This is a genomic window from Limosilactobacillus rudii (assembly GCF_014145455.1).
In the GTDB taxonomy this organism is placed as follows: Bacteria; Bacillota; Bacilli; order Lactobacillales; family Lactobacillaceae; genus Limosilactobacillus; species Limosilactobacillus rudii.
The window spans coordinates 1-55,921 of the sequence record NZ_JACIVB010000043.1 but is presented as its reverse complement, the minus strand read 5'-3'; the positions used below and the strand labels follow the sequence as shown (position 1 = coordinate 55,921).

The window sequence follows — 55,921 nt, the reverse complement described above, 5'->3', positions numbered from 1 at the left end:
GGCGAGCGAAAGGGGAAGAGCCCAAACCAGTAAGCTTGCTTACTGGGGTTGTAGGACTGAACAATAGAGTTACCAAAGTGCGACGTAGTCGCAACAGTTGGGAAGCTGTGCCAAAGAGGGTGAGAGCCCCGTAGACGAAACGTCACACTCTCTGTTCAGGATCCTGAGTACGGCGGGACACGTGAAACCCCGTCGGAACCCGCGAGGACCATCTCGTAAGGCTAAATACTCCCTAGTGACCGATAGTGAACCAGTACCGTGAGGGAAAGGTGAAAAGCACCCCGGAAGGGGAGTGAAATAGTTCCTGAAACCATGTGCCTACAAGCAGTCGGAGCCCGTTAAAGGGTGACGGCGTGCCTCTTGCAGAATGAACCGGCGAGTTACGATTGCATGCAAGGTTAAGGCGGAAAAGCCGGAGCCGTAGCGAAAGCGAGTCTTAAATGGGCGCAAGAAGTATGTAGTTGTAGACCCGAAACCAGGTGACCTACCCATGTCCAGGTTGAAGGTGCGGTAAAGCGCACTGGAGGACCGAACCCGTGTCAGTTGAAAATGGCTGGGATGAGGTGTGGGTAGCGGTGAAATTCCAAACGAACTTGGAGATAGCTGGTTCTCTCCGAAATCTCTTTAGGGGGAGCCTTGAGGTAAAGAATCGTGGAGGTAGAGCTACTGTTTGGACAAGGGGCCCGTCATGGGTTACCAACTTCAGATAAACTCCGAATGCCATTGATTTATACTCAGGAGTCAGACGATGAGTGATAAGATCCACCGTCGAAAGGGGAACAGCCCAGATCACCAGTTAAGGTCCCAAAATATATGCTAAGTGGAAAAGGATGTGGAGTTGCATAGACAACTAGGATGTTGGCTTAGAAGCAGCCACCATTTAAAGAGTGCGTAATAGCTCACTAGTCGAGTGATCCTGCGCCGAAAATGTACCGGGGCTAAGCATATTACCGAAACTGTGGATGTGCACTACGTGCACGTGATAGGAGAGCGTTCTAAGGGCGGCGAAGTCAGACCGTGAGGACTGGTGGAGCGCTTAGAAGTGAGAATGCCGGTATGAGTAGCGAAAGACAGGTGAGAATCCTGTCCACCGAATGACTAAGGTTTCCTGGGGAAGGCTCGTCCTCCCAGGGTAAGTCGGGACCTAAGCCGAGGCCGAGAGGCGTAGGCGATGGATAACAGGTTGAGATTCCTGTACCAGTTAACTGCGTTAACGATGGAGGGACGCAGGAGGCTAAGCAAACCGTACGAATGGAAGAGTACGGCCAAGCAGTAAGTCAGGATGCGAGTCAAATGTTTGCATCCGGGTTGACAAGCTGTGATGGGGAGCGAAATTAAAGTAGCGAAGTTGCCGATGTCACACTGCCGAGAAAAGCTTCTAAGGAGTAGTTAACTGCCCGTACCGCAAACCGACACAGGTAGTCGAGGAGAGAATCCTAAGGTGAGCGAGAGAACTCTCGTTAAGGAACTCGGCAAAATGACCCCGTAACTTCGGGAGAAGGGGTGCTGGCCGGAAGGTCAGCCGCAGTGAATAGGCCCAGGCGACTGTTTATCAAAAACACAGGTTTCTGCAAAATCGTAAGATGAAGTATAGGGGCTGACGCCTGCCCGGTGCTGGAAGGTTAAAAGGATGGGTTAGCGTAAGCGAAGCTCAGAATTGAAGCCCCAGTAAACGGCGGCCGTAACTATAACGGTCCTAAGGTAGCGAAATTCCTTGTCGGGTAAGTTCCGACCCGCACGAAAGGCGTAACGATCTGGGCGCTGTCTCAACGAGAGACTCGGTGAAATTGAAATCCCTGTGAAGATGCAGGGTACCCGCGACAGGACGGAAAGACCCCATGGAGCTTTACTGTAGCTTGATATTGAGTGTTTGTACTGCTTGTACAGGATAGGTAGGAGCCGTAGAAGTCGGGACGCTAGTTTCGACGGAGGCGCTGGTGGGATACTACCCTTGCAATATGACCACTCTAACCCGCAGCACTGAACGTGCTGGGAGACAGTGTCAGGTGGGCAGTTTGACTGGGGCGGTCGCCTCCCAAAAGGTAACGGAGGCGCCCAAAGGTTCGCTCAGTATGGTTGGAAATCATGCGCAGAGTGTAAAGGCACAAGCGAGCTTGACTGCGAGACAGACAGGTCGAGCAGGGACGAAAGTCGGGCTTAGTGATCCGGTGGTTCCGCATGGAAGGGCCATCGCTCAACGGATAAAAGCTACCCTGGGGATAACAGGCTTATCTCCCCCAAGAGTCCACATCGACGGGGAGGTTTGGCACCTCGATGTCGGCTCATCGCATCCTGGGGCTGTAGTCGGTCCCAAGGGTTGGGCTGTTCGCCCATTAAAGCGGTACGCGAGCTGGGTTCAGAACGTCGTGAGACAGTTCGGTCCCTATCCGTCGCGGGCGTAGGAAATTTGAGAGGACCTGTCCTTAGTACGAGAGGACCGGGATGGACATACCGCTGGTGTACCAGTTGTTCCGCCAGGAGCACCGCTGGGTAGCTAAGTATGGACGAGATAAACGCTGAAAGCATCTAAGTGTGAAACTCGCCTCGAGATGAGATTTCCCATTTCCTTCGGGAAAGTAAGACCCCTCAGAGATGATGAGGTAGATAGGATGGAAGTGGAAGCGCCGTGAGGCGTGGAGCGGACCATTACTAATCGGTCGAGGACTTAACCAAGGAGCGGTGGTTTATTGGAAAAGGGAATAGAGGAAGAGGATAATATTTAGTTTTGAGAGCATAAGCTCTCGTCCGGAAGGACAAAGAGTGTGGTGATGATGGCTTGAAGGATACACCTGTACCCATGCCGAACACAGAAGTTAAGCTTCAACACGCCGAAAGTAGTTGGGGGATCGCTCCCTGCGAGGATAGGACGTTGCCACGCAATTAGACCAACATGTGAAGTACATGTTGGTCTTTTTTTGATACCTGAGTAATTGGATTATTGAAAATTAAAGGGAAGTATGAACCTATTTATTACCTTTAGTTTCATACTTCCTTATTTTATTGATGACATTCACTCTGTACTTGCTCTGCCCATGGCAAATAAGCCTCAATGTCTTCACCATTGCGGTTTGGCAGCTTATCAAATAAATACTTAAAGTACTTGTAAATATTTAAATGGTTAAGCTTCGCAGTTTCAACTAGTGAATAATAGATTGCACTGGCTTGGGCCCCACGAATTGATTTCGCAAATAGGCTGTTTTTACGAATCAATGTTGAAGGTCGAATTGCTTGCTCAACCGGATTATTAGTCAATGGTACTTGACCGTTCTCAAAGATTCGGTAAACGCGCGCTTTTAAGTTTAACGCATTTTGTTTAATTGTAAGTAATCAATATCAATACGTTTGCCCTGGCTGCTCAAGATCTCCTATACTGAGACTATCATTAATTTAGTAAGGAGATTTTTATTTATGACAGAACAAAATAAAATTATCACCATAGTTTTAAAAATAATTTTGATCATTTAATTATATTATACTTATTGAAAAATTAGCGAGATGGTAATGCAGAAGATTAAGTATTTATACTAGACGGCTGGGTCTCCCTAAATAGTCATGGAAGTGTTAATAATTAGGCTTCGATGGGATGGCAGACAGAATGGGATGCTTTGGGGGATCCTGAAGCAGTTAAACGTGTATTTGCTTCAAAAATTGATATTCAAATGGTTGGCCTAGAGAGTACAGAAGAAATTCCTTTAACCCGGGAACACGATTACATTGGGCAAGTCTTCGCAAGTTTCCCGCAATTGATAGGTCAGGGATAGTCGTTGGTATTAGCAGATGAAGCAGATTCAACATATTACTTAAAGATGTGTTAAAGCCAGAATAAAGCAACTACTGGGCGTCCAATATCACTAGTAACTAAAGCTGATATTTTAAACTGATCAATCATTTAGATAAAACTACCTTGTTAAGGTAATAAAAAATAGGAACATGAGATAAAATTTATCATTTCATATTCCTATCTATTTACCGGCTTCGTTAGCCAGTCAAAGAAGCGATGACGCTGAGTATTTATTAATAACCACCAACCAGTAGCTAAAAGGAACCCGCCTATAACATCGGATGTAAAATGAGCTCGAAGATAAACTCTTGAATACATTATAAGTAAAATCCATAAAATGCTTACTATGATATATAGTGCCTTTACCCACTGCCTTTTTAAGTGTGGAATAATAATTGCTAGCAGGGTAAAAACAAGAATAGTTGTCGAAAATGTATGTCCACTGGGAAAACTATATCCACTAACCGTAATTAATCGGTGAACGGGGCGTAATCGAATAACACTGTATTTTACAAGGATAACTAAGCAGTATCCTAAGAATTGGAGCATTCCATACCATACACTGTCAGTAGCCTGTTTCCGTCGCCATAAAAACAACATAAGGCCAATTGTAATAATACCGACAGTTACAGGGTCCCCGAGAAATGTTAATTCAGTCAAGGCAAATGTTTTAAAAGAAGTAGTTGGTCGGGTAATATCCCACCCCCATCTGTCAATGAGCCGAATTAGTTGCACTTTTTCGACAATATTAACTAATACCAATCCAAATAAAAGCCAACAAAATAATCCAATAGTAACCTTTAGTTTATTATGCATTTTATATGCCTCGTTTGTTATTTATAATCATTACCTATTATAACATTTCTAATTTATTACCTTTACATGTAGGAAAACGTTTACATTTACAATAAACGCGCTACAATAAAAGTAAAACCAACTCAGGAAGGATGACTATTGTGAATAACCAGGTAAAGGGGTATGCTACGGCTGATCAAAAAATTACAATTAATTATCAACAAAGCTCCCTGACTTTATCAATTATTACGCCAGAAATTATTCGTGTGTTTCAAGATCATGGTGAAAAGGGCCAGTCTTATGCGATCGAGGGTAATAAGGTAATTAAGACTGATTTTGATCTATTTGATAAGGGTGACCATTTAGAACTCCTAACAGCAGCATTAATTGTCAAGATTTATGATGATGAAAAGATTGATGTGTACGATAGGCATGGACACCCACTTGTAATTGACTATCGTGGAAAACGTACGCCGATTGATCGAGGCTTAGACGAGGAACATGCAAAGTTAGTAGCTGCTGAAGGGCATGACGTTGCTGGTGGAAGCGATCAAGATGAAACATATTTCGAAGTAATTAAATCGTTGGCAACTGATGAGCAGATTTATGGATTAGGAGATAAAACTGGTTATCTAAACAAACGTGGATATGAATATGATAACTGGAATACCGATAATCCAGCTCCTCAAGTAGAAAGTTTTACCCGGCTTTATAAATCAATTCCGTTCATGTTGGGATTAAAAGAAGGTCATCCATACGGGCTATTCTTTGATGATCCATATCGGAGCCACTTTGACCTTGGTAAGGAAAATTCTAACTATTATTATTATTCCGCAGTTGCTGGAAACCTTGATTATTATATTATAGGTGGACAGCATTTACGGGACATTGTAACAAATTATACTTATTTAACTGGTCGTGTTCCATTGCCACAAAAATGGGTTCTCGGGTACCAGCAATCACGTTGGGGTTATAGTGCAAGCCCCGCTAAAGTAGAAGAAATTGCTAATAAGTTACGTGAAAATGACTTACCATGTGATGTAATCCACTTTGATATTGACTATATGGATGGCTACCGTGTATTTACCTGGAATAAGGATAAGTTCACTAATCCCCAAGAATTTATCCATAAGCTGAAAGACCAGGGCTTTCGTGTTATGCCAATTATCGATCCGGGAGTAAAGCAAGATAAAAAGTACCGAATATACAAGGAAGGCCTTAAAAGAGGATACTTTGTTAAAAATCCAGACGGAACGGTCTACGTTAATAAAGTTTGGCCTGGTGATGCCGTATTTCCAGACTTTGGTAAAAAAGAAGTGCAACAATGGTGGGCCGATAATTGTAAATTCTTAGTCGATAGTGGAACTTGCGGAGTTTGGAATGATATGAATGAGCCGGCAACTTTTGAAGGTAATATTCCTGACGATGTTATCTTTAGTGATGGTGAACATAAATCGACTCATAAAAAGATGCATAATGTATATGGACATAATATGGCTAAAGCAACTTATCAGGGCTTGAAAAAACATAGTCATAAACGGCCATATGTTATTACACGGGCAGCTTATGCGGGAACTCAGAAATATTCAACCATTTGGACCGGAGATAACCAAAGCTTATGGCCACACCTACAAATGATGATTCCACAATTATGTAATTTAAGTATGAGTGGCTTTGCATTTGCTGGTACTGATATTGGTGGCTTTGGGGCAGATGCAACCGCAGAACTGTTAACACGGTGGATTGAAGGGGCACTTTTCAGCCCACTCTACCGTAACCATGCATCGATGGGGACACGGTCGCAGGAGCCCTGGGTATTTGGGGAACCAACATTATCAATTTATCGTAAGTACCTTAAATTGCGCTATCATTTTATCCCATTTCTTTATGACTTAAGTTACCAAGAAACAAAAACTGGTTTAGGAATTATGCGTCCGCTTGTTCTTAATTACGATAATGATCCAGCTGTTCGAACAATTAATGATGAGTATATGGTTGGCAACCAGTTATTAGTTGCTCCGATTGTTCAAGAAGGGCAAGACGTCCGCGCGGTATACTTGCCAGAAGGTGAGTGGATTGACTTCTGGAATGGGATGGAATATGTTGGCAAACGTCATATCTTAGTAAAAGCGCCAATAGATAAGTTGCCATTGTTTGTCAAAAAAGATACTATTCTTCCGTGGGGACCTGAAATAAACCATGTGAGTGATGCGCCGGATAAGGCCATGAATTTCCGCATGTATGGGCAAAAAGGCGAATATCTTCATTATCAAGACAATGGACTTGATTTTGCATATCAGGAGGGTGAATATAACCTTTATCAGATTAAAGTAGATAATAACCAAGTTGATGTTACACTAATTAATGCGGGATATGATAAATTCTACAAAGAAATTACTGTAGAGACAGAAAATCAAAAGTATTCTTTTGTGTTTGACAAGCAGACCAAGAGATATATTCAACAATAAGACATTTGTAAAAACAAGAGATTGGTGAAGTACACTAGTCTCTTGTTTTTGTATACATTACTAATAGGGGCAAATTGATTGGTTTACATAATATTTTAAATTATATAAACTAATCAATTATCATTATTTCCATATTCATGATAAACTAGGAATGATTTACTTCTACGTAGGAGAGATAAAATGAAAGAGACAAAAAAGAATATTCCTTTAGCAGTTGCAACTGTTGCTCTCGGAATTATCGTTGGGTTTAGTTCGTTGATCCTAAGTGCGATTCTTGATATTACTGAGCACTATTTTTTGAACTTTAATGAAACTAATAGAATGCCGGTTAATATTAGTATATTTCCTATTCATCGATTCTTATCAGTATTTATTGGTGGAGCAATTGCGGCAATTGTGTGGTACTTACTCCAGTTACACTACCGTCCGGTTAGTATAAAAAATGCATTAAATGGTAAACGAATGCCCTTAAACAAAACAATGATTCATGTTGTAACACAGATTTTTTTCGTTGGAACTGGGAACTCGATTGGTCGTGAATTAGCGCCACGAGAGGCGGGGGCAGCAATTGCTCAAAAGTGGGGAAAGGCTCTTGATCGTTATCACTTGTTCCACCTTGATTCAGAAGATAAACGGTTGTTGGTTGCTGCAGCTGCGGGGGCAGGATTCGCCGGTGTCTATATCGCACCAATTACGGGAACTATTTTTTGCTTAGAAATACTATATCAGCGGATTAATGCACGGTCGGTCTCTGTTAGCCTTATCATGTCAGTGATTGCAACAATGATTGGTTCAATTTTAAAAGGGTTCGAGCCTTACTACATTGTTGGTAGTCGGAACTTTTCACTAATTTCGGTACCGTTTGCTGTTATCCTTGGCGTCTTATTAGGAGTTGCAGGAACATGGTTTAAACGGGGAGTAGCAATTGCATCTGCTCATCGTGTAACTAATAATCATTTATTTTGGCAATTACCATTACTTTCCTTATCGACTGGAATAATCGCTGCTTTTTACCCTCAGATTATGGGAAACGGACGCGGTTTAGCACAATTAGCAATGAATACAACGACAATTGATAAACAAATACTTTTAGCATTACTTTTTGGCCTATTTGCTAAGGTAATTATTACCTTATTTACAATTAAGTGTGGGGGCTACGGTGGGACACTGACACCATCAATTGCCGCCGGAGCTGTGATTGGTGTTCTTCTTGGAATTCCTTATATTCATCTATTTCCTTTAGTAACGTTAACGCAGTGTGCGGTAATTGGAGCAACTTTATTTCTAGCTGCATCCCAACAGGCACCATTAATGGCATTATTCATGCTGTTTGAAGTTTGCCACCTAAACTTTACGGCCTTTATTCCTTTAGGGATTGGAGTAGCAATTTCAATTGGTATTTCAAAGTGGCTACAGGGAGCAACAAAAGAATAATAGCGATTTAAAATGATGTAATTTCTAATCATTTTAAATCGCTATTTTCTTATTTATAAAGAGATTTCATTTGTTTGATGGTTGCCACTAAATCATCGCTATTAAATATTAACGAGATTACACCCAATCCTGCAACACCTGTTTTATGAACTGCTTGCATATTTTCCTCAGTAATACCGCCAATTGCAACGACCGGGTGAATACTTAATGTATTTAACCGGCTTAGTTCACTTAAGCCAATTGCAGGGTCAGCATCGGCTTTGGAAGTTGTAGGAAAGACAGGACCACAACCGATATAATCAACAAAGTCCATTAAATTAGCATGCTCAACTTGTGCCGGTGTATTGCAAGAATAACCAATAAACATTTGGTGACCAACGGCAACTGAAACTTGATCTACCTTTGTATCATTTTGACCGATGTGTACTCCATCAGCATTAATTTGTTGGGCTAATCGATAATCGTCATCGACAATTAATGGAATGGCATAGTGAGTACATAGGGTGCGTAATTGCAGGCCAAGATCAATTCGTTCATTTGGTCGGAGGGTGGAATTACCCTTTTCGCGATATTGAAAAGCTGTAATACCATTTTGCATCGCTAATTCTACTTTCTCAAGGAAAGCGTCAACATCATTATGAACATCTTGAGTACCACCAACTAAATATACTTGTAACGATTGTGAATCAAATACCATTTATATCGTCTCCTTCAACTTTAACCCAGTGATTCAATGGACCATGGCCATGACCAACATTGATACCCTTTTGAATCGTTTTTTCGACATATGTCTTACCAATCATAATCGCTTGTTCCATTGAATGGCCTTTAGCAATTTCAGCGGTAATACAAGCAGAAATTGTATCACCGGTTCCATGTGTATTTTTAGTATTGATTCGTGGTGCTGTTAACCACAAGTCGTTTCCGTCTTCGAAAAGGACATAATCATCAGCATGGTCCTTATTTTGTGCATGGCCACCTTTTAGTAGAACATTTTTTGCCCCTAGTTTTTGAAGCTCTTTCGCCACGCTTTTAATATCATTTTTATCCTTAATTGTCATTCCCGTCAACTCACATGCTTCAGGAATGTTAGGAGTAATAAGACTGGCGAGGGGTAGTAATTCATCTCGAACAATTGTAATTGCATCATCACTTAACAGTTTTGCGCCACCTTTTGCGACCATTACTGGATCTACAATAAGTGGACCAAAGTTATATTTTTTTAAGTTACGGACTACTGTTCTAACTCGTAAGGGATCAGCAAGCATTCCTGTTTTGCAAGCACGAATTTTTAAGTCATTTGCAATTGATGCAAATTGTTCATCAATTAATTTTTCCGGTACTGGCATGGCATCCTGGACACCAAGGGTATTTTGGGCAGTAACAGCAACTACCACCATAGCCGCATAAACGCCTCGCATTTGCATCGTTTTGACATCAGCTGGAATTCCGGCACCGCCTCCGCTATCAGTACCAGCAATTGTTAAAACTTGAGGGTAATCATTAATCAAGATAATCTTCCTCGCTTTCTTCTAAGAAATCTAATAAGGAGTTTGTATTCATAATCGAAAGTTGATCAAAAAACTGTACTTGCCATGATCCAAGACCTGCTGAATAGCGGTTGGCAAGAACACCAGCAGCTGAGATAAGAACAGTGGCAACAATACAAGCATCCCATATATCAGTAGTAATTCCAGCAAATGCTGCTACTATACTTGATAACATATCACCACTACCAACATTTGTTGTGAGCATTTCAACTGTAAAGGGATTCTGGTATAAAACTTGGCCATCAGTTATTAAGTCAGTTTCGCCAGTTAAGATAACAATTGTATGAAACTGCCGTGCGCATCGTTCAGCAATTTGGACCTGATTAGGAACAGTTCCTGCATCAATTCCATGACTCTTGCCGTTAATCCCGATGAGGGCAGCTATTTCGCTAGCGTTTCCTTTAATAACATCAAAATGAAATTCTGTTAATAGGCTTTGCGCTATTTTCATTCGTGAAGGGACTGCGCCAACCGCGACCGGATCAAGGATTAATGGCTTATGATGATTTGCTTCTTGCAGGGTTGCCTTTATTTGCATTAGTTGTTGCTGGCTAATGGTTCCAAGATTGATCGCAATCGCATCTGCTAATTCAACCATTTCAGCAGCCTCATTTACCTCGACAGACATGATTGGTGAAGCTCCAATAGCGCTTACCGCATCGGCAACTTTATCTATTGTTACTAAGTTCGCCAGTGTAAGGATAATTGGGTTTTTAGTCCGTAGTTGATCAACAAGGGACCAATTGATTTGATGTTTGACCATTAAATAACTCCTTAAAATAAAATGCCCAAGATAAGTGGGAAAAACTATCTTGAGCAATAAAACTTATGATACGCATTCCCTACGCAAGTATTAACTTACAGGTTCTAGGGTCCATACATCACTGTATATCTCAGCCCAGCAATATGGGCACCCCTATGCAAATAATTCTTTAATACTAGTATACCGCATCCATTGCCAAATTAATAATCAAAGATAATTGGCAAAATGATTGGATGATTGTAAAATGACACTAAAACATATAAAATTAGGAGAATATTAATGCAAGAAGAATTAAGACAAACAACTGACAATGCTGAAGTTATTATAGTAGATGACAAGACGGGTCGTAAATTAGCATTTAGCAATGGCGGTATCGATGGGGAATTTGAAATTATCGTAACCGATAAGAAGCCCGTTCCAGCATTATTTCAGCCAGTTGGAAAATTAGAACTAGGTAGCTATACAATTAAGGGAAATTATGCCGGAAAAGACTATCGTGAGATAAAGCTTGATGGAGCTTATACAGTGTATGGTAACCCGGAAGATGGTAATGTTATGATCGTTAAGAAAGATGGGGATAAATAGTGTATATTAACGTAGCAGGGAAGGCAAAGAATTTATTTAATAATTACCAGCAAGCTGAAAATGATACAACAACGGCGATTGCTCAAGCTAATCCTCTTTTTTCATGGCATGTGACGTACTTTACAGTTCAGCATAAGAAGTATCTTGTTTTTCTAAATGATGCAACAACAATGGCTGTTATTTTGTATGACGTCAATGCAAAAAATAAACAACATATCAAAGAACGGTTTGAAGCAACCTTAAAAGCTGTTTGGACAGGGCTTGGCCTTTCAATTGATGCATTTAATAAATACCTTGCGGCTAGTAATGAATGGCAAATTAATAAAACAATTGATCGCTCACAAATGGGCTCCTTAGTTTTACTATGTCGTGATTATGCGAAACCCTTAGCTGATACGATGGATGAAGTTGGCCTTTCTCAACGCTTAACGACGATAATGAAGCGTCATGGTAATGGTTATATTAATGAGAGCGACACACTAACGATAATAACTAATGCACAACCATTTAAGGTTCAATATGCAAAAACACCAATGCAGCCAGATAATCATGATGAGCTTGAACATATTATTGATCAGTTAGATAAGCTTAGTTCAACAAACTATGATTTTGCTTCCTCTAAGCAGATCGACCAAGCAACTAGCAAAATTCAAACATTAAATAATCAGCTCCTTGATATCTTTTTAAATGATATTCGTGGTGAATATAGTAGTAAAACAATTAAGAGCTATGAAGGCAACCTTAAATTCTATTTAAACGAATGGTTAGCTTATAATTTACAAGCTTTCTTTGACTTTAATAGTGCAGATGTTGAAGAACTGCTATATCATGGATCATCAAGAAATGAGATTAAAAATATTGAACGGGCATTGAAGCGCTTAATGCATTACTTACATGATAAAGGTGTCATTGACGATGATGATCATGATGAATACATAGCGCTTATAGATCAGGGTGATTCCATCAATAATTCCGACGATAGTTATTTTAGCGACGATTTTGTAGATGGCGATGATTTAACATTCAATACTATTAATACAGACTTGCCGACTATTTTTGACGGACGGACAGATCAATTAATTGATGATTATTTTGCTTCATTTGCGAGTATGTATGGGGTTATTTCGGTCCGTCATGCTTTTCAAATAATTAAAGCGCAGAATCCGCAGTTAAATTTAAGTGAGCAAAAATTTAAACAGTATGTTCAAGATCGAATTGGCGAGCAAGAATTACGTTACTATTTATTAGACCTTAATCAGATGGCTGATGATCTTAATCTTGATGAAACATTTGAAAAGGGAATTTTTATTGCCTATTCAGCATTGTTGACTGATTGTCGACGCTTGATAAAACTTTATAATCACCAGTTAGGATTGCAATATTATGTTCCGGAAAAAGCAGAAATTATGCGTTACAAATACGATGACTATTTTGACCTTTTTGATCTCCGAGAACAATTGGACAAATTATTTATGACACGATATCAATTAACAGGAAGCAATCTGCAAGGGGCCGTTTTTATTTGTATTTATGGGATGAAACTAGGTTTGTATCAAGATTTAGATTTAGTTTCAATGGCAGAAACAATTAACCGAATTATCAAAATGTTGAATGATACAATTAATCTTAATATTACTCCTGATAAGAGTAGTGATGAATTGATTAAACTATTATTATTAATAGCAGCTAATATTCGGCGCCCGTGGAATCGGGGATGGACCAGTGCTGAAATTAACAGTATTCCGGATGTTGCTGCGATGTTTAATGCTAATTATCCGGCCTTGTCAGCGGAGACAATTGAAGCAGTTAAACAGGGGCAAATTGATCGGCAAGAGTTAATTTACTACATTGAAGATAGTGATTTACCTATTGCCAAGATTAATAGTCTTCGCAAGCAAATCAAAGAAATATAAATGCAACGCAGTATAAGTCCTTTAAATTGATAAGGGGTTGTGACATAGGCCATTCATGGTTTGTGTCACAACCCCTTGTTCGTTATTAAAGAATAGTTTATGAAATTACTTTTGATTACGAATCATATCACCGATATGTTCATCGAAGTACCCAAGACGGTTAACTTCTAATGTTTTTAAATAAGCTATTAATTCAATTGCTGAACTGGGACTTAATTCATTAACGGCGTTTAATCCCATCCCCGTTGGCACTGTTTCACTCATTGCCGTAATTCGGTTGCCATCTTCAATTTGAACTTGGGAGCAACTAATAGCCCAGTGATTGTTTATATTAGGTGCAAAAATAAAGAAGAGGTTAAAGTCGGTTGAAAGATAGGCCGGCAATGCCCAGGCGATATCATCTAGTCTTTCGGGCAAAAGATCTCCTTGAAGGGCAAATTTATCAATATTTTTGGCAGTTGGCTGAACGTTTAACATAAACATTGTATTTTCGAATTCTTTCATTCCCAATTTCATTTCGGGAGTAATTTGTGGGTGCATTGTTAATCCCCTAACTAAAGTTTTGCCGGTAGTAATCATATTTATTTTTAATATCTTTAAGTGGCTCGTCCATTACGTGTTCTACACCGTGTACATCAACCTTAAAGTGGTCAGTGATAATCTGATTAAATTGTAACCGTAAGCGCGGATGTTTAGTGAAGATTGATTCGAGATTAGTTGACATAATATCAAGGCTATCAACATAATCAGGAACGAGCATTTTCTCTAGCTCCCCAAAGACGTCAGCTAAGACTTCCGCATAAGCGTGGTCGGCATATTTCAGTTCGTTCTGTTCTAGCTCATCATAATACTGCTTTGTTGAAAGGCCACGTTTATTTTTTATATTATATTGTTCATCGTATTGGTGTGTAAGGTAAGAATCCCAGTCGCGATAGCAATAGGTAATCATTTGTACCACAAGTTTACGTCCGTCATGAGTTACATTTTCTGGTATCATCTTGCCTGCTGGATCAATTAAATACGGGCGAATTAATTGTTGAGTGACAAGATAGTAGAAAGTATCAGGGATAAGGTCGCGGTCTTTTGTATTCTCATATAATGGGCCTTCACCATCTAATTTATTGAGCTTTCGTAAGCTTTTGCGTGTTTGATCGACGGCATAGATGATGTCTTCAATTTCTTGGTCGATTATTTGGTGTTTGCTAATTACTTGTAAAACGTTAGTATATAGCCGGATAAGGTTATGCAACTCAGATTGCTGATTGGGGAAAAAGCCATTCTGATGTTGGTATTTTCGGGTTTCTCTTTCAAGTTGTTCTTCGATTGCAACAGCCCGTCGTTCAACCTTTACCGACAGCGGTTGTTCGGCAAAGCTCTCTTTAGCAACTGTATGGACTGCGGACCTGATAATCGGCCGCATTTCTTTAAAATCGGGAAAATCAAAGAAGTTTTGAAAATTATTCTCAAAGTTGATGTGTTGGTAAACTGCTTTTTTTAGGTTCCGTTCCATGCTAAACCTCCTGAATCTTTATCCTTATTGTAGTAACTAACAATAAAAAAGAGTATTAGGGAAATAGATGAAATTACTGATTTAACTATTATATGAGATAGAATACAATTAATGATGGAGCAATAGTAAAGGAGATTGACATGAAGAAAAAAGTATTAAGCGGTTTATTGGTTCTTTTATTATTACTAGGAATTACCAGTCCAGCACTAGCCAGTTCGACGCGACAGGTTAAAGACATGGAAGGTAAAGAAGTAAAAATTCCTAAAAAAGTAAACCGGGTAGCTGACTTATGGCACGCTAATAATCAGGTTGTATTATTACTTGGCGGGCAAAAGAAGCTCGTAGCGACAACACCTCTAGTAAAGAGACAACATTGGTTTACAGTTGTCGATCCTGGGATAAAAAAAGTGGCAGCACCATTAGCCGGTAATCAGATTCAAATTGAAGAATTAATTAAGACCCGTCCCGATGTTGTGATTACGTCCGACCCAGCACAATTAAAGACTGCTCGTGATGCAAAATTACCAACAGTCAATGCAATGTATACTGACTTTGCAGGGTTAAAAAAATCGGTGACATTAACAGCAAACATTCTTGGTGGCGATGCTCCGAAAGTTGCTCGTGAATACAATCGTGAACTGTCAGCAAATATTACGAAAGTAAAAAGCAACCTAAAAGAGATTAAGCACCGACCAAAAGTGTTGCATATTGTTAATGCAGCTGATGTAACTAAGGTTGATGGTCAAAGAACAATCGTTAATGAATGGATCACGCTTGCGGGTGGTCAAAATGTTATTAAGAAAAAGGGAAACCAATTATCTATTACTGCAGAAGAAATTATAAAGGCAAATCCAGATATAATTATTGTGGGAAGTAGTACTGACAAGCAGGCACGACAAGCATTGAAACGAAATAAGCAATTGCAGCAATTAAAGACAGTTCGTGAAGATAAAGTTTATGGCAATCCGCAAGGGACTTTCCCGTGGGATCGATATAGTGCAGAAGAAGCACTACAGATCTTGTGGGCAGCTAAGAAAATACACCCAAATGAAATGAAAGATGTTAACATGGTTAAAGAAGTAAAGGACTTTTACCACAAATATTATCATTATAATTTAAGTACGCGCCAAGCTCAGCAAATTTTAGCAGGCGAAAATTAAAAAATCGGGGATGAGATCCGTAGTTAGGCTCATTCCCGATTTTTAAATTAAAATTTGACATGTATAGCGATGGAGTTCTGGTAAATAAGTGAGGTTTAACGGGATTTTATATAATTCTTCTAGCCTTTCTTTAGTAATTAAATCATCCGTGCTTCCGGTCGTTAATGTACCGCTAGTTGACAAAAGACCGATCTTAGTATTGAGCATTAGGGCGTGATCTGGCAGGTGGGTGGTGAGAAGGATGGCAATGTGTTTATTAGCAAGCCTTTTGATTAATTTAAGCAATTCATACTGCCGGCTAATATCAAGGGCAGCCATTGGTTCATCGAGAATTAGTAATTTAGGTTCTTGAAGAAGGGACTTAATAATGGCAATTAATTGTTGTTGACCACCACTAAGGGAGCTAAATGATCGATTCTTTAATGTATTCAAGTTAAATTCTGTCAAATACTGCTCAGCAATCTCGTGATCTTTTTTTGTTGGCATCTGCAGGAGTGATAGATAGGGGGTACGGCCAGTAAGAAGGTAGTCCATTACCGTTATTCCAGAATTAATGTGGTAGTTTTGGGGAACAATGGCCACCTGCCGGGCAAGTTGACGATGGGTAAAATCAGAGATGTTTTGGCCGTTAAGACTAATTTCTCCCTTCGTTGGTGTTAGTAATCCACAAAGACATTGTAGAAGGGTGGATTTACCGACGCCGTTTGGCCCTAAAATTGTAAAGACTTCACCTGCTTCAAGTGATAAGTTAACATCGTGAAAAACGGTTGATGATTTGTGGTAAGAGAAGCTCAGGTTAGTAACAGTTAGTAATGTCAATTTAAGCGGACCTTCTTTTTGATCAAAATGTAGATAAATAATGGAGCACCGATAAAGCCGGTGAGGATACTAAGTGGAATTTCACCAGCTGATAGTGACCGGGCAAGGGTATCAACAATCAACAAGAATAATGCCCCGACAAGACCAGCAATAGGAAGAGTCCGGCGAGTATTATCACCGACGAGTAAACGCGAAATATGGGGAATGACTAAACCAACCCACCCAATATTTCCACTTAGGCATACTGTTGCTGCTGTAAGGAGGGTACTTGCGCCGATAATCAGAAGCCGTTCGAATGCAACATTAATGCCAATGGTTTGGGCGTTTTGATCGCCAAGTGAGAGAATTGTTAAGTGCCAGCGGAAAAAGATTAGGATAACCGCACCAATGGCTAGCATTGGGAAGACGGCGATAATACTGGAAATATCCACCTTTGCTAAACTTCCCAGTTGCCAGTAAACGATGCTTTGCAATTGTGAATCAGGATCTGCAATATATTTTAGTAGTCCAATCAATGCCTGCATAAAACCAGAAACAACAATTCCCGCAAGGACTATGATGAGAGTTCCACGTTGGTGAATAATTCGCGCAATTAAGAGTGTTGCGCTAACCGCAATAATGCCACAGATAAAGGCGAATAACTGGGTAAACCAAATTCCTAGTCCTAAGAGGATTGCGCTGGCTGCTCCAACTGCAGCACCGTAAGAAACGCCAAGGATGTCTGGTGACACGAGCAGATTATGAAAGACACTTTGAAATGCACAACCTGACATGGCTAATCCTGCCCCAATTAATACCGCCGCAATAATTCGGGGGAGACGGATGTTATAGATAATGTTAGCCGTTGCTGGGTTACTATGGGGACTAAATAATGCATGAACGATTTCGGTAGGCGGTATATAGATCCGGCCACACGAAAGTGCAATAAAAAAGGCAACAATGATAAGAATAAGCGTGCTTATTAATGTTACATGGTAGTGTTGATTGGTAATGTTAATCCCTTCTTTTGGTAATAATTATTAATAATTTTATTAACGCGCTTTTGAACCAGTTTAGCTTCGTCATAGTCAACTTTTAACGGGTGCGTAATCGACGATGCTCCTGCTGCGGCAAGTTTTTCAGCAAATATAGAAACGGCATTGGCGAATTTGCGTGGTCCAAAGTGCTTATCACCAACTCCTACGATTAAATAATCGGATCCTGTTAAGCAACATTTGGTAAGGTAGTGATAAAAAGCTTCTTCGTTAGTTGTCAATTGCCCTTCACCGTATGTACAAGGACACATGATTATTAGGTCATAATTTGCTAAGTTAACGGGCGTAAAATTATCCATTGAAATAAGTGTACTATCAGGCAGAATTTTATCATGGATAAATTGACTCATTTCAAGGTTATGTCCATAAATTGTTGAATATATAATTATAACATTCATTTTGAAATTCCTTTCATCTAAAAATAGTATAGCAACCATCAATGAAAGCGATTATTAGGGATTTAACTAATTCTAAAAGAAGTTAATTTTTGTCATAATGATTAGTGTTAAAGGCGGGTGATTATTGTTGTATTATTTACGAATAAGCGATACCCCCATTGATGTTAATGAAATGTATCAAAAGCTTGTTGATCCGCAGTATGGTGGCATTGATATGTTTGTGGGAACAATTCGCCAATGGACAGGGAATGTTGAAACCACTAAGATTGAGTATTCTGCATACCAGCCAATGGCAGAAAAACAACTTGAAAAGATTGCTGCCCCGATTGAAGCGCAGGGTGGCCGTGTAGTTGTCGCTCATCGGACAGGTTCGCTAGCATTAACTGACATCGCAGTTTTTGTTGGTGTTGCTGCTCCTCACCGTGCTGAAGCATTTAAATGGTGTCGATTTGTTATTGATACATTAAAACATGAAGTACCGATTTGGAAGAAAGAATACGATACGGATAAGGTCAGGTGGGGAAATTGACAGAAGTTACAATTAAGCTTTTCGCATTTTTACAAGATCGGTTAGGACCGACTGTACAAATTGAAGTACCGACTCCAGTTAAAGTAGCGGTATTGTTCGATAAGGTAAGTCAGCTTGATCCGCAGCTTTCGGCAACGCTTGCAAATTCGCGGTTAGCAGTTAACCAAGAGTTTGTTGATAGCGATGAAGTTAGCTTAACAGCAAGTGACGAGATTGCGATTATTCCGCCGGTTAGTGGTGGTTAAGCTGTTTTAGGTTACAATTGAATATAAAAGGAGGAGGACTTGATTATGTCAAGTGTTAATGATGTTGCCCATGGTAGCAGGAAAAATGCTTATACGGCACTGACCCTTGCAACATTGGCAATGATTGTATGTTTTATGTCGTGGTCAAACTTCGCGCCTCTCGCATCACAGGTAGCGCAGATGTTTAATTTGAGTGTTTCCGAACGGACATTGCTATTAGCGACCCCTGTATTGCTTGGTTCGATTATGCGAATTCCGGTGGGGATTCTAAGTGACCGCTATGGTGGAAAGAAAGTTTACCTAATTTTAATGGTATTTATTCTTATCCCATTGATTATGATTCCACATGTTCATTCATTTGGAATGCTATTATTTGCAGCATTACTAGTCGGAATGTCAGGAACTTCTTTCGCCGTTGGTGTTTCCTATGCATCCGTATGGTTTCCGCCTGAACAACAGGGATTGGCACTAGGAATTGTTTCTATGGGTAACATGGGTAATGCCGTTGCTGCAATGACTCTGCCATATATTTCAAAGGCAGCTGGATTTGATAGCGTCTACTATTTCTTGATTATCTTAACAATTGTCGTCGGTATATTATTTGCTATTTTTTGTAAGGAAATGCCAGTAGATAAGAGTAAGACAATTAAGGGTGCCTTGTCCGTTGCAAAGGATAGTGGGACTTGGTACTTATCCTTATTCTACTTCCTGACATTCGGATTATTCGTTGCATTTACAAATCTAACGCCAACATTTCTAACTGGAATGTTCCATTACACCCCTGTAATAGCTGGGCTATATTCCGCTTTGTTTGCCTTTGTTTGTACACTGGTGCGGCCATTAGGTGGTTATATTGCTGACCGTAAGCGGCCAATGGCATTGTTACAATGGGTATTCATTGCTATTGTTATCTTCGCAATTTGGATCATGGCTAGTTTCCACAATGAGTATATGTTTATTGCTGGAATTGTATTGGTTGGTCTTTCTGCCGGTATTGGTAACGGGGTTGTCTTCAAGATGGTGCCGTACGTATCGAAAGGAAATACTGGAGCAGTTACCGGTTTTGTTGGTGCTGTCGGTGGTCTGGGTGGATTCTTCCCACCATTGATTATTGGATATATTTTCCAGTGGACTGGTAGTTACGAATTGGGAATCGCGCTTCTAGCATTGACCGGTGTTATTTGCTGGTTTGCTCTTTGGAAGCACTACATTCATGGTGATGTTCACATCGTTAAATAAAAAATAAATCTCCTAGGTTTTCAAAATGGGCACCTAGGAGATTTATTTTTATAGCCGTTTTTCACCAGTTAGGCTACGAATATGGGTAGCATCTTGACTGACTTCCAGGCAACCAAGATATTGTCCATCGGGATCATGAAGGGCAAAATATTCAATATGGATGAATCGTTCACCGTGAAGATCAATCCAAAATTCAGCATGATTACTTTTACCGGAATGGAAGTTGTGTAAAATTTGCTGTACCTTGTCAACACTCTTTGGTGGATGACAGTTGACAACAGCCCGACCAATTACAGACTTGGTACGAGGAAAGATGCGGTGTTGATTATCGGAAAACCACCGAACATGGTCAGTATGATCAACGAAGGTTAGGTCAACAGGCAAGGTCTGAAAGATTGCAATTAGTTGCTTTATTTCAAGGTTACCGGTACCGAGATCTAATAGTTTTTTAGGAAAAGTAGCCTCGTTAGTTGCTTGAAGGTCCTTTTGATGAGGAGTGGGAACTTGCTGCGGATTATCATTAACCTGTGCATCATCCTTTGCTAATTGTTGGGCAAATTGATTTAATTCACGAGCAATTTTAGAATTACGAGGTTTATCCTTTGCTTCTTCGATTTCCGCTTTAGTTGGCGACCAGGGAAGGGGAGTTGGAATTAAGGTATAACCGATTTCATCTTCATCGTCACGAACCGTTTTCCAGTCTTGTGGGGTTGCGACCTCATCAAGCATCGGTAGCATAATATCTTCTTCCTTAAAAATCATTTCAAGGACTTCCTTAGCTGCTTTTTCAATTGCAGCTTCAATCTGATACTTATCGGGAAGGGGCTCCTGATGAACTAATTGGTATGCCTGATCAATCCATTGGCGGATATTGTCATCAACACCCCACATTACCTTTGGCGGCGCAGTAATCCCATACTTATCCATTAAGGGGAAGATAGTATTTTCTTTGCGAGCATAATGCTTGTCGATAGTCTTAAGGTCACTAAGGGCTTGTTGCATTCGCTTGAGGTAGTTCGGATTAGTTCCATCCTGTTGCCACTTTTTTTCGACTGGAAGAAGTTCGTCATTAATTAATGATGAAATAATCTTATTTTCCAGTTTAAGTGTATTAACAGGGTGTCCTGGCTTTTCAAAGGCTGGTGTTTGCTGATTATTAGTAATTGCTCCTTTAAAGACAGCAGCATGAACGTTACATAAGTTTTGAATTTCTATTGGGTTGAGACCGTTAGCAATCAACTCACGTTCAGCGGCCGTTATTTCAGCAACATCAACATTACTAAATTGGTCATTAAACATCTTTTTTGCTTCTTCAAAGTCGCCACCTTGGTGAAGAAATGTTAGTATCTTGGTAATTGCACGTTGTCGCTGACGGGCATTAGTTGTCATCATTAATCACCTCAAAGCCATGCTGAATAAAAGTATTACGAACTCTTTGCTTATCAATTCCCATTGCCCGGCATCCCTTGTTGAGGTTAACAATCCGGCCGACGGATTCAAGCATTCCTGGAATCTTAATTTTGGTAAAACCTAGTTCTATCATCAACGGGACGAAATTGTCGTACTTATCTGCTAATTGTTTAATTGGTAAGTTAAAGTCAATTACCTTGCCCATATTAAACACCTCCAACGCCAAGAGCGATCTTTGCATATTGAGACATCTTGTTCATTGTCCAAACCGGGTACCAGACAAGTTTTATTTCAACATCGGTAATACCTTGGACAGCACTAACTTGTTTTTGAATATCCTGATTTAAAACATCAGAAAGCGGACAGCCGGGGGTAGTAAGGGTCATATTAATTTGGCAGTGACCGTTGTCATCAACTTCAACTCCATAGATAAGACCAAGGTTAACAATATCAATACCAAGCTCGGGGTCAATTACGTTTTCAAGGGCCGCAGTAACCTTGCTAACGATTTCGCTATTTTCCATTGCAAGTAACTCTCCTTACGCTTTTAATTATTTTAATTATATCATCAATATTCCAAAAATATATAAAAACAAGCAAGAAAAAAGGCCAAGTAATCGTAGGCCCTTTATTATTTATAATTTATCAATTAATTGCAGTAATTCATCCTGTGTTCGCCCAGTTGGTAACACCTTAATGTCTAATTTTAGTTGGGAGATAATGTCGGTGATCATCTCGTTAACATCTTCAATGTGTTCTAGTGATAAATGGTAAGCCTGTTTGAATTGATCAAGCGATGGACGGTGCTTTTGATTGAAAAAGTTAGTAAACCATTCACTATTTGATTGTTGAGCAAAAAGCAAGGCAAGAGGATAGTGACCGGCCGTGATTATTTTATTAAAATAGTCTTGACTTTTTTTGACAGCATTGCGTTCAGCAATAATGTAATGAACAGTGCCTAGTGCTTGGCCAATTTGTCCTGCTAAAGAAACGACTTCGCCACCAACGCCAGTTAGAGCAGAGCTTTGTTTAGCACTCATGGCTGCAAGTAGACCGTCACGTGCCTTAATATCGGCCAGGTAATTAGCAACCCGGAAACGTTGATTATAATTAAACTGGAGACGTTGGATCTGAGCCAGCATGATATCGCCAGCATCAACTGTAAGTTCTTCAATAACTTGTGGCGGATTGCCGATCGTGTTGAGCATTCGTGTGAATTGTCCCATCAAGTAGTTAGCCAGGTATGAATATGCCTTTTGCTTGGCTAATTCATTTGGCGATACGGCTGCCGGCTGAAAAAAAGGTGGATTTGATTGAACCGCGAGAGCAAGCAATTCTGGTAACTGTGCCGCCGTAATTTGGTCGATAATAAGGTCCCTTGAACTTAGGTGACTAAAAATATCAAAAATTGTAAGCCGCCATTGTCTATTGTCTTGATTAGTATTTAAATCGACCATTCCCTTAACCATCGGTGGGAACTGGTTAATAATTGTTCCAAGGGCGTCCGTTAAACGTTCATCAGGGGTTATTTCCACATTCATCAATCCTTAAACTTATTTATTTCGGCAACAATCTGCTCAGCAACGGGGATAAAAATATCGGAAAAGTATTCATTGAAATCAACTTTCTTTTGTTGCTTTTCCACTAATTCTTGCGCACGATGGAAAGCATCATTACGCATATTAACAATTAAGTTTTCTCGTTGGTGATTAAGTCGTTTTCTTAGCTTTGAATTCTCATTACTATTATAGAAGTAATAGTAGATTTCGTAGAATGTATTATCAAGTACCCAGAAAAGAGTACTACGACGGACATTATCACTAATCATTTCAGAAAAACTATTTTTACCAAGTAATTCGTGATTTGCAAACGATCCAGCAGAAAGGACGATTGCTTGAACTTCATGCATGTTTGCCATGTATTCACTAAATTGTTCAACTTCGGCAGTATCGACTGTAAATCCTAATTTTTCTTCTCGTTCAGCAGCGCTCATTTTTGAAAAGGTAGTATAGTACTCTTTTTGGACATCATTTTTATCAGCAATTAAGTCTTTCACAATTGCTGATAAAATAGCAAAATTATCATTTAAAAAGTCCTTTACTGTTTGCCAAATATTCTCAATTTGGGTATTGAAATCAGCAAAGAGCTTTTGGGTTGAGCAGACCGTTTTCTTAACCACTTTGCCATCTTCGGTATGTGGAGAATATTGAATAATCAACGGAATCTCGTCACTATGCCAGTCAAGGCCATGGATTTCTCGTTGCTTCTTTTCATACTCCTTTAATTCATTAAGGTCAAGAAGCCCAAGTGGCATAATGTTTATCTCGCTGTTTGTCATCATTATTTGCAGTGAAAAGGGGGTACTAGCATCTTGATTCATTACGAGTGATTTAAGAGTATCAAATAATTTTTTACGATTAGCAAGATTATTGTCAGGGTCGGCATAAAACCCAGCAGTATAAATTGACTTGTTTTCGTATTGACGGTTAAGTTTGTCTTGTGCGTCCATTAACTTATTCCTTTCCTTGGGTATTAATTAATTCGGTTAGTTTTTGTTGACCGCTTTCAGTTAACGTTGCGTTCTTTAGGTCCATTTCAGCTAATGAACTGCTAAAGGTTTCGTCCAGAATAGCACCATCGATATAATGCTGATTAACAGCGTGCTTAACGGTTATAAATAAGTTAGATGCTGGATTAATTTGGCGACTATTTACAAACCGCTTACGGGCAATATCACTGAGAATTTCACGAAGTTCATCATCGCGACTTAGGTTAGTAGCCATAATAAAATCTCCTTTAATAATAGCGTTTTCTTTATTTTAATTAATTTAAGTAATAAATAAAATCAGGAATTCCTCTTAAAACGAAATTCCTGACAATTTAAAAATCGATTAGGTGGTGGTGAATAGCATATTGAACTAATTCAACCCGTCCATGAAGGTGTAATTTCCGCGATATGTTTGCCTTATGTGCTTCAACCGTTTTAGTCGAAATAAACATCTTTTGTGAAATTTCCTTGTTTGAATAACCAAGAGCAATCAGAGGGAATACTTCCTTTTCACGCTTAGAAAGTGTACTGTAGCCTTCCAAATTTAAGCTGTTCCCGGATTCATTAATCTTTTTAATATCTGCCTTGCTAACAATAATATTTTTATCAAGATATTTTTCTTTATTTGCGACGTGCTGGAGAGCCGTAAGAATTTCAGAATCTGGTGAACTTTTTAAGATATACGACATTGCGCCGTTTGCCATTGCTTTATTGATATACTCTTGTTCCTCGTGCATTGAGAGAATTATGATACGGACATGAGGAAACTTGTCATGGATTCGTTTAGTAGTAATAAGACCGTTTTCGCCCGGCGGCATACTAAGGTCCATGATTAGGATATCAACACCACCTTGTTCGACCCGCATGTAGGTATCGGTTCCGCTAGCAGTCCCGCCGACGACCTTAAAATTAGGTTGGAGGTCAACAAGGTATGAAATTCCGGAGCGAACAATTGCGTGATCATCTGCCACTAAAACACTATACATATTAATTCACCATATCCTTATTTACATCATTATAGGGGAAACGGACTTGTACGGAGGTTCCAGCATTAATTTTAGACTTAATCGAAAAAGCACCGTTAAACCCCTTTACGCGCTCGTTCATATTCATTAGACCAAGTGAATGTCCGTTAAATTCTTTGTTTTTACTGGTATCAAAGCCTTTACCATTATCGAGTACTTCTAATTGAAAGTAATTATTATGCTTAGTGATAATGATATTGATTTCAGAGGGGGCGGCGTGCTTAATCGCATTATTAATTGATTCCTGACTAATTCGGTATAGGACATTCTGAATATTAGCTGGAAGTTTAACCTCTGAAACCGAGGAAATAACGTTAATCTTGATGCCAGTACTTGCTTGAGTTCGTTTAGCCAAAGCCTTAATTGCAGGAATAAGGCCAAAATTATCTAAAACAGATGGACGGATATCTAAAGCCATTCTTTTAATTTCACCAAGGGTAGCACGCAACTGGTCTTCTAGATTTTGTCCTAACTGTTGAACTTCCTGTTCAGTAAGATTACTTTGCTTGCTAAGACGATTGATTCCCATTATTGCGGAATAGATCCCCTGAGCGACACTATCATGAAGGTCTTGCGAGATTTTTTGTCGTTCCTTTTCGTGGGCCTCGTTGATATATTGGTTAAGCGTTCGCTGTTGTTCGACTTGTGAGATACGCCCTTGGTGTTCGCGGTTTTCAATCGTGATCGAAAATATATCTTGCTGCCGATTTAAAGGTTTGTAAATGAGTGAATAGTGGGCAGGGGTAGAATTAGCATGAAAGATAATTGGAACGGTTACGTCAGTCATTTTAGATTTAATTGCACAGTTGGCACAATCATCACCTTTTTGCTGTTCCCATGCATTTTTGCTAACTTGAAGAAGATAATCAGGGTTAACCCTGAATAAACTTATTAATCGTTGAGCTGGGCGGTTACTAATTAATAATTCATCATTTTTAAAAAGTAAAATAGCATTCGGTGCTTGATTAAAGTATTCCCGAATCCATTCCGCTGTCTCTAACAATTTAAATCCCTCCAAATAGCAATCAACTTTGATAAATAAAATTATACGATAATTATTCCTATTTTATATAATAAACCTATTTAAAGAATAGTGCAATGAAGGAACGGGACTAGTAAGCGTAATTGAGAACAAAACGGCTGGTGAGAAATTGTATTTTCTCCCAGCCGTTTTAGCGAATTAAGGATGCCGTGGTAAGCCCATTGATGGGCCCTGAAAGTACTCCTGAGCATTAAAGTCAAATTTAGGATCTTGAAATTCTTTATAGTGATTAAAGTCGTTTTTGATTTGTTGAATTTGATCATCAAGCTGTTCAAGCTCTGCGTCTCGTTCAAGTGAACTCATTTGTTGGCTAACATCCTGTTCACGATTTTCAAGCATTGTTCTACGAAGAGCAAGATCATTTAAAACTAGTGCAATCAATTTTTGGAAATCGGGGGCGGTCATTGAATCTTTATTTTTCATATTAATACCTCGTTGATAGTTTAGATTTTGAAGTTCAGGACTTTCTTCACAATAAATTGGCTGGCAGCGGCATCTTTTTAGTATAAAGTCACGTAAACGCCAGTTATCATTTTTTAGCCAATTGATAATGCTATGATAACTCGTCGAAAAATGAGCGAGTGAGTAATGATCATGATTCTCTGTTGCAAGAAATGAATTGGGAACCTGAACAAGTCTTTTAATAGTATTTGTTTTGATATAAGGATAATCTACAGCCAGCGTAATATACTCTTGTGTTGTTGAAGAATGTAGCTTTGTCCCAGCAACAATAGCGGATAAGGGACCGTGGTGATCAAAAAGAGCGATATCGGTGACAATATTCGTACGAGGATAATTAGTTATTAATCGTTTAATTGGTACTTTATTATCCTCATTAGCACAAATTATGATTTCGTCACAGAAAAGTAGCAGCTTTTTGGTTGCCAGTTGAATATTACTTAATGGAAGATTGGCACAACGAAATGTTGCCTTATCACAACCGAAACGGCTTGATTTTCCACCAGCAAAAATCAGGCCAATCATAATTGCTCCTCCAAATACTTTTGACACCACTCAACAATATCGGTGATCCCGTGTAGTTTTGCTAAGGGGTTATTAAAGATAGTGCCAATTTGGCAAATTAGTGGTGAGCAATTAAACTCAGCAGGTGTTTCACCAGGATTTAGTAATAGTAATTTGGGATAGTCTTGACATCCTTTATGTCCTTCAATCAAGACAAAGTCATTATCTATTGCTAAAAAATTCACGAATTTTGTAAGCGGCGGTAAATTTCCATGCTGGTGGAAGAAAAAATCATTGTTAGATTGAAGAATTACTTGCTGGGCTCCTGCATCTGACATTCGAGCACTATCTGTGTGGGAAATATCCATTGCAGCCTTGTGAGCATCATGTTTGATCGCAGCGACTCGGTAACCACGGGAGGTTAATTGCTGAATTAGTTTGGTAGTAACTAATGTTTTACCACTTTTTTTATGCCCAATTATTTGAAAGGTAATAGCCATGCGTCTGTCTCCGTTCCAACTGCCATTGGGGTTGTACTATGCGGGATAAGGGCAAGACAAGTTGTAGTTTGGAGGTTAGCTAATGAACCAGAGCGGTTAATGCCGTTTGGATAAACAGCGAATTTCCCATTACTAAACTTGTAAGTGCAACGAAGATATCGGTCAAAGCCATTTGTCTTATTATATGGCGCGGCAAGTGTTGCACGAACCTGCTTGATCCGGCTAGGCTGGTGCTGATAACGACGGATTAATGGTTCCATATAGAGATAGAAACCAGTGAAGCAGGCGCCAGGATTACCTGAGAGCGCCATTACAAAGGTATTATTTTGAATAAAGGCTGTTGTTACGCTTCCTGGTCGTTGCTTAATCTTGTTAAATAAGAGGGTATCAGCTTTTCTAGCTTCATCCCCGATGTAATCAAAATCACCAACGGATACACCACCGTCAGTAATAACAATATCATGAGTCGCCATTTGTTCTTCTAATGTCTGCTTAATAACTGCAGGTTCATCGGGAAGTTGGGTTTCGAAATCAACAATTCCACCAGCTTCTTCCACCAAGTTTTTAAGCATAATCCCGTTACTATTAAAGATCTTCCCCGGCGCAATTTGGTCGGTCGGACTTAATAATTCAGTTCCTGTTGCAATAATTGCAATTCGCGGTTTTTTATATACCTTCACCTCATGGACCCCAAAAGCAGTCAGTACCGCTAGTCCTCCCGGATTAAGTTCGCAGTTTTTATTAAGAATAATATCGCCCTTTGTTACATCGGTGCCTGCTTCGGTAATATTAGTCTTACTTTCTGTTGTAACAATCATTACTTTGGAATCTTCGCCATTAACCGGACGAGTCTTCTCGATTCTAATAACTTTTCCTGCATCATCGGGAACGTAGGCACCAGTCATAATTCGCACTGCTTCTCCAGTATGTAAGGGTTTATCCCATGTTGCACCAGCTTGGATTTCACCAAGGACCGTGAACTCTTTAGGGAAATCATGGTCGTCGCTTGCTAAAATTGCATAACCATCCATTCCGGCACGACGGAAATGAGGGTAATCATAACTAGCGTGAATATCTTCAGCTAAGACCCGGTGATTAGCCGCTGCTAAGGGGATGGTTTCTGTTTCGTGTTTAAGGGGGATGGCATTAATTTTCTCTTTGGCTTCTGCAACAGAAATAGGTGTTCTTCTAGTGAGCATGGTGGTGAACTTCCTTTCGTTTAGTACTGCTTTCAAATAATAAATGTCCATATTCGGGAATAATTAGCTTTGTTAACGCTGTCTGACAGGCATTCTTTGATCCTGGCAAACAATAAGTGAGCTGGTAACGGTAATTAAAACCGGCTAATGCCTGGGAGGCTAACGCCCGTGTTCCGATTTCTTCAAATGAGATTTGGCGAAAAGCCTCACCAAAACCAGAAATTGTCTTTAATAATAGTGGCCGAATTGCCTGGATTGTAACGTCACGACGGGCAATACCAGTTCCGCCATTAGTGATTATTATATCTGGCCCTTGCTGTTCCAATTGAAGGTAGGCTGTCTGAATATCCACAATGTCATCAGGAACAATGACACGTTTAATCACCATTAAGTCATTCTGTTTGGCGAGTGCGGTAATTAATTTCCCGGATTCATCTGTTTCTAATGACCGGCTATCGCTAATCGTTAAAATTGCAAGCTTTTTCATATACTATGCTTCTTTCAGTAATTTAGTTATTAATAATAATTGCCTTTGTGCAGCTGCAACATCTGGCAGATCATACATAATAATCTTACCATTTTTAAAAATACTGACTGGTAAATCCCTCCATTTAAAATGAATAAATAACCGGTTAGCGCTTAATAGGCAATCTTTTTGCCGAAGAAATTGCTGGAGTTTTTGCATGTTCGGTTCTTCATCGATGACCGTATAGTAAGCATTTTCGCCGCAGAGCATTTGCAAATTACTTTTTTCTTCTTCTAGCTTAAAATGTGGTTGAGCCACCTGACATGATGGACATGTGGAAGCTTTTTTTATTTGAAATTTATTAAACTGCATTGACCAGTTATCGACAGTAATTAGTTCATGAAAATTGACTTCTGTTTTGTTGATGAGATAACGCAGAGCTAGTGAGACTTGCAGGCTAGACACAAGAGGAACTAAAGCAGTGTTTACTCCGATTAAGTCGCAGTCAGTTTGCTTTAGTTTTTCAATATTAGGAAAAAGACAGTTGAGACAAGGACCCTTTAGTGGCGAAATTGCCATTACATTGCCATAGGTTCCCGCACAGCTAGCAAAAATATAATCAAACTTAGTTGTGAGAGCGAGCTTATTTAATAAGTCCCGTGTCCGGTAATTATCGAGGCAGTCCAGACAAAGGGTGAAAGATAATTCATCAATTATGTCTGCAGTAAGCGGAGAAGGGATGGCCGTAATCTGGCAAGCCGAGTTGATTTTTTCTAAGTGATCCTTGGCGGCCTCAACTTTTAGTCGCTGTAGTTTAGCATCTTCTTCTGTGAATAGTGTTTGTCGTTGTAGGTTAGTATAAGAAACGGTGTCTGGATCAACCAGGATTAGTTTTTTAACCCCCGCACGAACTACTTGTTCAGCAGAATAGCTACCTAGGGCGCCAACCCCAACAATAAGTATGGTAGCCTGACTAATCTTTTTTTGACCACCAATACCAATTTGGTGGACCCTTTCTTGACGATCAAAACGATTCATGTCTAATTAACACTCCATCCGAAAAAATATAGGTATTTCCCTAGTCGTAGTATAGCAGGAATAATGTTAATCTTTACATTAGGGAAAAGGCTTACTTTAATTAATTGGAAAATAGTAAGTCGAAATGAAGGAGGTCAATCAACGATGAAGTCGCGTTTCTTTAATAAAGTTGAAAAGTTTAATGGAACTTTCTCGCAACTTGAAGATAATAATCGTCGTTGGGAAAAGCTCTATCGGCGACGGTGGGCACATGATAAAGTTGTACGAACGACACACGGAGTCAATTGTACAGGGTCATGTTCTTGGAATGTATATGTAAAACAAGGAATTATTACATGGGAACATCAGGCAACTGATTATCCATCCTGTGGAGCAAATATACCTGGTTATGAACCGCGGGGTTGTCCACGGGGAGCTAGTTTTTCATGGTACGAGTATAGCCCGGTTCGAATTAAGTACCCTTATATTCGCGGTAAGTTATGGGAACTATGGATGCAAGCTAAAAAAGAACATACTAACCCAATTGAAGCATGGGGGAGTATTGTTGAAGACCCTGAAAAGACTAAGAAGTATAAGTCAGTTCGTGGACACGGTGGCCTAATTCGTGTTCACCGCTATGAAGCACTCGAAATGATTTCAGCTGCTTGCCTATACACCATTAAAAAATATGGTCCAGACAGAATTGGTGGATTTACGCCAATTCCCGCAATGTCAATGATGAGTTTTAGTGCTGGAGCCCGTTTTATCGCCTTACTTGGTGGTGAACAAATGAGTTTCTATGACTGGTATGCCGATCTACCACCGGCATCCCCTCAAGTATGGGGGGAGCAAACTGATGTACCCGAATCGGCAGAATGGTATAACAGTTCCTACATTATTATGTGGGGTTCAAATGTTCCATTGACGCGGACTCCTGATGCTCACTTTATGACTGAGGTTCGTTACAAGGGAGCTAAGATTGTTGCAGTAAGTCCGGACTATGCGGAAAATGTAAAGTTCGCTGATGATTGGCTAGCCCCGCATCCCGGAAGCGATTCAGCGGTGGCCCAAGCGATGACCTATGTTATTTTAGACGAATTCTATCAAAAACATCCGGTTAAGCGGTTTATTGATTATTCAAAGCGATTTACAGACTTGCCATTCCTGGTTGATATGACGGAAAGTGCCGCTAATAAAGGGCACTATACCCCAGGTCGTTTTATCCGAATTAGCGATTTGGTTGAGGATCGTTCAATTGTTAATCCGGTTTGGAAAACGGTTGTTTACGACCAAAATAGTCATAGGATTGTTGTTCCAAATGGGACGATGGGACAAGAATATGATAATAATGAAAAGTGGAATCTTGAGTTAAAAGACCAAGATGGAAATAAGATTGATCCTGCATTATCAGTAATGGATCAATCTGGTGAGGCCGACCAAGTTATCGTTGATTTTCCAGCATTTAGCAATGAAGGAAATGATATTGTCCAACGTCACTTGCCAGTCAAAAGAGTTAAATTTGTTGACGGCAGTGAACACCTAGTTACTAACGTTTATGACTTGATGATGGCGCAAATGGGTATTAACCGGACTGGTCATGATGAGTTAGCAGCTAAGGATGCATATGATGCAGATAGTTACTTTACGCCTGCATGGCAGGAAAGTCGTTCTGGTGTAAAGGCTAAGCAGGTTGTTCAAATTGCCCGTGAGTTTGCCCAAAACGCCGCAGAGAATGATGGACGTAGCATGGTAATCATGGGCGGTGGTGTTAACCACTGGTTTAATGCTGATATGAACTACCGGAATATTATCAACATGCTGATGTTGTGTGGTTGTGTTGGTAAGACTGGTGGTGGCTGGGCTCACTATGTAGGTCAAGAAAAACTTCGGCCACAAGAAGGGTGGGCTAATATCACCTTTGCCAATGACTGGGAAAAAGGCGGTGCACGTCAAATGCAAGGGACGACGTGGTATTACTTTGCAACTGACCAGTGGCGTTACGAGGAAATTGATAACCAGGCACAAAAATCACCTGTATGGAAGAGTAAACATTCTTACCTCCATAATGCTGATTATAACCAGCTGGCAATTCGGCTTGGCTGGTTGCCTTCATACCCACAATTTGATCGAAATCCACTATCCTTTGCTAAGGACTATGGCACAACTGACCTTAATGAAATTTCAAACCACATTGTTGATGAACTAAAAAAGGGCACGCTTCACTTTGCAGCAGAAGATCCAGATGCAAAGCAAAACCAGCCTAAGGCGTTCTTCTTGTGGCGGTCTAATCTGTTTGCATCTTCAGGTAAGGGTGCAGAATACTTTATGAAACACCTTCTTGGGGCTGAAAATGGCTTGCTAGCCAAACCTAATGACCGGGTAAAACCTGAAAACATGATTTGGCATGATAAGGGAGCTGTTGGAAAGCTTGACCTTGTTGTCGATATGGACTTCCGAATGGTTTCAACGCCGATGTATTCGGATGTTGTACTTCCAGCCGCTACTTGGTATGAAAAGAAAGATCTTTCATCGACTGACATGCACCCGTTCATTCATCCGTTTAATGATGCCATTAGTCCAATGTGGGAATCAAAGTCCGATTGGCAACAATTTAAACTATTGGCAAAGACTTTTTCTAAGATGGCTAAGGAATATATGCCAGGTACCCACTATGACCTAAAGAGTGCTCCGCTTGGTCATGACACACCTGGTGAAATTGCCCAGCCATACGGCGAAATTAAGGACTGGAAGAAGGGTGAAGTAGAACCAATTCCAGGAAAGACCATGCCATCATTAAAGCTTGTGCCACGTGACTATAGTAAGGTTTATGAAAAGTTTATTACCTTGGGACCAAATATTGTTAATAATTATCCTTATGATGTAAAAGATCAATATGATTACCTCAAGGATATGAACGGCATAGCTACGGATGGTATCGGTACTGGTTGTCCTTTACTTGATGAAGATCAAAAGGTTTGTGATGCTATCTTGCGGATGTCAACTGCTTCTAATGGTAAGCTGGCTGACCGGGCATGGGCAAAGAAGCAAGAACGAACAGGCGAAAAACTTACTGATATTGGTCGAGGACATGCTGATGATGTAATGTCATTTAACCAAATTACGGCACAACCACAGGAGGCATATCCAACGCCAATTGGCACCTCCGCTAAACATGGTGGTGCCCGGTACACACCATTCTCATTAATGACTGAGCGCAATATTCCTACTCGAACATTGACTGGTCGTCAACACTATTACATTGATCATGAAATATTCCGTGAATTTGGTGAAAGCTTGGCAACATATAAGCCATCATTACCGCCAATTGTTATGGCACCAGGGGATGTTGATGTTCCGCCAGTAGAAAACGAGATTACATTGAAATATATGACACCGCATGGTAAGTGGAATATTCACACAATGTACTATGACAATCTGGAAATGCTAACACTATTCCGTGGTGGTCCAACGATTTGGCTCAGTCCACAAGATGCCGAAAAGATTAAAATCAAAGATAATGACTGGATTGAAGTCTACAATCGTAACGGGGTTGTGACGGCACGGGCTGTAGTGTCTGTCAGAATGCCAGAAGGATCGATGTACATGTATCACGCCCAAGATAATGAAATTTATGAACCATTATCAACAATTACCGGTAATCGCGGTGGTTCGCACAACGCACCAACTCAAATTCACGTAAAGCCAACACACATGGTTGGTGGATATGGGCAGTTAAGCTATGCTTGGAATTACTACGGTCCAACTGGAAACCAGCGTGACCTCTATGCAAATGTACGAAAACTAAAGAAGGTGAACTGGAGTGAAGATTAAAGCACAAATCAGCATGGTATTAAACCTTGATAAGTGTATTGGTTGTCATACCTGTTCAGTTACCTGTAAGAATACTTGGACAAATCGTCCCGGCGCTGAATATATGTGGTTTAATAATGTTGAAACAAAGCCAGGGGTTGGTTACCCTAAGCGGTGGGAAGACGAAAACCAGTATCATGGTGGTTGGACGCTTAATTCAAAAGGTAAACTACAATTACGTGCTGGAAATAAACTAAATAAAATTGCCCTCGGGAAGATTTTTTATAATAATGATATGCCCGAAATGGATAATTACTATGAACCATGGACGTATGATTATAAGACTTTATTTGGACCAGAACAAAAACACCAACCAGTTGCACGCCCTAAGTCACAAATTACCGGTGAGAATATGGAGTTAACAACCGGTCCTAACTGGGATGATGACTTAGCAGGATCAACCGAATATGTTAAGCAGGATCCAAACATGCAGAAGATTGAAAGCGATATTAAGGACAATTTTGAACAGGCATTTATGATGTATTTACCTCGATTATGTGAACACTGTTTAAATGCACCATGTGTTGCTTCGTGTCCTTCTGGTGCAATGTATAAGCGGGATGAAGACGGGATTGTTCTTGTTGACCAAAATCGCTGTCGTGGTTGGCGTTTTTGTATGACGGGCTGTCCTTATAAGAAGGTCTACTTTAATTGGAAGACCCATAAGGCAGAAAAGTGTACCTTCTGTTATCCACGAATTGAGGAAGGGACCCCAACAGTCTGTGCCGAAACTTGTGTTGGGCGAATTCGTTACATCGGCGCGATCCTATATGATGCAGACCGCGTTGAAGAGGCAGCTTCTACGCTTGATGAAAGCAAACTATATGAGGCACAATTAGGACTTTTCCTTGACCCTAATGATCCCGAGATTATTGAACAAGCTCGTAAAGACGGTATTTCAGAAGAGATGATTGAGGCAGCGCAAAAATCACCAATTTATAAGATGGCGGTAAAAGAAAAGATTGCGTTCCCTCTTCATCCTGAATACCGGACAATGCCAATGGTTTGGTATATTCCACCTCTATCACCAGTTATGAGTTACTTTGAAGGTCGGGATTCAATTAAGGATCCTGAAATGATTTTTCCTGGTATTGATCAAATGCGGATTCCGGTTCAGTACCTTGCGAGTTTATTAACTGGTGGGAATGTTCCGGTAATCAAAAATGCATTATATAAATTAGCAATGATGCGTCTATATATGCGGGCCAAAACTAGTGGCCGTGATTTTGATACTGACAAGTTATCACGTGTTGGTCTTACTGAAGCAAGTGCAACTTCGCTTTATCGACTATTAGCAATTGCTAAGTATGAAGACCGGTTCGTCATTCCACGGAGCCAAAAAGCTGAGTTGGAAGATGCACAAACTGAACAAGGTAGTTTAGGTTACGATGAGTGTGACGGCTGTGTCCTTGCTCCACAACACCAGAGTATGTTTAAGAAGGCAGAAGCAGGAAAGTCAACTAATCAGATGTATGCTGATAGTTTCTATGGAGGTATTTGGCGTGATTGATTTTGAAAGGTTAGCTAAGTTAAAGAATACATTTGCTATTCTTTCGCGATTAATTGATTATCCAGAAAAAGATACTTTTTCAATGACATTTCGTCAACAATTAATGAAGGATAGTGCCTTATCAACTGCAACCCGAGGAGAAATTCTAAGCTTATTTGATGAAATCGCCGAATATTCCCCCGTTCAACGCGAGGAAATTTATACTCACTTATTTGAAATGAACCGGCGCTATACCTTATATATGTCATACTATAAAATGACTGATTCCCGGGAGCGGGGGTCTGTGTTGGCTAAACTAAAAATGCTTTATGAAATGTTTGGTGTTTCTGAAGCAACAAGTGAATTATCAGATTACCTACCATTATTGTTAGAATTTCTAGCGTTTGGCGAATATGATAATGATCCACGGAGAAAGGATATTCAATTGGCACTGAGCGTCATTGAAGATGGAACATATAATCTATTAAAAAATGCTGTTATCGATAACGATAATCCATATATCCAGTTAATCAGACTTACACGGACATTAGTCGGGTCCTGTATTAAGATGGAGGTGCAGGAAAATGCATAATGGCTGGTCAATTTTCTTATGGGTAATATATCCATATGTAATGCTAGCATCATTTTTTATTGGAACATTTGTAAGATTTAAATATTTTCACTGGAACATTACCGCAAAATCAAGTGAAATTTTTGAAAAGAAAATGCTGATGGTTGGAAGTATTATGTTTCACGTTGGTATTATCCTTGCATTCTTTGGGCATTGCCTAGGGATGCTTGTGCCTGAAAGTTGGACGGCTTATTTTGGGATTACTAATCATATGTATCACATGTTTGGTTCACTAATGATGGGGATTCCAGCAGGGGTATTAGCATTTGTCGGTATTGCAATTTTGACATATCGTCGGATGACCGTTGCCCGTGTATATAAGACAAGTGACTTAAATGATATTATTGTTGATTGGGCATTGTTAATTACCATTGCATTGGGGTTAACGTGTACAATTAGCGGAGCCTTTATGGAAGGATTTAACTACCGAACGACAATTAGCCCATGGGTTCGGAGCCTATTTGTTCTAAACCCACAATGGCAATTAATGACCTCTGTTCCATTAATTTATAAGATTCACGTTCTTTGTGGCTTTGCAATCTTTGGTTACTTCCCATATACTCGGTTAGTTCATGCCCTGACTTTACCATGGCAATATATTTTCCGGCGGTACATTGTTTATCGTCGACGTGTAGATACTTACGAATATCGTTAAAAAAATAAAATCGTCAAATCTAACTAAACCAATAGTTAAATTTGACGATTTTTTTGTTATCCTTGATTAGTTTTTGTAAATGTAACAATTGTACTTGCCATAATTACAAGTATCGCACCGGTAATTAAGGATGGCGTTACTTGAACCGGGAAAAAGAATGAAGAGTAGATAATAACAACAACTGGTCCAAGCGCGCGAACAATATTAGCTTTTCCAGCAGTAATGAATTTCAAACTAGTGTAAAAAAGCAATAAAGACATAAAGCCATTGAAAAATGCTCCACCAAAGTTAAAAGCAACTGCTCGTCCTGAAATATTATTGAATGAAGTACTAGTAATTAATGCATAGCAAAGCAATAATAACGCGGAGGTCAAATGGTTATAGAAGAGAACATTACTAGGCTCTGCTTCCCCAACGAGATACTTAGCAATAATATTGTTAGCAGCGTACATTAGAGGATAGATAAATGCACAAATTAGGCCGAGAACATTGTCACTAAATTGTAATCGACTACCTGAAATAAAGAACGAACCAACAATACAAAGAATAATTGCAAGATAATCCCACTTAGTAATCTTTTCTTTTAAAAACACATAAGATAGGAAGAAAACGTAAACTAAATACATCCGTGCAATTAATGTTACTGTGATTGGGCTAAGAGAAGAGAGTGCGACATACTGGAGAATAATACCAATAGCATTGGTCCCACCTAACAACCATAGCCAAGGGTTCTTGAGATTAGTAAATGATACGCGGCGATGCATAATAAAAATCGTTGTAAGAACAAAAATTGTGGCAAAGAAACTAGTAAAGATACCACCGACAACGGGACTTAAACTTACAAGTGAGAATTTATTAAGTACCGGACTAATACTACTTAACAGTAATGAAACAAGATTTAATTCAATTCCCCATAATTGCTTCTTGGGGACCGCTTTTGAACTCAACTTAGTCACCTTCCAATATAAAGAATACTTTAATCGTAAATAATTTATTGAAAGAAAGCAATTCGGAAAAGCAACTAAATTTTAGTTGACATAATATGTGAAAATGAAACTATTCAAATTTGAAATTCTGAACTACTTTATCAAGATCTTCTTGTTCAATTCCGAGGTAGTGACGAGTGTTTCGTTCAGAAGAGTGGTTGAATAGTTGTGAGATTATTTCAACATTAACGCCTTTCTTATACAACTGGCGGCCAAACGTTTTCCGAAACGAGTGAGTACCAATTTTAGCGGTAATTTTACTATCACCAGTTTTTCGCGCCATTCGTTGTAACATCTCATAAAATCCATGAACAGAAAAATGACCATTCTGTTTGCCTGGAAAAAGGTAATCATTTTCATCATGGTAGTCAAGGTCATTTAAGTAATCAATAATTTCCGCTAAACAGTTATTCCAAAATAGTGTTTTAGCTTTACCAGTCTTTTGCTCAATAACTCGTGTTTTGGTTTTATTTAATACATGACCAACGCGAAGGGTGACAACATCCGAAGCACGTAGACCATTATTTAAGGCAATTGCAATTAAAAGAAGATTTCTGTTTACTAGTTCTGGACGTGAATATAACTTAATAGCTTCACGTAAACGATCATATTCTTCTAGGGTTAAGAATTTAACATTTTCTACCCAAATTTTTCTTTTTCCTTTTTTTTGCCCATTTGTTTTATTTTTGGGAACGTAAAGCCGCTTTTTAGTTGACATAATATTTCATCCTTTATTAATTTTCTAAATATTCAACTAATGATGGAATGATAGTTTCCCCCTCACGCCGTCCAGTTTCATAAAGAGCACGGATCTTTTTTATGTTTCCTTCAATTCGCTTAATCTTGATTGGCTTAGATGGAGCAATATTAAAGATCTCTCCTTCATGGACGAGGTGACTGATTTCAGCTATTTGCTGATTATAAACTAGTGGCCGGTTAATACCAGCTTTAGCAAATTCAGGATGATCTTTGTACACCAAGTTATAAAGGCGCTTAACAGCTGGACTTGAAGGCTTTTTACGATAATTAATGTCCCGAGTACGAACAACCACAATTTTATCAAAGCCTTGTTGTTGCGCAATATCATATGGAATCGAATCGGTTATACCACCGTCTAGGCAAGGGCCCTTGGATGTTTCCTGTGGGTCAGATAAGAAGGGCATTGAAGAAGAGGCTTTCAACGCGTTGGTAAGGTCTTCACCAACCGGATCAGTAAACAAGACCGTTTTACCGGTTTTTACAGAAGTTGCAACGGCAGTAAAGTGGGAAGCCGAGCGACGATAGGCGGATTCATTGAAGTTTTGCCATGAGTAACCATGGTCTTCAAACAAATAGTCTAGATTAATAATTTGCTTTTTAAAGACACGGGCCATTGAAATGTAATTTCGGTCATGTCGGTGGTTAATATTAATATTTGCTGCGCGACCATATTGCTTAGACACAAAATTAACCCCGCATAGTGATCCAGCCGATACACCAATTACACTACGGAATTCAATATGATGGGCCAAAAATGTATCAACGATTCCAGCAGTATATTGACCGCGAAATGCGCCACCTTCTAAAACTAATGCTGCATTATATAACATAAAGCTAAAATACTCCTTTTTTTACTCACAAATAGGTTAAATTGTTAGTATATTTCGTGAGACACTTTTTCAATAAAATTATACAACAGTCTTACACGAAAATATACAATTTTTAAACCCTATTATATCAACGTTTACTAGTAGTTTAAGTAAGACTCTTTTATCAAAAGAGTCTTACTTAGACCTAGAATAGATGAAAAACTGGGGTATTTTAAAAATTAGCTCTCAGACGAAATGAAATTACTTTTGATGGGTAGTTGATCGTTTGAGTTCGTCTGAAAGGAAATAAGATGAAATATGAATTTTATGTGAAGAAAATATTTACAAGTTACGAAAAATATAATAAAATACGCATAGATTAATTGACAAACGTTTAACATGAAAGGTGAATACGTTATGCTAGAAAGAAAAGAACACAAGAAAATGTACAAAAGCGGTAAGAACTGGGCGGTTGTAACTTTGTCTACAGCAGCCTTAGTATTAGGAGCATCAAGTATAACCGCATCTGCTAATACTACCGAAAAAGATAGCAACAATGTGCCTGCTGTTCAGGTAGCTACTGACGATGGTAATGTTCCGGTAAAAAGTATTAAATTAGGGGAGGCACAATCAGCTAATACTACTACAGCAAACAGTAGCGCTGCTAGTTCCTCAGCATCATCAACTACGAACTCAAGTGCAAGTGCTGCTTCATCAGCTTCTGATGTTAAAAGTGCTTCTGCTAATAGCGCAAATGATACTAACGTTGCTATTCAAAGTAAGGACGATAATGAAAAAGCAGCACCTGCTGTTCAAAACACTCCTGATAGCAAGACGAATAGTGCTGCAACTTCTACTACTAATGATAATGTAGAAAAAGAAAGTACAAAAGACGAAACAAAGACGCCTACTAAAGCAACTGATGAAGTTAAGTTAAATAAGGAAGCAGCGACTGTAGTTAAGAATGCTGGTATTGACCCTGCTAGTTTAACCCAAGACCAAGTTAAGGCATTAAACAAGGTTAAGTTTTCTAAGAAGGCTAAGACCGGAACCCAGATGACTTACAGTGATTTTCAGAAAATTGCTGATACTTTAATCAAGCAGGATGGTCGTTATGCAGTTCCATTCTTTAATGCACGTGAAATTAAAAATATGCCTGCAGCAACTACTAAGGATGCTCAGACAAATGTTGTTCAACCATTGGATGTGTGGGATTCATGGCCAGTTCAAGATGTTCGTACAGGACAAGTTGCTAATTGGAATGGTTACCAACTAGTTGTTGCCATGATGGGTGTTCCTAATACTAATGATAACCACATTTACCTTTTATATAATAAGTATGGTGATAACGAATTAAGTCACTGGAAGAACGCTGGAGCAATTTTTGGCTACAATGCTAATGCTATTACTCAGGAATGGTCAGGATCAGCAGTTGTGAATAGTGATGACTCTATTCAATTGTTCTACACCAAGGTTGATACGTCTGATAACAATACGAATCATCAAAAATTGGCAAGTGCAACACTTTACCTCAAAGACAATGATAATAATGTAGAAATTGCTAACGTTGCTAATGACCATGTTATCTTCGAGGGTGATGGATACTACTACCAAACTTATGCACAATGGAAGGCCACTAATAAGGGTGCTGATAACATTGCAATGCGTGATGCTCACGTAATTGAAGATAATGATGGCAATCGTTACCTTGTCTTTGAAGCAAGTACAGGCCTTGAAAATTACCAAGGCGAAGACCAAATTTACAACTGGGTAAATTATGGTGGAGACGACGCTTTTAATGTAAAGAGTCTTTTTCAAATTCTTTCAAATGGCGACATTAAGAGTCGGGCTAGTTGGGCTAATGCTGCTATTGGTATCCTTAAACTCAATAATGATGAAAAGAATCCATCAGTTGCACAACTATATTCTCCAATACTTACCGCACCAATGGTTAGTGATGAAATTGAACGTCCTAACGTTGTTAAATTAGGAAATAAGTACTATCTTTTTGCTGCGACTCGGTTGAATCGAGGAAGTAATGATGATGCATGGATGAAAGCTAACTATAATGTTGGAGATAATGTTGCAATGGTTGGCTATGTTGCTGATAGCTTAACCGGTGAATATAAACCATTAAATGAATCAGGTGTTGTTTTAACTGCATCTGTACCTGCAAATTGGCGGACTGCAACTTATTCCTATTACGCTGTTCCAGTGGCTGGAAAAGATGATCAGTTACTAGTTACTTCGTATATGACTAATCGGAATGAAGTAGCTGGTAAGGGAATGGATTCTACATGGGCGCCAAGTTTCTTATTACAAATTAATCCTGATAATACAACTACTGTATTAGCTAAAATGACTAATCAAGGTGACTGGATTTGGGATGATTCAAGTGAAAACCTTAATATGTTGGGGGACCTAGAATCTGCTGCTTTACCTGGTGAACGTGAAAAACCAGTTGATTGGGATCTAATTGGTTACGGATTGAAGACTCATAACCCACTCATTCCGCAAACCCCAGATAATCCTGGAACACCAGACACTCCAGGAACACCAACAACTCCTGAAACACCAAATACTCCGCAAACCCCAGGCACACCAAATACACCTACAACACCGGAGAATCCGCAAACTCCAAGTAATCCTGGAACACCAACAACTCCTGAAAGTCCTAAGAAGCCTGCTACCCAAGACCCTCGTTTACCGCAAACAGGGAATAATACCAACAAGGCAGTAATGGGCCTCGGTATGGCTACGTTATTAACAATGTTTGGACTTGCAGGTGTAAATAAGCGTCGTTACTACTAAGATTGAGTATCCAAAGTAATAAGAACTGATAGCTCTTATTGATTTTATAAAATTGAAAATAATAAGGGGCCAAAATTAACTTAACAGCTGATTTTGGTCGCTTATTTGTAATCATGCATATTATTATAAAAACCGTTGATCTTGAATGACCAACGGTTTTTATTTGAAGTTTTATTTTTAGAAGACACACTTTTAATGTAATTGTTGTAAATTTCTACGACAATAATAACAATGTATATGTCCGTTTTTATCAGTTAATCGACGAGCACTTAAGCTAGAAAAAGTGTAATGCTCATGGCAAAATGGACATACATAGTGCTTCTTTCCAAAAAATGATGTAATAAAGCCCAAAATTTTCTCCTCCAATAAAGAATACATCTTTTCCATTATAACGAACATTAAGGCATTATAGAAGTAGGTAATGATAATTTATTATGATTCTTTATCACTTGATTTACTAATTTGATCTAGTGCTTTTCGTTGCTGCTTTTGATCAACGTGAGTATATAGGTCAGTGGCAGAGGTTCCCTTTTGCCCTAATTGTTGAGCAACCAGAACTTGGTCTTTAGTTACTTCATACATTTCTGAGGCTAATGTGTGACGCAACTTATGAGGAGTAAGCGGGTGTCCAAATGCGGTGGAATATTTTTTAACCATTTTTTCAATTGCATTTGCAGTCATGCGCCGAGTTTCTTTGTGATAGATAGTAAGAAAGAATGCCGTATCTTTTTTTAAAGCATGGTATCGTTGAGCGCGGATTGATTGATATGCTTGAATATATTGTATTGCCCATGGTGCGATTGGAACCGAGTCTCGCTGTCCACCTTTACGAGTAACATCTAATAATGCCTGTTTTAAATTTAGGTCGCCTAAATTAACATTGGCGGCTTCTGATACCCGGACACCCGTTCCAAGAATTAAGGCGATAATTGCAATATCCCGTTCTTTATTTACTTTATAGGCAGGAATAGCACGTTTATCGCATTTATTAGGGTATTCATTTTCAATAAAATCGATAAAATCAAATTTCATTTGACCACGATACATATGTGAGGCAAGCGTATGCGCTCGATAATTAAGCGTTTTTGTATCATTGAGCGAATCAATTTTAAGCATTACATTACGGTAGAAGTAGGGCTCACCGTCATTAATGTCTGCTGTAACAGTTAAATACTTATATAATGATCGTAAAGCGTTGATTGATCGATTGATGGAAGTGGGGGAGTTTAACCGTCCTTGAGCATTAGTAGTATGTTGTAGGTAGTCAATATAAAGCATAATATCGTTTCTGCGAAGTTTAGCTAACGCTTCTACAGGGAGTTCCTTATTTGAGTCAACATTAACTAAGCCACTGGATCGTAGCCAGTCAAAGAAACGACGAATTTCGGTTAAGTATTGGTAGGTAGTAGTTACGGCATGGTTAGTTCCTAAATAATATTCATTTACATAATCAGGAAGATTACTTAGCTCTTCTTGAATTAATTTTAAGTATTTATCTGCTTCCATATATATTCCTCACGTTTAATTAATTACTTTAATTTTAGCAATACACGATTTAACAGTAAAGCAGCGGGAAAATATAAAATATTATCGTTTAATGGAAAAATAGTTTGACAATCAAAGTATTATTTCATATAATTTGAACATCGAATATTTTGATACTCGAAATAAATTATTGAAGGCAGGTGAATCTTTTTGGCAATAATGACCGCCCAGGAAATTATGGACCTTATTCCTAACCGATATCCTATTTGTTATATCGATTACGTTGATGAGCTTGTTCCAGAAGAAAAGATTACTGCGACTAAAAATGTTACTATTAATGAATCTTTTTTTCGGGGACATTTTCCTGGAAATCCTGTGATGCCCGGTGTTTTAATTATCGAAACCCTAGCACAAGCTGCTTCGATTTTAATTTTAAAATCACCTCGCTTCTATAAAAAAACGGCATACCTTGGTGCAATTCATAAAGCTAAATTTCGCTTAATGGTAAAACCAGGTGATATTCTTAAGCTACATGTCAGCTTAAAGAAAGTTCGCTCCAATATGGGCGTTGTTGAAACTAAGGCTCTTGTAGGAGACAAGGTTGCATGTAGTGCCGAATTAATATTTATTGTTGCTGATCGGAAAGAAAAGATTTAGCAAGAAGAGCTGTTATCCTTTATAATGTATTTTGATAATCAAATTATTTGTACTGTCGAATAAAAATGAAAGGGAGAAATGCATTATGAGTAGGGATAACGATTACCAAAAAATTAATAGGGGATTAATAAAGGCTTATTCGGGGATTTTATGGATTGAAGAAAATGAGCTTCGTAAAAGTACTTTTAGTGATTTAACAATCAAAGAAATGCACGCAATTGATGCAATTACGATGTATAATCACCAGACAATTTCGCAAGTTGCCGAAAAACTTCATTTAACTCCGGGAACGATGACCTCAATGGCCGATCGCTTAATTCGCAAAGGCTATGTTGAACGAATTAGGGATAAAGATGATCGACGGATTGTTCGGCTAAAATTAACAAAACGTGGCCGAGTTTTATATCGTGCCCATCGAGCATTCCATAATATGATGGTTGAACGATTTCTTGCGGGAATGAACGATGATGAAATGAAAGTAGTAAAGAAAGCTCTCCAAAACCTCGAAGACTTTGTGGATGAACACGCTTAAATAAGGATTGAAAACTAGTGCAAGACATAAAAATTGTCGGTACTGCAAGTTATCATCCCTCATCAGTAGTTACCAATCAGCAATTATCATTATTAATGGATACTTCTGATGAATGGATAAAAACACGAACGGGAATAAAACAGCGATATATTAGTCATGGAGAAAATACCTCTGATTTAGCGGTGGAAGTTGGTCGTCGATTATTAAAAGCAACGGGAATTAGTGTGAGTGATATTGATTTAATCATTGTTGCAACAATGTCTCCCGATGCATATACTCCATCAACCGCAGCCATTGTTCAAGGAAAACTAGGTGCAACGCAAGCCGCTGCTTTTGATGTTTCAGCTGCCTGTACGGGCTTCATTTATGCATTAACTACAGCAGAAATGATGCTTAAAAGTTCTTCTTATAAAAATGCGATGGTGATTGGTGCAGAGGTTTTATCAAAACTTATTGATTGGCATGACCGGAGTACAGCAGTGCTATTTGGTGATGGTGCAGGCGGAGTTTTACTAAAGAAGGTTGAAACAACTGAACCATTAATATTAGCCCACTGTTTAAATACATATGGTAATTTAGCTAATAAAATAATTGCCGGTGGTACTAATGTGGATCCAACTTTTCCCCGGAAAGTGACAACACTGACTCCCTTTGAAATGCAAGGAAGGGATGTATATCGTTTTGCCACTCATGAAGTTCCCCGTTCAATTATTACTGCTACGTCAAAGGCTAAAATAAGTTTAGGTGATATTGATCACTTTTTACTTCACCAGGCTAATGAACGAATAATAAAACAGATCGCTAAGAAACTACAGCTTCCGCTAACAAAGTTTCCGTTAAATATAATGAAGTATGGGAACACCGCTGCTGCAAGCGAGCCGATTTTATTAGCAGAGTGTATTGCTAATGGATTAGTAAAGCAAGGTGACCTCATTGCCCTAAGTGGCTTTGGTGGTGGCTTGAGTACTGGCACAATAATTTTAAGGTATTAGAGAAAGAAGAATAGAAATGACAAAAGAAGAAATTTTTGACACTGTAAAGAAGATTACTGTTGATGAATTAGATGTTGATGAAAACAAAGTGACGTTGGACGCAAAAATTAAGGATGATCTTGATGCAGATAGTTTAGATGTTTTCGAAATTATGAATGAACTTGAAGACAAATTTGATATTGAATTAGATGCCGATGAGAATGTTGAAACCATTGGGGATGTAGTTGATTTCGTAAAGAAACAAGTTGATGAAAAATAATGCGCTACGGAATAATGTTTAGCGGTCAAGGTGCGCAACGATCGGGAATGGGAGTCGAGCTTATGGCCGACTCTCTTTTTTCAAGGATTGTTGAAGAAGCAAGCGAACTTTCGCAACTTGACCTGCTACAAATCATGCAAAATGATCATAAAGAATTAACTAAAACAGAATACGTTCAACCAGCACTAGTAACAGTTAGCTACGGAATTTACCGAATGTTACAACGAGACCTTCCTGAACTACCGGTTGCTGGAATGGTAGGATTATCCCTTGGTGAGTATGCTGCTATGCTTGCTAGCCAGATGCTTGACTTTAATGAAGGAATACAGCTAATCACCGATCGAGCTAAGTATATGCAAAGCGATGCGGAAAAAGTTACTAGTACACTAGCAGCTATATTAGACCCCAATCTTGGAGCAATAAAACAATTCGTTGATGAGCAGCAAAAAAAAGGAAAGCAGATTTATATTGCCAACTTTAATTCTCCACGGCAAATTGTTTTAGGCGGGGTGAGTGATGATGTTCATGTTGCTATTAAAAAGATTGAAACAGAGAAACTTGCTAAGCGTGCAGTTAATCTGGAGGTGAGTGGTGCTTTCCATACGCCTTTGTTTAATGAAGCACGTAAAAAGATGCATCAGCGATTGATGAATATCAAATTTAATCAGCCATTAGTACCAGTCATCAGCAATACCACGATTCAGCCATTTAATGCTAAAGACAGTGCAGCAATTTTAGAGCGGCAGTTAGCAGTTCCAACTCATTTTGGTGCCGATATAAGGTATCTGGTAAATCATCAACAAATTGATGCCACGATTGAAATTGGCCCGGGGAAAACACTAACTAGATTTGCTAAACAGGTTGAAAAAGGACTCACAACATTCCATATTAGTAATCTTCATGATTATGAAAAATTTATAGAGGAGCGACAAAATGGAGCTAACAAGTAAAACGGCCCTAATTACAGGAAGTACTCGCGGTATTGGCGCTGCTATCGCATTAACCTTTGCTAAAGCCGGCTGTCAGGTTATTATCAATGGGCGTCAAGCTGATATACCGGAAAGCTTAAGGGAACAGTTAGAATTAATCAATGCAAATTATCAGTATATTCAGGCTGATATTGCGGATAAAGACTCAATTAGCAACTTGGTGAATAAGATATATGACACTAATAGTAAAATTGATATTTTAATTAATAATGCAGGTATTACTAATGATAAGTTAATGATGCGGATGAAAGAAAGCGATTTTGATCGTGTTTTGAATATCAACTTGCGCGGAACTTTTATGGTGACGCAGCAGGTATTCAAAAGAATGTTAAAGCAAAAGTCAGGCTGCATAGTCAATCTTGCCAGTGTTGTCGGCCTTCATGGAAATATTGGTCAGGCAAATTATGCTGCTAGTAAAGCAGGAGTAATTGGATTAACGAAAACGATTGCGCAAGAAGGAGCTTTACGAGGAATTCGGTGTAACGCAATTGCTCCAGGAATGATTGCCAGTGATATGACTGATGCCTTAAATGACCGAGTAAAGGATGAAATTCTAAACAATATTCCACTAAAACGATTAGGGAATCCTAATGAAGTCGCACAAACTGCTAAATTCTTAGTAGAAAATGACTATATTACGGGGCAAACTATCGTTATCGATGGCGGAATGACAATTTAGGAGGATACAATGACAAGAGTTGTAGTTACAGGAATGGGTGCTATTACTCCCAATGGTAATGGCCTAGAAAATTTTATAAATAATACTTTACGCGGTAAGGTAGGCATTAAAAAAATCAAGAAATTTGATGCAAGTAAAACTGGAATCACCGTCGCAGGTGAAATCGATGACTTTGATTCAAATGAGGTAATTGGCAAAAAAGCGGCACGGCGAATGGACCTATATTCGCAATATGCTCTTCAAAGCGCAGATGAAGCAATGAAAATGGCAAAAATTGATGAGACTAATACTAAGCCAACAGATTTAGGTGTCATTTACGGTTCAGGAATTGGTGGTTTAACAACTATTCAAGAACAGATTATCAAAATGCATGATAAGGGACCAAAGCGCGTTTCACCAATGTTCGTTCCAATGTCAATTGCAAATATGGCGGCAGGTAATATCTCAATTCGCTTTAATGCGCAGAATATTTGTACGTCCATCGTCACAGCATGTGCAACAGGGACCAACGCAATTGGTGAAGCTTTCCGCCAAATAAAGGAAAAACGCGCAAAAGTAATGATTGCTGGTGGCTCTGAAGCTTCCGTTAATGAAATTGGAATTGCTGGCTTTGCTGCCTTAACGGCTTTAACAACTGCCACGGACCCATTAAGGGCATCCCTGCCATTTGATAAGAATCGTAGTGGCTTTGTCCTTGGGGAAGGAGGAGCAACACTTGTCCTTGAAGAACTTAGCCATGCCCAGCAGCGAGGAGCGAATATTCTCGGCGAAATCGTTGGCTATGGAGCAACCTCAGATGCCTATCATATAACTTCTCCTGATCCAGAAGGAAACGGCGCAAGTCGAGCAATGAAGTTAGCAATTGACGAAGCAAAAATTTCACCAGCCGATGTTTCATATATTAATGCTCATGGAACGGCAACGCATGCAAATGATGCGGGCGAATCAAAGGCAATTAATGAAGTATTTGGTGAAAAAAGTGATGTGCGCGTCAGTTCGATAAAGGGGATGACAGGTCACCTATTAGGGGCTGCTGGCGCAATAGAAGCTGTTATTACTATTGCTGCTTTACAAAAGGGCAAATTACCAGTAAATGTTGGTTGTTATGACCAGGATCCTGAGTGTGCTATTAATTTGGTTACCTCAGCAAATCAAGATGCACCAGAAGCTGAATATGCTCTTAGTAATTCATTTGGTTTTGGTGGACACAATGCTGTATTGGCATTCAAAAAATGGAAGTGATTTATTTTGGAACTCAAGGACATCCAAGCACTAATGCAAGAATTTGAAGATTCAGATACACGTGAATTGGAAATAATTGATGGTACTTTTCATCTATATTTAAGTAAAAATAGGCAGTCACGAACAACTAAAACGGCAGATGAGGCAAAAGTATTACCAGAAAAGAAAGAAACCACTGCACCCGTAGAAAAAGAAAATTGTGTTGAAATTAAAGCACCACTCGTTGGAACGGTTTATCTGCAACCTAAGCCAGATGCTGATTCTTATGTTAAAGTTGGTGATTCGGTTAAAAAAGGCGATGTAGTCTGTGTCATTGAAGCAATGAAAATGATGACAGAAATAAAGAGTGATTATACCGGGGTTATTACAGAAATTCATGTAAGTAATGAAGAATTAGTAGAAGTAGAACAACCATTATTTACAATTATGGAGGAGAATAGTAATGACTAAGATTCTAGATTCGACGGAAATTCAAAAAATTTTGCCTCATCGTTATCCAATGTTACTTATTGATTGTGTTGAGGAGTTGATTCCAGGCGAAAAGGCAGTTGCACGACGAAATGTAACGATTAACGAAAATGTCTTTAACGGTCATTTCCCTGAAAATCCAGTTCTTCCTGGAGCACTAATTATTGAATCATTAGCGCAGACCGGCGCAGTTGCCCTTTTATCCGAAAAAAGTTTTAAAGGGAAAACAGCTTACTTTGGTGGAATCCAATCTGCGGAGTTTCGGAAAGTAGTTCGGCCTGGTGATTCAATGAAGCTAGAAGTGTGCTTAGAGAAGGTTCGTAAAAATATCGGTCGTGGTAAAGGAATAGCAACTGTCGATGGAAAGAAAGTATGCACAGCTGAATTGACTTTTATGATAGGGTAGGTGTTTACATGTTTTCAAAAGTGCTAGTTGCAAATCGTGGCGAAATTGCGGTGCGAATAATCAGATCATTACGGGAATTAGGAATCAAATCAGTTGCAATATATTCAACAGCTGACCGTGAAAGCCTTCATGTACAATTAGCCGATGAAGCAGTATGTGTAGGAACAGCTCGACCACAAGATTCTTATTTAAATGTCAAAAATATTTTAGAAGCGGCTGTTGGTACAGGGGCCCAAGCAATCCATCCTGGCTTTGGCTTTTTATCGGAAAATGCAGAGTTTGCATCAATGTGTGAAGAATGTGGAATTACTTTTATTGGTCCGCAACCAGCAACTATTGATTTGATGGGCAATAAAGAACATGCACGCGAACAAATGAAAAAGTCAGGAGTACCGGTTATTCCTGGTAGCGATGGCTATATCACGAGTCCAGATGAAGCAATAGACGTTGCAGAAAAAATTGGTTACCCCGTCTTATTAAAAGCAGCCGCGGGTGGCGGTGGTAAAGGAATCCGCCGAATTGAAGATAGCATGCAAATGAAACAAGCTTTTGCAGAAGCTCAAAGTGAGGCGAAAGTGTCGTTTAATGATGACCGTATGTATCTAGAAAAAATCATGGAAAATGTTAAACATATTGAAGTACAAGTCTTTAGAGACAATTTTAATCATGCAGTATATTTTCCTGAACGTGATTGCTCGATCCAACGTAATAAGCAAAAGGTAATTGAAGAAAGTCCATGTCAGTTAATTACGCAAAAGCAACGTCAGTATCTAGGGGAAATTGCACTACAAGCGGTTAATGCAATTGATTATCATAATACTGGAACAATTGAGTTTTTAATGGACGAACATCACCAGTTCTACTTCATGGAAATGAATACCAGGATCCAGGTAGAACATACGGTAACAGAAATGGTGACCGGAATTGACCTAGTTAAAGCACAGGTGTTGGTTGCTGCTGGGAAACCATTACCGTTTACTCAAGAAGATATTCAAGTTCGGGGGCATGCAATTGAATGCCGTATTAATGCCGAAGACCCCCAACATAACTTTATGCCAATGACAGGAACCGTTAATTATTTATATTTGCCAGTTGGTAATTTAGGGATGAGGATCGATACCGCCCTTTATCCCGGAAGTAAGGTTAGTCCCTATTATGATTCAATGATTGCTAAAGTTATTGCAATTGGAAATGATCGGACGGAAGCGATTGAGAAGATTAAGCGTCTTTTAAATGAAATGGTGATTATCGGTGTAACCACCAATCAGAATTTTCACCTCGCAATTCTAAACGATGCTGAATTCCTGCAGGGAACAGCAACTACGACATTCTTAGAGCAACAATTTTTGCCGCGATGGAAGGGAGAAGTAAGTGCGTGAAATTATATGAACAATATAATACATTAAGCGAGCGCCATATTAAGGCTGACCGAAATGCTGATGCCAAAGTACCTGATAATATGTGGCTTAAGTGTCCTCACTGTAATACTACTTTTTTTGCTAGACAGTTAACCCCCTTTACTACCTGTCCATCATGTGATTATGGATTTCGGATTTCAGCACGTCAGCGCCTATCATGGCTGGTTGATAATTTTTCAGAATTTGATACTGATTTGCAAACTAATGACCCTTTAAACTTTCCGGGATACAGGGAAAAGGTGAAGAAGCTGCAAAAACAAACCAAACTAAATGATTCGGTATTAACTGGTGAAGCAAAGATTGCCAGTACCACTTTTTCACTAGGGATAATGGATCCGACTTTTATTATGGGTTCACTGGGAACAGTAACTGGTGAAAAAATAACGCGTCTATTTGAATACGCAACTAAACATCAGCAGTCAGTGGTCTTATTTACGGCATCAGGAGGGGCAAGAATGCAGGAGGGGATTTTATCATTAATGCAGATGGCTAAAATCTCTCAGGCAATTCAAAGGCACGCGGCGGCTGGATTGTTATATATTGTTGTTTTAACCGACCCAACTACCGGTGGAGTAACCGCAAGTTTTGCAATGGATGGGGATATAATTCTTGCTGAGCCTCATTCCTTAGTTGGCTTTGCTGGTCGGCGTGTAATTGAACAAACAATCCAGCAAAAAGTACCACGTGATTTACAATCAGCAGAAAATGTGTTAGCGCATGGCTTTATCGACCGAATTGTTCGCCGACAAGAAGAAAAGAAAGTCCTTGAATGGCTATTAAGAAACGGCGGTGCTAATAATGGGTAAGAAATTGTCTGCAATGGATATTGTGGGTCGTGCGCGAAGTGACCGAAAAATTACTGGAATTGAAATTATTAATAATATTTTTGATGATTTTATGGAATTGCATGGCGACCGTCTTAGCGATGACGACCCAGCAATTGTCGGTGGAATTGCTCTTTTCCATAATCAACCGGTTACGGTAATTACTACTAATCGGGGTAGTAACACTAGTGAAAAAATAAAAACTCATTTTGGATCGGCGATGCCGGCTGGATATCGTAAATCGTTGCGGCTGATTAAACAAGCTGCAAAGTTTAACCGACCTGTTCTTTGCTTTGTTAATACTGCTGGGGCGTTCCCAAGTAAAGACGCTGAAGAAAAAGGGCAAGGAGCAGCAATTGCGCAGAATATTTTGCAAATCTCGTCACTGCCCATTCCGATTATTACTGTTATTTATGGTGAAGGTGGTAGTGGAGGCGCATTAGCGTTGGCATGTGGTGATGAAGTATGGATGCTTGAAGATAGCACATATTCAATTTTGTCACCAGAAGGTTTTTCATCGATTATGTGGAAAGACAGCGCTCGAACAGCTGAGGCCGCTGAATTAATGCAAATGACACCACAAAAATTATTAGAAAAAAAGATAATTGATGGGATTATCCCAGAAAGTGATAACCATCTCCAGACATGTCAAGCAATCGATCAAGTATTATGGCATCACTTAAAAGTATTGCAAAAATTAGATAAAGAGCAGCTAATTCAGATGAGGATGGCACGCTATCGTAAATTTTAAGGAGGAAGAAAATGGGAAATTTATTAGTCGGTAAGAAAATTGTGATAATGGGGGTAGCAAATCGGCGTTCAATCGCATGGGGATGTGCAAAGGCGCTGAGCGAACAAGGTGCTGAGGTTATCTATACCTACCAAAATGAACGAATTAAAAAGAGCCTTATAAAGCTAGTAGATGATCGAGACTTACTTGTGGAGTGTGATGTCGCAAGTGATGAAAGTATCGAAAATGCATTTCTCGCAATTAAAGAACAATATGGTAAGGTTGATGGAATTGTGCATGCAATTGCATTTGCCAAAAAAGAAGAATTAGCTGGTTCAATTCTTAATGCCAGTCGGGAAGGTTATTCCCTAGCACAAGATATTTCATCATATTCATTAATTGCCGTTGCCAAAGAAGCTAAGAAATTAGATTTATTAACAAATCCGGCAAGTGTTGTAACGTTGACCTACTTTGGTTCTGAACGAGCAATTCCAAACTACAATGTAATGGGAATTGTTAAAGCAGCTCTTGAAGCGAGCGTTCGCTATCTTGCTCGTGATTTAGGAAAAGATGGTGTACGCGTTAATGCGATTTCTGCCGGGGCAGTTAAGACTTTAGCTGTTACTGGAATTAAGGGACATAACGACCTGCTAAAAATGTCTCAAGCAAGAACGATAGATGGTGAAGATGTTACTATTGATGAAATTGGTAATACCTGTGCTTTCTTAATGAGTGACTTGTCAAGCGGAGTTATTGGGGATGTAATTTACGTTGATAAGGGTGTTCACCTGATTTAATTATGTTAAACATATATAATTTAAAAAGATTGCGTCAACTAATTGCGCCCCCATGTCAAATTCAGTTATACGATAAAGTAACCTCTACACAATTATTAGCAAAAGAGCAGATTCTAAACGAGCAGCCTTCAAAATTGAAAGTTCTTATTGCAAACGAGCAAATAAGCGGACAAGGGCAATTTGGCCGAGACTTTTATTCACCAGCTGGAACTGGTTTATACTTTAGCCTCCTTATTCCTACTGTAAGAATAAGGAATAGGGGCCTATTTACAACTGGTCTGTCAGTAACCATTGCCAGTGTAATCGAAGAATTTTATCCTGATAAAGAAATTAAATTAAAGTGGGTAAATGATCTTTATTTTGCTGGAAAGAAAATTGGTGGGATATTGGTAGAACAGGTTAGGGGGATGACTATTTGCGGGATTGGTATAAATATTACTACAGATAATTTCCCCGGTATATTAAGTAATAAGGCGACCTCAATTGATGCTAATTGCTCAGTTGATATAGACCGTAACATAATTATTGCTGCTATTATTAATCAAATTATTCAAGATATTCCTCATTATCAAGAAGGAAAACATTTGTTATCTTATCGTCAACGATCAATCTTGTTAGGCACTCAGGTTACTGTAAGAATAAAGGGTAATTTAATTACTGGAATAGCTGAGGAAATTAATGACGATGGTGCATTAATAATTAGAACGATGGATAAGAAAATAACATTAGTAAGTGGTGAGGTAATTAAAGTTAATGTAGTGCCAGCATAGTTAAATAAACAAAAAAATTAAAAAAATACAAAAAAGTACTTGCTATTTTAAAGACCACTTGATATTATTAATAACGTTGTGAAAGACGAGTTATTAATTAATATATTTGAATGACCCGTTAGTCAAGTGGTTAAGACACCAGCCTTTCACGCTGGTATCGTGGGTTCAAATCCCGCACGGGTCACTTTTTGCGGAAGTAGTTCAGTGGTAGAACATCACCTTGCCATGGTGGGGGTCGCGGGTTCGAATCCCGTCTTCCGCTTAGCCAGTTCAATATTATGCCGGGGTGGCGGAATTGGCAGACGCACAGGACTTAAAATCCTGCGGTTAGTGATAACCGTACCGGTTCGATCCCGGTCCTCGGCACTTTCTCGGGAAATAGCTCAGCTTGGTAGAGCACCTGGTTTGGGACCAGGGGGTCGCAGGTTCGAATCCTGTTTTCCCGATCTGGCTAAAAGAACCATTTAGAATTTCTAAGTGGTTCTTTTTTTACACAAAAATTTAGTATTAACTAAGGTCAATTCTAAAGGGTACTTGTCTTTTATAGTGAAATGTTATAGAAAAAGAATATATAAAAGACTTAAGAATATTTGCTATGCTTTTGTTATTTAAGTTAATATGACAGAATAAAATTAATAGGAATATAACATTAAAATAAGAAAGAAAGGAAGGATGGCAAATGTTACATTGGATTTGGGTATTGATCATTGGTGGGATTATCGGAGCAATTGCAGGTGCAATTACTAAACGTGGTGGTTCAATGGGATGGATATCAAATATAATTGCCGGGTTAGTCGGTTCCAGCTTTGGAGAATGGATTTTAGGTTCTTGGGGACCACAAATAGCCGGAATGGCAATTATTCCCTCAATAATTGGTGCTGTTATTTTAGTAATAATCGTTTCTTTTTGTTTCGGGATTTGGCAAAAAAATAACTGATATTATTATGAATAAAAAGCCGAATGCTGAATTCTTGTTAGAATTATTATTCGGCTTTTATAATTTGAATTAATTTTAAAAAATTCTTGCAATTTTATAGAGAATTTGATATTATTATACTCGTTGCTGATATGCGGGTATAGTTCAGTGGTAAAACCACAGCCTTCCAAGCTGTTGTCGCGAGTTCGATTCTCGTTACCCGCTTTAGTCAATATTTATGACCCGTTAGTCAAGTGGTTAAGACACCAGCCTTTCACGCTGGTATCGTGGGTTCAAATCCCGCACGGGTCACTTTTGGAGGATTAGCTCAGTTGGGAGAGCATCTGCCTTACA

54 protein-coding genes, 6 tRNA genes, 2 rRNA genes, 2 pseudogenes and 1 riboswitch are annotated in these 55,921 nt (G+C 39.1%); of the genes and pseudogenes, 37 read left to right on the top strand and 27 right to left on the bottom strand.

Features of this window, described 5'->3' with window-relative positions; translation table 11 throughout:
• Together H5S39_RS03370 and rrf are read left to right on the top strand one after the other, a co-directional pair.
• Window positions 1–2,673 (top strand): 23S ribosomal RNA (locus H5S39_RS03370); the annotation flags it as partial.
• An 88-nt stretch (window positions 2,674–2,761) separates the two neighbouring features.
• Window positions 2,762–2,878 (top strand): 5S ribosomal RNA (rrf, locus tag H5S39_RS03365).
• A gap of 119 nt (window positions 2,879–2,997) precedes the next feature.
• Here rrf and H5S39_RS03360 read toward each other — a convergent pair.
• Window positions 2,998–3,312, bottom strand: a pseudogene (locus tag H5S39_RS03360) (IS66 family transposase); the annotation flags it as partial.
• Window positions 3,313–3,593: 281 nt separating this feature from the next.
• Between H5S39_RS03360 and H5S39_RS03355 the strand changes: the two are divergent.
• Window positions 3,594–3,757, top strand: a pseudogene (locus tag H5S39_RS03355) (nucleoside hydrolase); the annotation flags it as partial.
• A 201-nt stretch (window positions 3,758–3,958) separates the two neighbouring features.
• On the opposite strand, the gene H5S39_RS03350 reads toward H5S39_RS03355, so the two are convergent.
• Window positions 3,959–4,597, bottom strand: a complete 639-nt coding sequence (locus H5S39_RS03350) for a phosphatase PAP2 family protein (protein ID WP_182596922.1) — start codon at window positions 4,595–4,597, stop codon at window positions 3,959–3,961.
• Between the two features lie 140 nt (window positions 4,598–4,737).
• On the opposite strand from H5S39_RS03350, the gene H5S39_RS03345 reads away from it, so the two are divergent.
• Both H5S39_RS03345 and H5S39_RS03340 read left to right on the top strand, forming a co-directional pair.
• Window positions 4,738–7,044, top strand: a complete 2,307-nt coding sequence (locus H5S39_RS03345) for a glycoside hydrolase family 31 protein (RefSeq protein WP_182596923.1) — start codon at window positions 4,738–4,740, stop codon at window positions 7,042–7,044.
• Window positions 7,045–7,224: 180 nt separating this feature from the next.
• The gene (locus H5S39_RS03340) at window positions 7,225–8,478 is read left to right on the top strand and encodes a chloride channel protein (RefSeq protein WP_182596924.1); all 1,254 of its coding nucleotides are present in this window, start codon (window positions 7,225–7,227) and stop codon (window positions 8,476–8,478) included.
• Window positions 8,479–8,527: 49 nt separating this feature from the next.
• On the opposite strand, the gene thiE is transcribed toward H5S39_RS03340, so the two are convergent.
• The 3 genes from thiE to thiM are packed head-to-tail and all read right to left on the bottom strand — an operon-like array spanning window position 8,528 to window position 10,791.
• Window positions 8,528–9,175, bottom strand: coding sequence for a thiamine phosphate synthase (gene thiE, locus H5S39_RS03335; RefSeq protein WP_182596925.1), 648 nt, complete (start codon window positions 9,173–9,175; stop codon window positions 8,528–8,530).
• Window positions 9,165–9,989 (bottom strand): bifunctional hydroxymethylpyrimidine kinase/phosphomethylpyrimidine kinase, encoded by an 825-nt coding sequence (gene thiD / locus H5S39_RS03330; protein ID WP_182596926.1) that lies wholly within the window; start codon window positions 9,987–9,989, stop codon window positions 9,165–9,167. The genes thiE and thiD overlap by 11 nt, the downstream gene beginning before the upstream one ends.
• A complete protein-coding gene (gene thiM, locus H5S39_RS03325; RefSeq protein WP_182596927.1) occupies window positions 9,982–10,791 on the bottom strand; it encodes a hydroxyethylthiazole kinase in 810 nt (269 codons plus the stop codon). Before thiM ends, thiD begins: the two co-directional genes overlap by 8 nt.
• 59 nt (window positions 10,792–10,850) lie before the next feature.
• Window positions 10,851–10,956: riboswitch (TPP riboswitch) on the bottom strand.
• Between the two features lie 114 nt (window positions 10,957–11,070).
• Between thiM and H5S39_RS03320 the strand changes: the two genes are divergently transcribed.
• On the top strand, window positions 11,071–11,376 hold the full coding sequence (locus H5S39_RS03320; RefSeq protein WP_182596928.1) for a hypothetical protein: 306 nt from the start codon (window positions 11,071–11,073) through the stop codon (window positions 11,374–11,376).
• The gene (locus tag H5S39_RS03315; RefSeq protein ID WP_182596929.1) at window positions 11,376–13,289 is read left to right on the top strand and encodes a DUF6933 domain-containing protein; all 1,914 of its coding nucleotides are present in this window, start codon (window positions 11,376–11,378) and stop codon (window positions 13,287–13,289) included. Before H5S39_RS03320 ends, H5S39_RS03315 begins: the two co-directional genes overlap by 1 nt.
• Window positions 13,290–13,394: 105 nt before the next feature.
• Here the strand turns inward: H5S39_RS03315 and H5S39_RS03310 are convergent, their stop codons facing one another.
• Both H5S39_RS03310 and H5S39_RS03305 read right to left on the bottom strand, forming a co-directional pair.
• Window positions 13,395–13,829, bottom strand: coding sequence for a hypothetical protein (locus tag H5S39_RS03310; protein WP_182596930.1), 435 nt, complete (start codon window positions 13,827–13,829; stop codon window positions 13,395–13,397).
• 10 nt (window positions 13,830–13,839) lie between these two features.
• Window positions 13,840–14,799, bottom strand: a complete 960-nt coding sequence (locus H5S39_RS03305; RefSeq protein WP_182596931.1) for a hypothetical protein — start codon at window positions 14,797–14,799, stop codon at window positions 13,840–13,842.
• A 140-nt stretch (window positions 14,800–14,939) separates the two neighbouring features.
• Between H5S39_RS03305 and H5S39_RS03300 the strand changes: the two genes are divergently transcribed.
• Window positions 14,940–15,959 (top strand): ABC transporter substrate-binding protein, encoded by a 1,020-nt coding sequence (locus H5S39_RS03300; RefSeq protein ID WP_182596932.1) that lies wholly within the window; start codon window positions 14,940–14,942, stop codon window positions 15,957–15,959.
• A gap of 42 nt (window positions 15,960–16,001) precedes the next feature.
• Here H5S39_RS03300 and H5S39_RS03295 read toward each other — a convergent pair whose 3' ends face one another.
• From H5S39_RS03295 to H5S39_RS03285, 3 genes are read right to left on the bottom strand one after another with little or no spacing between them, the layout of a single operon-like run.
• Window positions 16,002–16,778 (bottom strand): ABC transporter ATP-binding protein, encoded by a 777-nt coding sequence (locus H5S39_RS03295; protein WP_182596933.1) that lies wholly within the window; start codon window positions 16,776–16,778, stop codon window positions 16,002–16,004.
• Window positions 16,775–17,740: a FecCD family ABC transporter permease gene (locus H5S39_RS03290; protein WP_375139108.1), complete on the bottom strand. Its 966-nt coding sequence runs from the start codon at window positions 17,738–17,740 to the stop codon at window positions 16,775–16,777. The genes H5S39_RS03295 and H5S39_RS03290 overlap by 4 nt, the downstream gene beginning before the upstream one ends.
• Window positions 17,741–17,745: 5 nt before the next feature.
• Complete coding sequence (locus H5S39_RS03285) at window positions 17,746–18,210, bottom strand: flavodoxin family protein (RefSeq protein WP_182596934.1); 465 nt, start codon at window positions 18,208–18,210, stop codon at window positions 17,746–17,748.
• Window positions 18,211–18,337: 127 nt separating this feature from the next.
• Here H5S39_RS03285 and H5S39_RS03280 point away from each other — a divergent pair, with 127 nt between their 5' ends.
• From H5S39_RS03280 to H5S39_RS03270, 3 genes are read left to right on the top strand one after another with little or no spacing between them, the layout of a single operon-like run.
• Window positions 18,338–18,739, top strand: a complete 402-nt coding sequence (locus tag H5S39_RS03280; RefSeq protein ID WP_182596973.1) for a molybdenum cofactor biosynthesis protein MoaE — start codon at window positions 18,338–18,340, stop codon at window positions 18,737–18,739.
• Window positions 18,727–18,984: a MoaD/ThiS family protein gene (locus H5S39_RS03275; protein WP_182596935.1), complete on the top strand. Its 258-nt coding sequence runs from the start codon at window positions 18,727–18,729 to the stop codon at window positions 18,982–18,984. Before H5S39_RS03280 ends, H5S39_RS03275 begins: the two co-directional genes overlap by 13 nt.
• Window positions 18,985–19,029: 45 nt before the next feature.
• Window positions 19,030–20,223, top strand: coding sequence for a nitrate/nitrite transporter (locus H5S39_RS03270; protein WP_182596936.1), 1,194 nt, complete (start codon window positions 19,030–19,032; stop codon window positions 20,221–20,223).
• A gap of 48 nt (window positions 20,224–20,271) precedes the next feature.
• Here the strand turns inward: H5S39_RS03270 and H5S39_RS03265 are convergent, their stop codons facing one another.
• The 13 genes from H5S39_RS03265 to H5S39_RS03205 all read right to left on the bottom strand — a co-directional run bounded on the left by H5S39_RS03265 (window position 20,272) and on the right by H5S39_RS03205 (window position 30,414).
• Window positions 20,272–21,612, bottom strand: coding sequence for a DUF438 domain-containing protein (locus tag H5S39_RS03265; RefSeq protein WP_182596974.1), 1,341 nt, complete (start codon window positions 21,610–21,612; stop codon window positions 20,272–20,274).
• A complete protein-coding gene (locus H5S39_RS03260) occupies window positions 21,602–21,838 on the bottom strand; it encodes a DUF1858 domain-containing protein (protein ID WP_182596937.1) in 237 nt (78 codons plus the stop codon). The genes H5S39_RS03265 and H5S39_RS03260 overlap by 11 nt, the downstream gene beginning before the upstream one ends.
• 1 nt (window position 21,839) lies before the next feature.
• On the bottom strand, window positions 21,840–22,157 hold the full coding sequence (locus tag H5S39_RS03255) for a metal-sulfur cluster assembly factor (protein ID WP_182596938.1): 318 nt from the start codon (window positions 22,155–22,157) through the stop codon (window positions 21,840–21,842).
• A gap of 111 nt (window positions 22,158–22,268) precedes the next feature.
• Window positions 22,269–23,174: a polyprenyl synthetase gene (locus H5S39_RS03250; protein ID WP_220477043.1), complete on the bottom strand. Its 906-nt coding sequence runs from the start codon at window positions 23,172–23,174 to the stop codon at window positions 22,269–22,271.
• On the bottom strand, window positions 23,174–24,142 hold the full coding sequence (locus tag H5S39_RS03245) for a hypothetical protein (RefSeq protein WP_182596939.1): 969 nt from the start codon (window positions 24,140–24,142) through the stop codon (window positions 23,174–23,176). The genes H5S39_RS03250 and H5S39_RS03245 overlap by 1 nt, the downstream gene beginning before the upstream one ends.
• Window positions 24,143–24,146: 4 nt before the next feature.
• A complete protein-coding gene (locus H5S39_RS03240; protein ID WP_182596940.1) occupies window positions 24,147–24,416 on the bottom strand; it encodes a hypothetical protein in 270 nt (89 codons plus the stop codon).
• 97 nt (window positions 24,417–24,513) lie between these two features.
• Window positions 24,514–25,167, bottom strand: coding sequence for a response regulator (locus tag H5S39_RS03235; RefSeq protein WP_182596941.1), 654 nt, complete (start codon window positions 25,165–25,167; stop codon window positions 24,514–24,516).
• 1 nt (window position 25,168) lies between these two features.
• Window positions 25,169–26,209 carry a sensor histidine kinase gene (locus tag H5S39_RS03230; RefSeq protein WP_182596942.1) on the bottom strand — a complete coding sequence of 347 codons (1,041 nt, stop codon included), beginning with the start codon at window positions 26,207–26,209 and terminating at the stop codon, window positions 25,169–25,171.
• Window positions 26,210–26,386: 177 nt separating this feature from the next.
• On the bottom strand, window positions 26,387–27,232 hold the full coding sequence (locus H5S39_RS03225; RefSeq protein ID WP_182596943.1) for a molybdenum cofactor guanylyltransferase: 846 nt from the start codon (window positions 27,230–27,232) through the stop codon (window positions 26,387–26,389).
• On the bottom strand, window positions 27,229–27,711 hold the full coding sequence (mobB, locus tag H5S39_RS03220) for a molybdopterin-guanine dinucleotide biosynthesis protein B (protein ID WP_182596944.1): 483 nt from the start codon (window positions 27,709–27,711) through the stop codon (window positions 27,229–27,231). The genes H5S39_RS03225 and mobB overlap by 4 nt, the downstream gene beginning before the upstream one ends.
• The gene (locus tag H5S39_RS03215) at window positions 27,690–28,910 is read right to left on the bottom strand and encodes a molybdopterin molybdotransferase MoeA (RefSeq protein ID WP_182596945.1); all 1,221 of its coding nucleotides are present in this window, start codon (window positions 28,908–28,910) and stop codon (window positions 27,690–27,692) included. The genes mobB and H5S39_RS03215 overlap by 22 nt, the downstream gene beginning before the upstream one ends.
• Window positions 28,900–29,397 (bottom strand): MogA/MoaB family molybdenum cofactor biosynthesis protein, encoded by a 498-nt coding sequence (locus tag H5S39_RS03210; RefSeq protein ID WP_182596946.1) that lies wholly within the window; start codon window positions 29,395–29,397, stop codon window positions 28,900–28,902. The genes H5S39_RS03215 and H5S39_RS03210 overlap by 11 nt, the downstream gene beginning before the upstream one ends.
• Before the next feature lie 3 nt (window positions 29,398–29,400).
• Complete coding sequence (locus H5S39_RS03205; protein ID WP_182596947.1) at window positions 29,401–30,414, bottom strand: HesA/MoeB/ThiF family protein; 1,014 nt, start codon at window positions 30,412–30,414, stop codon at window positions 29,401–29,403.
• Window positions 30,415–30,558: 144 nt separating this feature from the next.
• Between H5S39_RS03205 and H5S39_RS03200 the strand changes: the two genes are divergently transcribed.
• From H5S39_RS03200 to narI, 4 genes are read left to right on the top strand one after another with little or no spacing between them, the layout of a single operon-like run.
• Window positions 30,559–34,224, top strand: coding sequence for a nitrate reductase subunit alpha (locus tag H5S39_RS03200; RefSeq protein WP_182596948.1), 3,666 nt, complete (start codon window positions 30,559–30,561; stop codon window positions 34,222–34,224).
• A complete protein-coding gene (gene narH, locus H5S39_RS03195; RefSeq protein WP_182596949.1) occupies window positions 34,214–35,773 on the top strand; it encodes a nitrate reductase subunit beta in 1,560 nt (519 codons plus the stop codon). Before H5S39_RS03200 ends, narH begins: the two co-directional genes overlap by 11 nt.
• Window positions 35,766–36,344: a nitrate reductase molybdenum cofactor assembly chaperone gene (gene narJ / locus H5S39_RS03190; RefSeq protein ID WP_182596950.1), complete on the top strand. Its 579-nt coding sequence runs from the start codon at window positions 35,766–35,768 to the stop codon at window positions 36,342–36,344. The genes narH and narJ overlap by 8 nt, the downstream gene beginning before the upstream one ends.
• A complete protein-coding gene (gene narI / locus H5S39_RS03185; protein WP_182596951.1) occupies window positions 36,337–37,038 on the top strand; it encodes a respiratory nitrate reductase subunit gamma in 702 nt (233 codons plus the stop codon). The genes narJ and narI overlap by 8 nt, the downstream gene beginning before the upstream one ends.
• A 56-nt stretch (window positions 37,039–37,094) precedes the next feature.
• Here the strand turns inward: narI and H5S39_RS03180 are convergent, their stop codons facing one another.
• From H5S39_RS03180 to H5S39_RS03170, 3 genes are all read right to left on the bottom strand, one after another.
• Window positions 37,095–37,985 (bottom strand): DMT family transporter, encoded by an 891-nt coding sequence (locus tag H5S39_RS03180; RefSeq protein WP_182596952.1) that lies wholly within the window; start codon window positions 37,983–37,985, stop codon window positions 37,095–37,097.
• 109 nt (window positions 37,986–38,094) lie between these two features.
• On the bottom strand, window positions 38,095–38,742 hold the full coding sequence (locus H5S39_RS03175; protein ID WP_182596953.1) for a site-specific integrase: 648 nt from the start codon (window positions 38,740–38,742) through the stop codon (window positions 38,095–38,097).
• 16 nt (window positions 38,743–38,758) lie between these two features.
• Window positions 38,759–39,613: a patatin-like phospholipase family protein gene (locus tag H5S39_RS03170; protein WP_182596954.1), complete on the bottom strand. Its 855-nt coding sequence runs from the start codon at window positions 39,611–39,613 to the stop codon at window positions 38,759–38,761.
• A gap of 396 nt (window positions 39,614–40,009) precedes the next feature.
• Between H5S39_RS03170 and H5S39_RS03165 the strand changes: the two genes are divergently transcribed.
• Window positions 40,010–42,403, top strand: coding sequence for a glycoside hydrolase family 68 protein (locus H5S39_RS03165; protein ID WP_182596955.1), 2,394 nt, complete (start codon window positions 40,010–40,012; stop codon window positions 42,401–42,403).
• 432 nt (window positions 42,404–42,835) lie between these two features.
• On the opposite strand, the gene xerS is transcribed toward H5S39_RS03165, so the two are convergent.
• On the bottom strand, window positions 42,836–43,909 hold the full coding sequence (xerS, locus tag H5S39_RS03160; protein ID WP_182596956.1) for a tyrosine recombinase XerS: 1,074 nt from the start codon (window positions 43,907–43,909) through the stop codon (window positions 42,836–42,838).
• Between the two features lie 189 nt (window positions 43,910–44,098).
• Here xerS and fabZ (H5S39_RS03155) point away from each other — a divergent pair, with 189 nt between their 5' ends.
• From fabZ (H5S39_RS03155) to H5S39_RS03055, 21 genes are all read left to right on the top strand, one after another.
• On the top strand, window positions 44,099–44,545 hold the full coding sequence (gene fabZ / locus H5S39_RS03155) for a 3-hydroxyacyl-ACP dehydratase FabZ (RefSeq protein ID WP_182596957.1): 447 nt from the start codon (window positions 44,099–44,101) through the stop codon (window positions 44,543–44,545).
• Window positions 44,546–44,630: 85 nt separating this feature from the next.
• Window positions 44,631–45,077: a MarR family winged helix-turn-helix transcriptional regulator gene (locus tag H5S39_RS03150; protein ID WP_182596958.1), complete on the top strand. Its 447-nt coding sequence runs from the start codon at window positions 44,631–44,633 to the stop codon at window positions 45,075–45,077.
• A 17-nt stretch (window positions 45,078–45,094) separates the two neighbouring features.
• A complete protein-coding gene (locus tag H5S39_RS03145) occupies window positions 45,095–46,069 on the top strand; it encodes a beta-ketoacyl-ACP synthase III (RefSeq protein ID WP_182596959.1) in 975 nt (324 codons plus the stop codon).
• Window positions 46,070–46,085: 16 nt separating this feature from the next.
• The gene (locus H5S39_RS03140) at window positions 46,086–46,328 is read left to right on the top strand and encodes an acyl carrier protein (RefSeq protein WP_182596960.1); all 243 of its coding nucleotides are present in this window, start codon (window positions 46,086–46,088) and stop codon (window positions 46,326–46,328) included.
• Entirely contained in the window at window positions 46,328–47,278 is a 951-nt protein-coding gene (locus H5S39_RS03135) for an ACP S-malonyltransferase (protein WP_182596961.1), read from the top strand. Before H5S39_RS03140 ends, H5S39_RS03135 begins: the two co-directional genes overlap by 1 nt.
• Window positions 47,262–47,996: a 3-oxoacyl-[acyl-carrier-protein] reductase gene (gene fabG / locus H5S39_RS03130; protein ID WP_182596962.1), complete on the top strand. Its 735-nt coding sequence runs from the start codon at window positions 47,262–47,264 to the stop codon at window positions 47,994–47,996. The genes H5S39_RS03135 and fabG overlap by 17 nt, the downstream gene beginning before the upstream one ends.
• A 9-nt stretch (window positions 47,997–48,005) precedes the next feature.
• Complete coding sequence (fabF, locus tag H5S39_RS03125) at window positions 48,006–49,238, top strand: beta-ketoacyl-ACP synthase II (RefSeq protein WP_182596963.1); 1,233 nt, start codon at window positions 48,006–48,008, stop codon at window positions 49,236–49,238.
• A 6-nt stretch (window positions 49,239–49,244) separates the two neighbouring features.
• A complete protein-coding gene (locus H5S39_RS03120) occupies window positions 49,245–49,688 on the top strand; it encodes an acetyl-CoA carboxylase biotin carboxyl carrier protein (protein WP_182596964.1) in 444 nt (147 codons plus the stop codon).
• Entirely contained in the window at window positions 49,681–50,112 is a 432-nt protein-coding gene (gene fabZ, locus H5S39_RS03115) for a 3-hydroxyacyl-ACP dehydratase FabZ (RefSeq protein ID WP_182596965.1), read from the top strand. Before H5S39_RS03120 ends, fabZ (H5S39_RS03115) begins: the two co-directional genes overlap by 8 nt.
• A gap of 8 nt (window positions 50,113–50,120) precedes the next feature.
• A complete protein-coding gene (gene accC, locus H5S39_RS03110) occupies window positions 50,121–51,491 on the top strand; it encodes an acetyl-CoA carboxylase biotin carboxylase subunit (RefSeq protein ID WP_182596966.1) in 1,371 nt (456 codons plus the stop codon).
• Window positions 51,488–52,336 carry an acetyl-CoA carboxylase, carboxyltransferase subunit beta gene (gene accD, locus H5S39_RS03105; protein WP_182596967.1) on the top strand — a complete coding sequence of 283 codons (849 nt, stop codon included), beginning with the start codon at window positions 51,488–51,490 and terminating at the stop codon, window positions 52,334–52,336. Before accC ends, accD begins: the two co-directional genes overlap by 4 nt.
• On the top strand, window positions 52,329–53,105 hold the full coding sequence (gene accA, locus H5S39_RS03100; RefSeq protein ID WP_182596968.1) for an acetyl-CoA carboxylase carboxyltransferase subunit alpha: 777 nt from the start codon (window positions 52,329–52,331) through the stop codon (window positions 53,103–53,105). The genes accD and accA overlap by 8 nt, the downstream gene beginning before the upstream one ends.
• A gap of 11 nt (window positions 53,106–53,116) precedes the next feature.
• Window positions 53,117–53,881, top strand: coding sequence for an enoyl-ACP reductase FabI (gene fabI / locus H5S39_RS03095; RefSeq protein WP_182596969.1), 765 nt, complete (start codon window positions 53,117–53,119; stop codon window positions 53,879–53,881).
• 2 nt (window positions 53,882–53,883) lie between these two features.
• Window positions 53,884–54,651, top strand: coding sequence for a biotin--[acetyl-CoA-carboxylase] ligase (locus H5S39_RS03090; protein ID WP_182596970.1), 768 nt, complete (start codon window positions 53,884–53,886; stop codon window positions 54,649–54,651).
• 112 nt (window positions 54,652–54,763) lie between these two features.
• A tRNA-Glu gene (locus H5S39_RS03085) sits at window positions 54,764–54,835 on the top strand.
• A 6-nt stretch (window positions 54,836–54,841) separates the two neighbouring features.
• Window positions 54,842–54,913 (top strand) — tRNA-Gly (locus H5S39_RS03080).
• Window positions 54,914–54,931: 18 nt separating this feature from the next.
• Window positions 54,932–55,017, top strand: a tRNA-Leu gene (locus H5S39_RS03075).
• Window positions 55,018–55,023: 6 nt separating this feature from the next.
• Window positions 55,024–55,097 (top strand) — tRNA-Pro (locus H5S39_RS03070).
• Between the two features lie 233 nt (window positions 55,098–55,330).
• On the top strand, window positions 55,331–55,588 hold the full coding sequence (locus H5S39_RS03065) for a GlsB/YeaQ/YmgE family stress response membrane protein (RefSeq protein WP_182596971.1): 258 nt from the start codon (window positions 55,331–55,333) through the stop codon (window positions 55,586–55,588).
• A gap of 133 nt (window positions 55,589–55,721) precedes the next feature.
• Window positions 55,722–55,792: transfer RNA gene (locus H5S39_RS03060), tRNA-Gly, on the top strand.
• Between the two features lie 15 nt (window positions 55,793–55,807).
• Window positions 55,808–55,879: transfer RNA gene (locus tag H5S39_RS03055), tRNA-Glu, on the top strand.
• Window positions 55,880–55,921: the final 42 nt, after the last annotated feature.

Coding starts and splice junctions, on each gene's coding strand:
- H5S39_RS03350 (WP_182596922.1), bottom strand. CDS start 4,597: ATGCATAATAAACTAAAGGTTACTATTGGATTATTTTGTTGGCTTTTA.
- H5S39_RS03340 (WP_182596924.1), top strand. CDS start 7,225: ATGAAAGAGACAAAAAAGAATATTCCTTTAGCAGTTGCAACTGTTGCT.
- thiE (WP_182596925.1), bottom strand. CDS start 9,175: ATGGTATTTGATTCACAATCGTTACAAGTATATTTAGTTGGTGGTACT.
- thiM (WP_182596927.1), bottom strand. CDS start 10,791: ATGGTCAAACATCAAATCAATTGGTCCCTTGTTGATCAACTACGGACT.
- H5S39_RS03320 (WP_182596928.1), top strand. CDS start 11,071: ATGCAAGAAGAATTAAGACAAACAACTGACAATGCTGAAGTTATTATA.
- H5S39_RS03310 (WP_182596930.1), bottom strand. CDS start 13,829: ATGCACCCACAAATTACTCCCGAAATGAAATTGGGAATGAAAGAATTC.
- H5S39_RS03305 (WP_182596931.1), bottom strand. CDS start 14,799: ATGGAACGGAACCTAAAAAAAGCAGTTTACCAACACATCAACTTTGAG.
- H5S39_RS03300 (WP_182596932.1), top strand. CDS start 14,940: ATGAAGAAAAAAGTATTAAGCGGTTTATTGGTTCTTTTATTATTACTA.
- H5S39_RS03285 (WP_182596934.1), bottom strand. CDS start 18,210: ATGAATGTTATAATTATATATTCAACAATTTATGGACATAACCTTGAA.
- H5S39_RS03270 (WP_182596936.1), top strand. CDS start 19,030: ATGTCAAGTGTTAATGATGTTGCCCATGGTAGCAGGAAAAATGCTTAT.
- H5S39_RS03265 (WP_182596974.1), bottom strand. CDS start 21,612: ATGACAACTAATGCCCGTCAGCGACAACGTGCAATTACCAAGATACTA.
- H5S39_RS03260 (WP_182596937.1), bottom strand. CDS start 21,838: ATGGGCAAGGTAATTGACTTTAACTTACCAATTAAACAATTAGCAGAT.
- H5S39_RS03255 (WP_182596938.1), bottom strand. CDS start 22,157: ATGGAAAATAGCGAAATCGTTAGCAAGGTTACTGCGGCCCTTGAAAAC.
- H5S39_RS03250 (WP_220477043.1), bottom strand. CDS start 23,174: ATGAATGTGGAAATAACCCCTGATGAACGTTTAACGGACGCCCTTGGA.
- H5S39_RS03245 (WP_182596939.1), bottom strand. CDS start 24,142: ATGGACGCACAAGACAAACTTAACCGTCAATACGAAAACAAGTCAATT.
- H5S39_RS03240 (WP_182596940.1), bottom strand. CDS start 24,416: ATGGCTACTAACCTAAGTCGCGATGATGAACTTCGTGAAATTCTCAGT.
- H5S39_RS03235 (WP_182596941.1), bottom strand. CDS start 25,167: ATGTATAGTGTTTTAGTGGCAGATGATCACGCAATTGTTCGCTCCGGA.
- H5S39_RS03225 (WP_182596943.1), bottom strand. CDS start 27,232: ATGATTGGCCTGATTTTTGCTGGTGGAAAATCAAGCCGTTTCGGTTGT.
- mobB (WP_182596944.1), bottom strand. CDS start 27,711: ATGGCTATTACCTTTCAAATAATTGGGCATAAAAAAAGTGGTAAAACA.
- H5S39_RS03215 (WP_182596945.1), bottom strand. CDS start 28,910: ATGCTCACTAGAAGAACACCTATTTCTGTTGCAGAAGCCAAAGAGAAA.
- H5S39_RS03210 (WP_182596946.1), bottom strand. CDS start 29,397: ATGAAAAAGCTTGCAATTTTAACGATTAGCGATAGCCGGTCATTAGAA.
- H5S39_RS03205 (WP_182596947.1), bottom strand. CDS start 30,414: ATGAATCGTTTTGATCGTCAAGAAAGGGTCCACCAAATTGGTATTGGT.
- H5S39_RS03200 (WP_182596948.1), top strand. CDS start 30,559: ATGAAGTCGCGTTTCTTTAATAAAGTTGAAAAGTTTAATGGAACTTTC.
- narI (WP_182596951.1), top strand. CDS start 36,337: ATGCATAATGGCTGGTCAATTTTCTTATGGGTAATATATCCATATGTA.
- H5S39_RS03175 (WP_182596953.1), bottom strand. CDS start 38,742: ATGTCAACTAAAAAGCGGCTTTACGTTCCCAAAAATAAAACAAATGGG.
- H5S39_RS03170 (WP_182596954.1), bottom strand. CDS start 39,613: ATGTTATATAATGCAGCATTAGTTTTAGAAGGTGGCGCATTTCGCGGT.
- H5S39_RS03165 (WP_182596955.1), top strand. CDS start 40,010: ATGCTAGAAAGAAAAGAACACAAGAAAATGTACAAAAGCGGTAAGAAC.
- xerS (WP_182596956.1), bottom strand. CDS start 43,909: ATGGAAGCAGATAAATACTTAAAATTAATTCAAGAAGAGCTAAGTAAT.
- H5S39_RS03150 (WP_182596958.1), top strand. CDS start 44,631: ATGAGTAGGGATAACGATTACCAAAAAATTAATAGGGGATTAATAAAG.
- H5S39_RS03140 (WP_182596960.1), top strand. CDS start 46,086: ATGACAAAAGAAGAAATTTTTGACACTGTAAAGAAGATTACTGTTGAT.
- H5S39_RS03135 (WP_182596961.1), top strand. CDS start 46,328: ATGCGCTACGGAATAATGTTTAGCGGTCAAGGTGCGCAACGATCGGGA.
- fabG (WP_182596962.1), top strand. CDS start 47,262: ATGGAGCTAACAAGTAAAACGGCCCTAATTACAGGAAGTACTCGCGGT.
- fabF (WP_182596963.1), top strand. CDS start 48,006: ATGACAAGAGTTGTAGTTACAGGAATGGGTGCTATTACTCCCAATGGT.
- fabZ (WP_182596965.1), top strand. CDS start 49,681: ATGACTAAGATTCTAGATTCGACGGAAATTCAAAAAATTTTGCCTCAT.
- accC (WP_182596966.1), top strand. CDS start 50,121: ATGTTTTCAAAAGTGCTAGTTGCAAATCGTGGCGAAATTGCGGTGCGA.
- accA (WP_182596968.1), top strand. CDS start 52,329: ATGGGTAAGAAATTGTCTGCAATGGATATTGTGGGTCGTGCGCGAAGT.
- fabI (WP_182596969.1), top strand. CDS start 53,117: ATGGGAAATTTATTAGTCGGTAAGAAAATTGTGATAATGGGGGTAGCA.
- H5S39_RS03090 (WP_182596970.1), top strand. CDS start 53,884: ATGTTAAACATATATAATTTAAAAAGATTGCGTCAACTAATTGCGCCC.
- H5S39_RS03065 (WP_182596971.1), top strand. CDS start 55,331: ATGTTACATTGGATTTGGGTATTGATCATTGGTGGGATTATCGGAGCA.